This window comes from Longilinea arvoryzae, assembly GCF_001050235.1.
Lineage (GTDB): Bacteria > Chloroflexota > Anaerolineae > Anaerolineales > Anaerolineaceae > Longilinea > Longilinea arvoryzae.
Map to the genome: position 1 here is coordinate 3,074,942 of NZ_DF967972.1, position 56,213 is coordinate 3,131,154.

Here is a 56,213-nt window from a genome sequence, read left to right on the forward strand (position 1 = left end):
CTCGACCAGCTCCTGCCCCGGCAAATCGAACTCGTCCACGGGCCGGGCTGCCCGGTGTGCGTGACCTCGCTTGAACTGATCGATAAAGGCCTGGCCATCGCCTCCCGCCCGGAGGTAATTTTCTGTTCGTTTGGCGATATGCTGCGCGTGCCGGGTTCCAACCAGGATTTGTTCTCGATCAAGGCCGCCGGCGCTCAGGTACGCGTGGTCTATTCGCCCCTGGACGCGGTCAAGATTGCCCAACAAAACCCGGACAAACAGGTCGTCTTTTTCGCCATCGGCTTCGAAACCACGGCTCCGGCCAACGCCGCCAGCGTGCTGCAGGCCAAAGCCATGGGATTGAAGAATTATTCACTGCTGGTCTCGCATGTCTGCGTTCCGCCGGCCATGCACGCCATTTTGGGCTCGCCCGATAACCGCGTGCAGGGCTTCCTGGCAGCAGGGCATGTCTGCGCGGTGATGGGCTACTGGGAGTACCCACCCATCGCCGACCAATACGGCGTCCCGATCGTCGTCACAGGTTTCGAACCCCTCGATCTGGCCCAGGGCATTTTGATGACCGTCAGGCAACTTGAAAAGGGCACGCACGAAGTGGAAAACGCCTATTCCCGCGTTGTGACCCGGGAAGGCAACCAGGCGGCGCAGGCCATGCTGCGGCGCGTTTTCCAGCCTGTGGACCGCAACTGGCGCGGCATCGGCACAATCCCGATGAGCGGCTGGGGATTGACACCGGAATTTGCCGGATTCGACGCCGAAAACCGCTTCGATGTCGGCCACATTCAAACTCAGGAATCGCCGCTGTGCATCGCCGGAGAAATCCTGCGCGGCCTGAAGAAACCCCACGAGTGTTCCGCCTTCGGAACGCTGTGTACGCCGGATAATCCGCTGGGTGCGCCGATGGTTTCCTCCGAAGGCGCCTGCTCGGCTTATTTCCGCTATCATCGCCAGATGGAAAGTGTCGCGAAGAAATAATCATGACCGAAAATAAACTTCCCGCATTCGAGGGCCCGGTCTGCCCGCTGCCCATGCGCCACGACGATCAAATCGTCATGGGGCACGGCAGCGGCGGCCGCATGACCCAGGAACTGATCGCCCGCGTGTTCGCGCCCGCTTTCTCGAATCCAATTCTGGCCCAGTCCAACGACTTCGCCTCTTTTCCCCTCCCAGCGGATGCAGCGCTGAAAGGCCGTATTTCGCTTTCGACAGATTCGCACATTGTCAGCCCGTTGTTCTTTTCCGGCGGCGATATTGGGCGCCTGGCGGTATGCGGCACGGTCAATGACGTCAGCATGGCCGGCGCGCTGCCCCTGTATCTCACGGCCGGATTTATCATCGAAGAAGGCCTGCCCGTCGAGACGCTGGAGCGTGTCACCGCTTCGATGCGAGCCGCAGCCCAGGAAGCGGGCGTGCAGATCGTCGCCGGCGATACCAAGGTTGTCGAACGCGGTAAGGCCGACGGGCTGTTCATCAATACCGCCGGCATCGGTTGGATTCCGGACGGCCGTGAAATTGGCGGTGAACTGGCCCGCCCCGGGGACGCCGTCATCATTTCCGGCGCGCTGGGCGACCACGGCATCGCAGTGCTCTCGGCGCGCGGCGAACTGGGTTTCGACGCGGACGTTCGCTCGGATGTGGCCCCGCTCAACAAGCTGATTCAGAACCTGCTGGCAGCCGCCCCGCACGTACACGTGCTTCGCGACCCGACCCGCGGCGGCCTGGCGACCACGCTAAACGAAATCGCCCAGCAGAGTCAGGTCTGCATCGAGATCCGCGAGCAGGATGTTCCGGTCCATGCAGCCGTGCGCGCGGCCTGCGACATGCTCGGCTTCGATCCGCTTTACGTGGCCAACGAAGGCAAGCTGATCGTCATCGTCCCGGCGGAGGAAGCTCAAGCCGCCCTGGACGCCATGCACCGCACGCAGTATGGAGAGGAAGCCGTGCGGATCGGCCAGGTCAAGGCCGACCCGGCTGCGCGCGTTCTGATGAAGACGCTTATCGGCGGGACGCGCATTCTGGACGTCCTGGCCGGCGAAATGCTGCCCCGAATTTGTTAAGCGGTGTAATCTGACGCGCCATCGGGCTTGACAATCTTTCGATCCAATTTATACTTACGCTCGATTGATCCTTGAGCCAACAACTGAATAGAGGACCCATGAAAATCAACTACAAAGAAACCACTTCGGATCTGCTGAAGCGCATCGACATTCATTCCAAATTCGGCAGCCGGGATATCGACCAGTGGATGCTGGGATTGTTGAAGCTCAATAAAGGCATGAAAATTCTGGATGTCGCTTGCGGCGCCGGAAAACAATGCTTCTCTTTCTATCATTTCCTCAATGGCGAGGTCGAGATTTTGGGCGGCGATGTCTCCAAAGAACTGCTGGCCCAGGCTCGCAAGGAAGCCGTGGATCAGAAAGCGCACATCGAATTCATGGATTTGAACTTCAACCAGCCGTTCCCGCTGGGTGAAAACCGCTTCGATTTGCTCTCCTGCTGTTTCGCCATCTATTACGCCGAGGATATTCCCTTCACCATTCGCCAGATGCACCGCGTCCTGGCGCCGGGCGGCCGCCTCTTCACCACCGGGCCCATGCCCGAGAACAAGCAGCTCTTCTACGACATCATCAAGGAAGCCACGAACAAGCCCATCCCACCGATGCCGGGCAGCTCGCGCTACGGCAGCGCCATTCTCAGTTCGATCCGCGAGACTTTCTGTAAAGTCGAAGTGCACATCTTCGAAAATCCGCTCGTCTTCGAAACCGTCGAGCCCTTCATGGATTACACCCGCGCCTCGCTGTCCGAGGACCGCAAACTGTGGACCTCTCTGTTCAACGGGCCGGATGAATTCGAAGCCCTGATGGAAAAGATCAACGCGGTCGCAACCCGGCGCCTGGCTGCTGAGGGCAAACTGGTGATGACCAAGGTGGTTGGCGGTTTTATTGCAACCAAATAGTCTATGAACCACGATATGACTTTTTTTGGGCGGAAAGTTCTGTTCATCGGCGCTCATCCGGATGATATCGAGCTGGGTTGCGGCGCGTTGATCGCCCACATTGCCGATCGGACCGAAGTCATGTGTGTAACGCTCTCTGATAACCAGAAGAATCCGCTGCTCGGTAATCTGGTCGAGGAACATTACCGTTCGATGGAGACCCTGGGCGTACCCAGGGATCACGTCGTGCTCGGGCCATTCGAAACCCGCCGTTTCCCACACGCCCGCCAGGAGATCCTGGAATTCCTCATCCAGTTGAACCACACCTACCATCCGGAGATCGTCTTCGTTCACACCAAGGCCGACATCCACCAGGATCACGGCACGGTTACCGAGGAAGGTCTGCGCGCGTTTCGCGGCACGACCGTGCTGGGTTTCGATGTCATTCGCAGCAGCTACGGCTTCTTCCCCTCTTTTCTGGTCGAAGTGAGCGAAGCAGACGTCGATCGAAAAGTAACCTCCCTGCGCCAGTATAAGACGTACGCGGAGAAATATTACTTCAGCGAACCGGTCACACGCGCCACCCTGGTTCGCAACGGCGCGCTGGCCGAAAGGCCTTATGCGGAAGGGTTCGACATCCTGCGGATCGTCGGCGCTTTCGGCAGCCTTTCGTGAGGTACATTTGATCTTCAAAAAAGCCCTGCTTTTTCAAGCAGGGCTTTTGTTTACTTCCCGTCTCGGCGGAGGCCGATCTCGATTTTTCCATCCGTCACGCGCACCGGATAGGTCGGTGTGGGCGCGACCGCGGGCAGCCGGGTGGCTTTCCCGGAGCGCACGTCGAAGCGCGCGCCGTGGCGCGGGCAGATCACTTCGAAGCCGTCCAACTCGCCGTCCCCCAGTGGGCCGTGATCGTGCGTGCAGACATCGCCAATGGCAAAATAAGTGCCGGCAATGTTGAACACCACGACCGGCTGGTCGCCGATGTCGAGAAAAATGCGGTCGCCGTTGGGTAATTCCTCGACTGTGGCAATTTCGATGAAATCATAAGCAGCCAGATCGATTTCGGTCATGATCACCCCTCAACCAGATCATCGGAGGCTTCGCCCAGGCCGTACACCCCCGCTTTGAGAACCTTCAACGACAGCAGGGCGCATTTCAAGCGCACCGGCCCCAGCTCGATGCCCAACAGGTCGAGGATATCCTGCTTGTTGAGCTGCTTGACCTCATCCAGTGATTTCCCGATGATCGATTCGATCAGCAGATCCGCCGAAGCCTGCGAGATGGCGCAGCCGTGACCGCTGAAAGCCGCTTCGGTGATTTTGTTATTTTCATCCACCCGCAAATCGATCCGTATGTGATCGCCGCACAGCGGGTTTTCGTCCTCGAATGTGACATCGTGCGGATCCAGTTCGCCTTTGAATTGCGGTTCTTTATACCGCTCGATGATTACTTCTCGATATAGGTCGTCCATCGAACTCATCCTGCCTAAGCGAATAATTTCTTTACACGTTCCAACGATTGGACCAGGTGGTCGATCTCTGCGCGCGTATTGTAGAGGTAAAAACTGGCGCGCGTGGTCGCCGGCAAATTGTAGCGCTGGTGCAGCGGCATGGCGCAGTGGTGGCCGGCGCGGACGGCAATGCCGTCCCGATCCAGCAACTGCGAGACATCGTGCGGGTGAATATCGGCCAGCGTGAATGCCGCGACGCCGCCTTTACGATCCGCGGACGGGCCAATGACGGTCAGGCCGGTGACCTTGGAAAGCCGGTCAAGCGCGTACTGTGTCAATACATGCTCGTAGGCGGCGATCCGGCCCATCCCAACCCCGCTCAAATAATCGACTGCCGCGCCCAGGCCAATTCCTTCGGCAATGCAGGAGGTTCCCGCCTCGAATTTATGCGGCAGCGAATTGGCGCTGAAGCTGCGCAGTTCGACCTTCTTGATCATGTCACCGCCGCCCAGGAAGGGCGGCATGGCATTCAGGATGGCTTCCTTGCCGTATAAAACGCCAATCCCCGTGGGACCGACCATTTTGTGTCCCGAGAACGCGTAGAAATCCGCATCAAGATCCTGGACGTCGACCGCGAAATGCGGCGCGGATTGGGCCCCATCGACCAGCGCCACTGCGCCGGCGGCATGCGCCAGGCGAATGATCTCTTTGGCCGGGTTGATCGTCCCCAGCACGTTCGAAACGTGCGTAAAGGATACCAGTTTCGGATTTTGAGACAGCAACTGGCGGTAGATCTCCAGATCGAGCAGACCGTCGTCCGTCGCCGGGATGAATTCGAGCCGGATCTGGCGTTCAGCAGCCAACATTTGCCAGGGCACCAGGTTGGAATGATGTTCCATCTCGGTCAAAATGATCAGATCGCCGGCTTTCAGGTTGGCCCTGGCCCAGGTATAGGCCACCAGGTTGATCGATTCGGTGGTATTGCGGGTGAAGATCACTTCCCGCTCGCTGCGGGCATGAATGAATTTGGCGACTTTCAGGCGAGCTTCTTCGTACATCGCCGTGGCTTCCTCAGCCAGCACGTGGATCCCGCGGTGGATGTTCGCATTCGAATGCCGGTAATAAGCATTCATGGCTTCGATGACGCTGGCGGGCTTTTGAGATGTTGCGGCTGAATCCAGATAGACCAGCGGAACGCCTGGATGAACCTCGCGTTTGAGAATTGGAAAATCCTCTCGAATTCGAGTAATTTCGTCTGGAGTGAGACTGGTTGAATTCATCGTTATTCCGATCTAGAGAATGTCCGCCTTGGACGGCTTGCGTTGTACAGAGCGAATATGGGGTGAAGTGAGTGGATACCAGAGAATATGGTCCGGAACCATCCAGCCGTCTGTCAAATAGACATTCGAACGGAATTGCACGGCCACCATTTTCGAATCCACTTGAACGACAATCCCCTTCAGCCAGCCGCGAATACGCTGCCCACCTTTCTCATGGTCACAATATACCTCAACTGTATCCCCGACTTCATAAGAATTATCAGAATCGGGAGGGCGCATAAAAGGAACTGGCGACATACGCTACTCTCCTACAGGAAAAATACAAACTCAGTGTCATTTATTTTAGCATATCTGCCCTTGAAGGGCATTTTTATGGAAAACCCTTCTCCTGTTTTTCCTTTTGGTCAACAGGAGAAGGGGTGTATTCCATTTTTAAAGTCCTGTTGGCTTATAGGCCAAGATAGGATGCCATCTTGGTATGAATTGCTTCTTGAAAACGCTGCCGGACGCCCTCGAAAGGAATGCGTTGCATGATCGGTTCGAAGAAACCCTCGACGATCAGGCGCTCCGCCTCCACTTTTTCGATGCCGCGCGAACGCAGGTAAAATACCTGTTCGTTATCGATCTTACCCACCGTGGCCCCGTGGGTGCAGCGGACATCGTCTGCCAGGATCTCCAGCCCGGGGATCGAATCGGCGCGCGCCTCGTGACTGAGGATCAGGTTTCGGTTGGCCTGATAACCGTCGGTCTTCTGCGCTTCGGGTGCCACATAAATCATCCCCTGCCAGACCGCGCGGCTTTGATCGATCAGTGCGCCCTTGAACAGCAGATCGCTGGTCGTGTTCGGCGCCAGATGGTTTTGCTGCGAGTCGTAATCCAGGTGCTGGTGATGCTCGGTGAAGTAGAAGCCCGACATGCGTCCCGAAGCGCCCCTGCCCACCAGGTCGAGGTCAGAGAAATTCTTGGTCAACCGACCGCCAATCGCGCCGAACACCCAGTCCAGGTTGCCATTGTCGGCCACCTGTACGCGTTCGTGGGTGAAGTTATACATATGCTCGCCAAAGGATTGAAGCTCGACGAAATGCAGGCTGGCATCCTGACCGACGTAGATTTCGACGGTGCCGGCGTGCATGGATTGGCCATTCTCGGTTGGCGAGGATGATTCGTGCACCAGGGTTGCCGAGGCGCCGTCTTCCAGCCAGACCAGCACATTGGAAATATGCGCCAGACCCACGCCGGGCGCCCACAACAGACTGTGCAATGGTTGTTCGATCACCACCCCGCGCGGGATGTAGAGCAGCATACCGGTGTTAGCCAGAGCCAGGGATAAGGCGGCGAATTTTCCCGCTTCCGGTTTCACCATGGCCTTCGCCATGAAGCGGTCCAGAATGGCCGGATAGCGCTGCTCGGCGGTCCGGATATCGGTAAACACCACGCCTTTTTGAACCAGCTCTTCCGCCAGGCTGGTTTTCGACCCGCCGGGCATCAGGATCACCTCGCCGGCATGTTCGCCGTCCGCCATCGGTTTCAAGAGCTGGTCAGGCAGGGGCGCCAGATCCAGATAGGCGCCTCTGGCCGGAATTCGCAGCCCATCCGTGATGAGCCCGTGCAGATCGGTTCGCCGCCAGGCTTCATCCGTTAACGCCGGCATGGGCAGCAGTTCGAACTGCTCCCAGGCGTGTTGGCGAAATTCGACGACCTTCTCGCTGGCATCCTGCGTCGGAATCTGGTCGCGCGTGAAAGGGAATTTCTGAACGACGGGCGTTTCGCCCCGCCGTGTTCGCGTAATGATCTGAGGTTTTTCGCTCGTCATAAATAAATTGACCTCAACCTTCGGCATACTTCCAGGGCAGCCGCCCCGTTTATTCGATTAACCAACCGAACCTTCCATTTGAAGCTGGATCAGGCGGTTCATTTCCACAGCATATTCCATCGGCAGCTCTTTGACCAGCGGCTCGATGAAGCCCGAAACAACCATGGTGGTCGCTTCTTCCTCGGACAACCCGCGGCTCATCAGGTAGAACAACTGCTCCTCACCTACCTTGGAAACAGAGGCCTCGTGGCCAATGCTCACGTCCTCTTCATCAACTTCGATGACCGGATAGGTATCCGAGCGCGATTGCGGATCGAGCAGCAAAGCATCGCAGACCACATTGGAGCGCACATTGGTCGCGCCAGGATAGACTTTGACCATACCGCGATAGGAAGCCCGCCCGTTGGCCTTGCTGATGGATTTGGAAGTGATCTTGCTGCTGGTGTTGGGCGCAAAATGGATCATCTTGCCGCCGGCGTCCTGAACCTGTCCGGGACCGGCGAACGCCATGGAAAGAATCTCGCCGTGAGCGCCCTCGCCGACCAGGTAACAGGAAGGATATTTCATCGTCACCTTCGAGCCCAGATTGGCGTCCACCCATTCCATCGTGCCGCCTTCGTGCACCATGGCGCGCTGGGTGACCAGGTTATACACGTTGGTCGACCAGTTTTGGATGGTCGAGTAGCGCACGCGCGCGCCCTTCTTGACGATGATCTCGATCACACCGCTGTGGAACGAGTTCGTCGAATACTGCGGAGCCGTGCAGCCTTCCACGTAGTGCACCTGGGCGCCCTCGTCGGCGATGATCAGGCTGCGTTCGAACTGCCCGATGTTGGCGATGTTCAAACGGAAGTAGGCCTGCAAAGGCAGATCCACCTTCACACCTTTGGGCACATAGACGAACGACCCGCCGGACCAGACCGCGCTGTTCAGGGCAGCGAATTTGTTATCCTCAATGGGAATGACCGTGCCAAAATGCTCGCGGAAAATATCCGGATACTGGCGCAGGCCGTCCTCGATGCTCAGGAAGATGACGCCCTGTTTGGACAGTTGTTCCTGGATGGAGTGATAGACCATTTCCGATTCATACTGCGCGCCGACGCCCGCCAGGAACTTGCGTTCCGCTTCGGGAATGCCCAGACGGTCGAAGGTTTTCTTGATCGAATCGGGCACATCATCCCAATTCTTTCCGGCGGCCTCCATCGGGCGCACATAATAGTAAATCTCATCCAGGTTCAGGCCGGAGATATCCGCACCCCAGGTGGGCATCGGACGCTTTTGGAAATGCGCCAACGCTTTCAGGCGGAAATCCAGCATCCATTGCGGTTCGCCTTTTTGGGCGGAAATCTGCCGGACGACATTTTCATCCAGACCTTTGCGGGTCTTAAAAACCGAAACATCGGGATCGCTAAACCCGTATTTATATTCGCCAAGACCTTCCAGGATTTTCTCTTCGGATGTGGAACCCATAAAATCCTCCTTCAAACGGCCAAAACCGTTAATCAGGCTGCGGCGCCGTTCTCGAGTCTTTCACGCACCCATTCATAGCCGTGCTCTTCAAGGTGCAAAGCCAGTTCGGCATCGCCCGATTCGACGATGCGGCCGTCCATCATGACATGGACGACATCCGGCTTGATATAGTTCAAAATCCGTTGGTAGTGCGTGATCACAAGCACACCCAGGTCCGGGCCGCGAAGCGCGTTCACGCCTTCCGATACGATTCGAAGCGCGTCGATATCCAGGCCCGAATCCGTTTCATCCAGAATGGCAATGCCCGGTTTGAGCATGGCCATCTGTAGAATTTCCGCGCGCTTCTTCTCGCCGCCAGAAAAACCTTCATTGAGATAGCGGCCTGCAAAAGCAGGATCCATCTTCAAATAAGCCATTTTCTCTTTCAACAGTTTGCGGAACTCGGGGATCGGAATACCCTTGTCCTCCGGGTTTTCAGCGCGGCGGCGAGCATTCACGGCTGAACGCAGGAAATTGGCCACGGTTACGCCCGGGATGGAAACCGGGTATTGAAAAGCCAGGAAGATACCGATCCGGCTGCGGGCATCGGGCGACAATCCAAGAATGTTGGTATCGCCGAACAAAACTTCACCTTCCGTAACTTCATAAGAAGGGTGGCCCATTAAAGTGTAAGCCAGCGTTGATTTACCGGTGCCGTTGGGGCCCATGATTGCATGCACTTCGCCCTGCGGAATCGTTAAATTAAGACCTTTTACGATCTCTTTTCCGGCAATACTAACATGCAGGTTGCGAATAGTCAGGTCCGACATCGAAGCATAACTCCTTAATAAAAGTTCAACCTCAGCGCCAGTAAATCCCGGGAGAACCATTCTCCCCACTGGCAGACCCGATTATAGCACACCCCCGTAAAAGGGTCAATATTTTATATATTATTCTAGTTTATTGCGATAATGTTTCATGCCGGTCTTTCCCCCAACCTGCCCCCATGAAGGCAGTCAAAATCAAGTGAAGGCTGCCAAATTATCCCTTTCTACCCGATTTGATGGACCGTCCAGGGAGAGTAGATCCGATGCTGGGGTTGTGGCGGACGTCGCGCACCTAATTTTTTCTAGAGCAAAACCAATTTATTATCCCGGGCTCTCAAGAGATCCATTAGCGAATATTTAGGATAAAAATCTAGTATATTGACATATTTCGATCGCCTGTGATATACTGCCGTATGGATAGGAATGAATTGTAGGTAAAAATGCCTATGAAAAGCACACGTGATCGAATTTTACAAACCCTGTTAGGAAACCCACGCGCAACCATCACGGATCTGGCGGACGCGGTTGGCATCAACGCCATATCGGTACGCCATCATCTCACCAGTCTGCAGGCCGAAGGGCTTGTCAATGCCGAGGAAGAGCGCCACGGCGTCGGCCGCCCACGCCTGGTCTATTTTCTAACCGAAAAGGGCCTGGAGCGTTTCCCGACCAATTATCTGCGCCTGACGAACCGGCTGCTTGACCAGATCAAGGAAAGCCTGCCTGCCCCGGTGGTCAACAAGATCTTCACGGAGATCGCAGTGGATCTGGCCTCCAGTGTGAAGCGCGAAGCGCGCGGTATGAACATCGAAGAGCGTTTGGATCTGATCCAAAAATTACTCGGTGAAGAGGGCTTTTCGGTCCAATGGGAAAAGCAGGGTTCGCAATATCAAATTCACGAAATTACCTGCCCGTATTATCACGTGGGTCAGAGCCACCCCGAAGTCTGCAACGTGGATCAGACCCTGATCTCCACGGTTTTGGAGATTCCCGCCGAAAAGATCCAGTGTGTGCTGCGTGGGGATACCCACTGCACTTACGTGATTCAAGGTTTGGCAGAAAACAAATCGGAGAATTAGCCATGTTCAACGGACAACCCGGCACCAACCGGCCCCCCTGGGGCGCGGAAGCCGATCATCCCGAACAGTGCGAACAGCTTCGCGCCAAGTTGAGTGAAATTGTCGATCCGGAGATTGGTTTGAATATCATTCAACTCGGATTGATTCGCGACGTCCGCATCGACCCCGATCAGACCGTCCTCAAAATGATCCTGACCACCCCCTTCTGCCCGTATGGCCCGGCCATGCTCGAAACGACCCGCCAGAAAGCAGAAGAAGCCTTGAACCTGCCGGTCGTAATCGACCTGGGCCTGGAAGCCTGGGACTTCTCCATGATGGAAGAAGGCCTGGGCGGAGATTGGGGACTTTATTCTTGAGATCAGATCGATAAAAATCGGGCCAAAAGGCCCGATTTTTTGATTTCTCACTGCAACGATCGAAATAATTCCTCGTCAACCCGGAATAGCGTCGACAGCTTATAAGCCAATCCAAAATTACCGGTTACTCGAAGCTTACCCTGCATATATGCGCGAGTTATATCCAGCTTTCCGGAAAAAATATCCAGAATATCCTGCGCATCCGCGTGGAGGGTTAAGGTCGGAGATTCCGGCGGCAGTCCGGCCACAACGCTAATTTTTTGGTCTTGAATGGTCACGGTCCAATCGCCGCCCTTTTCACCGCTCAAGGCAAAGTGGGTTATGGCATCGATCCCGGATGCTTTTTCCGGAATAAAGGCGCGCGGCAGCGCATTGAATAATTTCTGCAGGGGTACATCGCTCACGGGTTGATCCTCCTGGTATGATTTTACCCGGTTATTTCCTGTTCTCGAAGCGATCTTTTGTCTTTTTGAAGTTTCTTTCAGGTGGATCACGACCATTTCGGATCAATGGACGGGTCTTCAAAGGCATTGACAAATCGTTTTTAATATGATATTTTTATTATAACGATTGCGCAATCGTTTGCGCAGAAAGAATAGATTCCCGTATGCCCCGTGTAACGATCAAAGATGTAGCTCGCGCGGCCCAGGTATCCATCACCACAGTATCCCATGTGGTGAACAACACCCGCTTTGTCGATCCGGCCACCAAGCAACGGGTCCTGACCGCGCTCGAGGAACTGGGCTACCAGCCGAATAGTCTGGCGCGCAGCCTGCGAAGCGGCGTTACGAGGACGATCGGCCTGGTTGTACCGGATGCATCCAACCTCTTCTTTGCGGATGTCGCCCGAAAAATCGAGGATATCGGCTTTCAACAGGGTTACAGCGTCATCCTGTGCAACAGCGACAACAACCCGGGTAAGCAAAGCCGGTACATCAACACCCTGCTGGCAAAACAGGTGGACGGGGTGATCTTCATCTCTTCTGGCAGCGAGCCGGACGACTTGATGCGGTTGGTGGAGAACAATATTCCTGTGGTGGTGGCGGATCGCGATGTCCCACTGGAACTGGCAGATGTCGTTCTCCTGGACAATGAACAGGCGGGCTATGATGCGACGAAACACCTGATCAATCTGGGCCACCGCTTTATCGCCTGCATCACCGGCCCCAATCACCTTGCGCCCAGCATGCAGCGCTTCGAAGGCTATAAACGCTGCCTGAAAGAAAACGGAATTGACTTCGATCCGAAATTGATCGAGATGGGCGATTTTCGATTTCCGAGTGGCGAAGAGGCCATGCAGCGACTGCTTTCATCCTCCTCTCGCGCCACTGCCGTGTTTGTTCTAAACGATATGATGGCCATCGGCGCCATGTCGGCCGCGCACAAAGCCGGCCTTTCCATCCCGAAGGATATTTCGATCATCGGCTTTGATGATATCGAGATCGACGCAGCAATTACCCCGGCATTGACCACCATGGCTCAACCCATCGAAGAAATGGCGCAGTACGCCATGAATTTGCTGATCGAACATCTGGTCGGTAAAAAGCACGAATTGAACCAACGAATCATTCTCACCTCCAGGTTGATCAAACGCGATTCCACCGCCCGGTGGGAAGAATAGATGAAAATGATCACGGTCATTGGCAGTCTGAACATCGATCTGGTCGCGCGTTCATCTCGTATTCCACGCGCCGGCGAGACTTTGAGCGGCACCGATTTCAATATCATCCCGGGTGGGAAAGGCGCCAATCAGGCCGTGGCGGCCAGGCGGGCAGGTGCGCCAACTCGAATGATCGGCTGCGTGGGCGAGGATATCTTCGCCGATACGCTGCGCAACTCATTGAAGGACGCCGGCGTCGATGTGAGTGGAATACACGCGATCGCTGGGCATCCGACCGGGACCGCGGTCATTCTGGTCGATGATGCCGGCGAGAACCGCATCCTCATCATCCCCGGCACCAATGGTCTGGTCTCCATCACCATGGTGGATGATGCCTGGCCTTCTTTAGCCCAGACTTCCATGATCTTGCTTCAACATGAAATTCCGTTGGAAACCGTCAGGCACATCATCGAGCGTGCCCATCATGAAGGCATTCCGGTCATGCTCAACGCCGCCCCCTTTTACCCCATCCCGGAAAGCACGCTCCAACAATTGGATGTGCTGGTGATCAACGAAACCGAAGCCAGCAGCCTGTGCGATTTTCCCGTCATCGATCCAAAATCAGCATTCGATGCGGCCGGGACCCTGCAGAAAAACGGCCCGCGCACCGTGATCATCACCCTCGGACCGATGGGCTCCGTACTGGTCAGTCCAGAGTTCAATCTGTATCAACCCGGGTTTCCTGTCCGGGTTGTGGATACCACCGCGGCCGGTGATACCTTCGTGGGCGGTTATGCAGCCGCGCTCTGGGAGGGCAAAGATATTCCCGACGCCTTGCAGTATGCGGCCGCCGCAGCCACGTTGGCAGTCACCCGACTGGGAGCCCAATCCTCCATCCCCGACAAACGCGAAGTCATCGAATCCATGAAAGACTGTGCCCGCCCTGAAGTGATCCACTTTTAGGGTGAAGATTCAATACCCGAAACATTCTCTAAAAAGTCGGGGCTACTGGCTTTGCGATTTTCTGCCGGGTTTCACCGAGTAGATTACCAGAGCGAGCAATGTCATCAGATACGGCAGAGTGTTGAGCAGTTCATACGGCACATTCAAAACGGACTGCGCGCCAACCGCGAAATAATCGACTGCTCCAAACAACCAGGCGAACAACGCCGTCGAAACTGGATTCCCGGCGCCCATCGCCTCTGCGGCCAGGCCGATGAACCCTCTTCCGGCCACCATTCCAACGGAATAATACGACAGATAGACCATCGAAAGAAAAGCGCCGCCCAACCCGGCGAATATTCCGCAGAAAACCAGGGACCAAATGCGGGTCTGGTTGACATGAATACCCACCGAGCGCGCTGCTTCGGGGTTATAACCCACCGCTTTGATATGCGTCCCCAATTTCGTTTTATGAATCAGCAGCCATAAAATCGCCACGCAAAGAATGGCGATATAAACCATCAAATTTTCCCCAAAGATCAGTTTTCCGACGACCGGAATATTCGTCAGAACCGGCACGTTGACGGTTGGGATCATCCGACTGGGACTGGACGAAGAATCTCCCTGCACCCCAAGCACCGCGAAGAGTATGACCACGACCAGACCGCTGGCAAAAGTATTGAGTGCAATACCGGACAGAATCGTATCGGTTTTCAACCCCATCGAACAGGCTGCCAGTATCAAAGACATTAAAATGCCGACCAGGATTGCGCACACCAAACCGATCGCCCAGCTTTGCGAGGAATTGCTCGCCAGAGCGCCCGCAAGCGCAGCCACTGACATGCTTCCTTCGACGTTGATATTGAGCGTTCCGGCTTTATTCGAAATCAACGCCGCCAGGGCAGCAAAAACGATCGGCAATGCGTAGGCGATGGATGAAACCAGAAATGTTTCGGAAAAGATAAAGTTAAGCAACGGTTTTTCCTCCGCCTTCGGATCGTTCTCTTTCTTGCCTGGCGGCTTTTTTGATCGAACGTTCCTTCACGAAGGACAGAAATGCCTGGCCACCGATCAGGATGAGCATCACCGCCTGGATCAGGTAAACGACATCGTTGGTGACATCCGAATACAGCGCCATCTGCGCAGCCCCCGCGCGCAGATACCCCATGAATAAGGCTGCGATGGGCACCAGCAAGGGATTGTTCCGGGCCACGATGGCGATGATGAATCCATCGAAACCGTAATTGGGAAGCGCTTTGAGGTTGAAACGGTAGTAATTCCCAAGCACGAAAGCCGCGCCGCCAAAACCGGCAATGGCCGCGCCCAAAACCTGTGACCAGGTGATGGCCGAGCGGACGTTGATGCCGGCGAAATTCGCAAATTCAGGGTTGTCGCCGGTCATCCGGATGGCAAAACCCCATTTTGTACGGTTCAGGAAGAACCAGACCAGCCCGGCGACAACCAAAGCAATCAGGAAACTGGAACTGACTTCATTATCCACGGATAGGAAGAACAGCTTTCCTTGATCCGGTATGGTTGGCGTGGCCAATGAAGAATAGTCCGGGTCATAGAAATGATGGGCAAAAAGATACATGCAGACCCAGAACACAATGAAATTGAACATCAACGAAGACACAAATTCATTGATCTTCAACGCGGATTTCATTTTTGCCGGCAGATACCCGATCGCCGCCGCAAGCAGCGCAGGCAAAATCATCGCCACCATCGGGAGCAAAACCCCGGGCAGCTTGAATTTGGCGGCGATGACCGCGCCGAATAACATCCCGATAAAAAACGCGCCTTCGACAAAGAGGTTGAACTGGCCGGCCTTTACCATGACACACACCGCGGCACCGGTGAAAATGAGGGGGATCGACTGTGTGATGATCTGTCCGAAATTGTAGGGCGAAAGAAAAGGCGCTTCCAGAAGGATGCGAATCGCCCGGATCGGTTCTTTGCTGGTAAGAAAGATAATGCCAAAAGCAATCAGCAAAGCAAGGACGATCGCCGCAGCGGTCCTTAGGATCTCGAACAGGACCTGGCGGGCGAGCGCGGAGGATAGTTTGTAATTGATCTTCTTAAGCATTGGATTATGCCCCCTCCAGATCCGGCATCCGGTCTATTCCAAGCATGTAACGTCCCAACTGCTCTTCCGTTACATGGGGGACATCCGTAATTTGGGCGGTAATCTTACCGTTATGAAAGACGAGGATTCGATCCGCCAGGTTTATCACCTCGCTGAGGTCGGCGGAAACCAGCAGGATGGCTTTTCCCGAATCCCGCAGACCAACGAGCTTCTTATGAATAAATTCCATCGCTCCTACGTCGACGCCGCGAGTCGGCTGGTCTGCCACCAACACCTCGGAACCGGCATCGATTTCCCGGGCGATGATCACCTTTTGCATATTTCCGCCGGAAAGGGAATTCATCGGCTGCGAGATGCTCTTCGCCTTGATCGCGTATCGCGAAATGAGTTTTTGCGCGTTCGCCTTCAACTTGCGGTATCGGATGACCCCACATTTGCTTTCTTTCGCGACCGAAATGGCAACCAGGTTATCCAGAATACTGGCAGCCAGATTCGAGCCGGTTCTTTGGCGGTCCTCAGGGATATGGGAAAGGCCCTTTTCGCGGATCTCCCTGACGTTCATTTCCTTTAGGTCCTGGTCAAGCAGCGTAATTTGGCCGGTGTACTTTTTCTCCAACCCCGTGAGGCATCGGACCGTCTCACGCTGTCCATTCCCCTCGACGCCGGCGAAGCACAGAATTTCGCCTTTGCGCACCGAAAAGCTGATGTGATCCACAGCGCAGGTGCGATTCTTCCGGGTCACGGTCAGGTTCGCGGCTTTGATTACGCTATCGCCGGGCTTTGCAGGTGTTTTCTCAACGGTCAGTTTGACGTCGTTTCCAACCATGCGCCGCGAGATTTCTTCTTCGCTGATCTGGTCGACGGCGAATACCCCGCAATCCCGACCGGCCCGCATAATCGTCACCCGATCGCATAACTGCGTGATTTCCTTCAGTTTGTGGGTGATGATGATGATGCTGTACCCATTGAGCTTCAACAGCTTCAGTTGGGCGAACAATTCCCGCGTTTCTTGAGGGGCCAGGACTGCCGTGGGCTCATCGAGAATCAGGATATTCGCGCCCCTGACCAGCGCTTTTAAGATGCCCACTTTTTGGGTGGCGCTCAGGGATAAACTTCCACACAAGGCCTTCGGATCTACAACCATGTTGTATTTTTCACACAACGACCTGGTTTCTTGATCCATTTTGTTCTTGTCGAGCAGCCCCCGTCGTTTTTTTTCGATTCCCAGAAAGATGTTCTCACTGACCGTCATTTCATGGATCAGCATGGAATGCTGAGGAACCATCCCAATGCTAAGGCCCAGCGCATCCAACGGAGAGGTAATATTTACTTTTTCTCCGTTCAGGTAGATCTCACCGCCATCGCGCTTTTCAAGGCCGTAAAGCACTTTCATCAAAGTGCTTTTCCCGGCCCCGTTTTCACCGATGATGGCGTGGATTTCGCCCTTGCGGAGGCCAAAATTGACATGGTCGTTTGCAATGACGCCGTTCGAATAGATCTTGCTGATTTCCGCTAAGGTTAGATATTCCATTGGACTCAATCGCGAATAATTTATTGCTTGGTCGGGTCCAGTTTATCGAACAGGGCATTCAAATCGGCAACCGGCGTGAAACGTTTGAGCCCACTCTTGATCTCGAGATCCCCCGAAATGATCTGGTCGATCAAACCCTGGACGTAGGTCCGGTCGGCCTCGGGAACGATCGTCTTGTAATTATCATTGTCGACGATTCCGACCTTGCCATCCTTCAACCCCATTACGGCCAGATCTCCATATGTCAACGTGTTCTTCAAGAAAGCATCGCAGGCTTCATAGAGCGCGAGATCGACCCGTTTTAAAACAGAAGTAACGATATGTGAAGCTTTATCCGGGTCGGTGCTCTTGAAATAATCGTACTGATCGGTATCGACGCCGATGATATATTTATCCAGATTCTTGGCCGAATCCAGACTGCCCAGTCCCGCCTGAGAAGCCGCCGCGAATAGAATACTGACCTGTCCTTCGGTATACATCGTGTCGGCCAGGGATTTCCCCTTTGGGCTGTTGAAGAAATCGCCGATATAACTGTTGTAGGCCAGGATTTGAGAAGAGTAATCCGCATTGACCTTCTCGACGCCCTGCATGAATCCGTAGCCAAAATCGTTGATCACGTCGATTCGCATGCCGCCGATGAAACCGGTTTTTTGGGCGCCGGTTTCGATGCTCATCAGGGCCGCAACCACGCCGGCCAGGTATCCGCCCTCGTTTTGCTTGAACATGATACTGTGCACCTGGGGATAATTGGCAGCCGCGTTATCCTCGATCTCAGTATCGAAAATGATGAATTTTCGGTCCGGATATTTGCCCGTCCGGATCAACCGCTGCAAAGGTTCGCGCATGTCGGTGGTGCCAACGATGATCAAATCATTGGCTTCGTTGGCGGTCTGGCGCAGGGTGGGTTCCCACACCGAGGTGTCGACGCCCATCTCGACAACCTTTACCTCGACCTCGGGGTGATCCGTCTGAAATTTTTGCATCCCGGCGTTGGCCGAATCGAAGAACGACATATCTCCAAGATTCCCGTTGATCAATAGCACGATTCGGGTGACGCCATCGTCGAGGTTTGCGATTTCGCTGCTGATGTTAAGGCTTTCGGGCGTTGCATTTCCGCCGCATGCCGTCAAAATGGACGCTGCGAGCATCACAAGAATGACCAACAAATAAACGGGCTTATTCTTCATCATAACGAAATCGCTCCACTTTTGAAATTCTTATTATGGGCTGTTACAAAAAAACCTTGTAACAGCCCATTTCGATCATCAACAAAACGAACCCGATCCAACGATACGAATCTTATTGCTGCTGGTATTTCTCATAAGCCAGCTTGACATAATCCCCATCGCGAAGGCGGAACTCATTCGTTCCCCAATTAGGCATTGCGCCATTGACATAATACATCCAGTAGACGTTGTTCGTCGAATCGTTTTCATAGTCGCCGACTTTGGTGATGAAGCCGACATCCAAACCTTCCTGGGCCAATCCTTTTTCACTGATTGCAGCCGACAGGAATTCGCTCGCCATCATCTGCGGTGAAGTCAGGGTAACCTTTCCGTCATACAACACGGTGTCATTTCCACCCACGATTTTGACATAAACCGTAAACGTGGGCGACCATTCATCGGCAGCGGTGGATTTATAAGTCACTTCATCCTTGCCCGGCGTCCATTTCCATTCATCCGCTGCGTTTTTCGGAGCGCAGCCGGCCATGAATGTCGAAATCAGGACCAGAACCAAAACAACAAGCAGGACAGATCTCTTCTTCATTTCCTTTTCTCCTTATTGGTTTACAGCATTCGGTTCTATTGACATGGAAGATCATTCGAAGAAGATGGGATTGGTGATGCAATAATAGGTAGAGACTCCCATCGCCTCCAGAACAATCCAATCGCCGCGTTTCAGGTCGTCCAGTTTTACCACTGCCTCATAGTTGGAACCAGTAATCGCATCGATGGTTTTAATGACCTCACCATTCTTCACAATGCGAATGCTTTCGAACCCATCCCGGGCAAAGGCTTTCAGGTTCAAGGAAACGCTCCCCGCCCCATTTAACTCGACGGTTTCACCGTAGGATTTACCGTTTACGTCGGCAATAAGAATGGGGCCGTTGGAGATGAAACTGTTGCCATTCCTGATGGCGTTTTGCACCGAATCGAGGGTTATGTCGCCCGGAATGTGCAAATACGTGGTTGGATTTCCGTTATATCGGCCGTTCATTTCGAAGGCGGCCTGATAATCCACCATATTGGTGATCTTGAAGTCCTTGATATTGTTGATGTTGTAGGATACCAGCTTTGGATCGCGCTTGTAGGGCGAAGTGGAATCGTGATTGTCGGTCCCGCCTGTGGCCGCCAGGAATTTTCCGCCGTTCCGGATGTTATTCAATAAATCGAACCATTTCAACTTCGCGCTGTAGTTTTGATCCGCATACCCGAGCGTGTCCCCGATATAACGGCCGTCCCCGGGTACGAAATAACCGTTCCAGATTTCGACCGTATCGAATTTGTCCGCGATATCCCAGTAGTTGAAACCCATCGTACTGGAACTGTACGGGTGGTTGATTTGCACAACGCCGCCGCTGCGCTGGATCGTATCGGCAATGTAGCCAATCATATCCTTCAGCACGACGTCTTTCTCAGCCTGGCTTTGCGCCCGTTGATATTCCGTCATTTTAATTTCATAAGTGTCGAAGGTCTGGCCAACGCCGAGGGATTGAAAATGGCCAAATTCGGTGGTCTCCTCGACGCCCTCGAAGGCATGATAAAAGCGCTGAACGCCGGCTTTATCGATGTTGGCGACCAACCTGTTCCCCTGGACCCACTCCGCCAGGCCATAAGCCGTGTTATGGTCTGTCAGGAAACCGATGTATAAGCCATTGCTGATATTTCCCAATAACTGCGAGGCGACGCTATCCGCGCCATCCGAATAATAGGTATGCTGGTGCAGGTCGGAGGCGATCCAACCCTGGGCATACGAATCGAACAGTTGGATCAAACGCACATCCTGGAGATAATACTTCTTGAAACTTTCGACGGTAATTTTCTTGGTAACCACCGAATATTCGAATCCGCGCGTAAAGTAGAGTGTGTAACTTCCCGGCGGCAGCAACAAGTTGTAGCCCGATTGCGCATTCGTGGTTGTGCGAAAAGTATTGCCATCTTGATCCTCGACGATGATCCCGGCGGTAACCATCTCGCCGGAGTCGGTCAAGACTTTTCCACGCACAGACCCCAATTCTTGTTCGGTCGTTTCTGTCTCAGCGACCCCGGCTTTTTCGGCTGGAGCTGCCGAGTTACAGGAACTCAACCCCAACGTTATTAAAAAGATAGCCAGAATGAAAAAATAAAAAAAGGATCGATGATTCTTAACCATCCAGAAGCCTTTCAGAAAACGTGTGGATTTTCGTACTTAGCTATTTTCACGCGCAAACGGTTGCGCAATCGTTTTATCAATGTAGCATAATCCATATGCAATGTCAAGTAGATCAACTAAAGCGAGGACTAGCTCAATGATTTCGATAAAGGGTATACTTTCAAAATAACCCTGTGAATGGAGAACGACCGCATGATCCGTTCGATCTATTTTCCACCCCGCGAAGCGCCAATCCGAAACCTACCCGTAGAGCAATACGAGAGTTGTATCCAAGAACCCGAAGGCTTGCTGTGGGTCATCCTCGAAAAAACCAACCCGGATGAAATCCGTTCGATCCTCGCAGACGCCTTCCATTTTCACCCCCTGGCAGTCGAAGATTGTATCGACCACGGATACCAGACCCCCAAAATCGACGATTTCGAGGATTACCTCTTTATCATTACGCACGCCATCCTGCCCTCACCGGAAATTTCGGAAGATGACGTCCTGGAATTGGACCTCTTTCTGGGGGCGAATTATCTGGTAACGGTTTCGACCGAACAGGTCATGCCGCCGGTCGAAAAAACCTGGAAGCTGCTGGCAAAGGACAAGCGGCTGCACGCGGGTGGAGCCGATTTCCTGTGCCACGCCGTTTTGGATATCCTGGTCGATGATTACATGCCGCTGCTGGATAACATGGAAGATGAGATCGAGAAACTGGAAGACTTGGTGCTGGCCAAACCCAAGACGGAAACCCTCGAGCGAATTCTGGCCCTGAAGCACAGTATCATGGTCCTGCGCCATATCATCTGGCCGCAGCGCGAAGTGATCAACCGCCTAAGCCGGGACGAATTCCCAATGATCGACCAGCAAAGCCGGATTTATTTCCGGGATATCTACGACCATCTCATGCGCATTCAGGAAATGTCCGAGAATATTCGGGATGTCGTCAGCGGTTCCCTGGATATTTACCTGAACTCGACTTCACTGCGCTTGAATGAAGTCATGAAAGCCCTGACCATCGTCTCGACCATTTTCCTGCCGCTGTCCTTTGTGGCCGGCAATTTCGGCATGAATTTCAAGTTTATGCCGGAATTGAACTGGCAGCTCGGCTACCCGATGGTGCTCGGAATTTATCTCCTCATCGTGGGCGGAATGCTCTATTTTTTCAAAAGACGGGGTTGGTTCTGATCCACAAATCTCGCATTCATCCACGCCACGGAGAAAACTCCGTGGCGTTTTTGTTATTGACAAATTAGAAATATTGTTCTATTATAAGAATAAATCGAAGGGATTTTTCGGAACTCTTGAAAGGAGGTAGCCATGTCCAGTCAGCAACTTAATTACCGGCGGCCGTCCGACGATCGCACCCTCGGCTACCGAAAAATGATCACAACGAGTATTCTGGCAATCGCATTGCTGGGATTCGAAATCTTCAATTTCAGCACGACTGCCTATGCCTTGGATGATCTATTGGGATCCTTGAGCTTTCTCGGTATGCGCTGGTCGACCGTGCTGGCCATTGCATTCTGCGCGATCGATTTTGCGGGCATTGCCCGGTTGTTCCTACCGGAAGCCGAACAGGAAGTTCCCAGGGAACTCTGGTTTCTCTTCGGCGCCTGGCTCCTGGCGGCCACCATGAATGCCGCTTTGACCTGGTGGGGCATTTCGATGGCCGTGGTCAACCGCACCCTGGTCAGCAGTTCCGTCATCAACCCGCAGGTCCTCGTCCACGTGATCCCGGTGTTCGTGGCCATCCTGGTCTGGGTGACCCGCATCCTTTTGATCGGTTCGTTCTCCCTGAGCGTCAAATCCGCTTCAATCCAGGAGGTCCAATCGCAGGCTGCGCCTTTCGAGCGCCCGGCGCAGCAGCCGCTGGTCGTCACCCGCAAGCCGCGCTCGACGCCCGTGGAGCAGCCGTCGACCGTTTCACGCCCCACACCTGCCCTGCCCCGTAAACCGATCCCTCAGCCCCTCTACCCGTCTCAGGAGTCCGAACCGGAAGACTCGTCAGAACCCGTTTATATTCCGATGGATTCCGCTTATCACAGCCTGTCAGCCAGTGGAAATCCCCAGGCCCCAAAACAAAGCCGGAGGCTCTAGTTCTGGCCTGCACCGGTCGCCGCTTCGATCGCATCCCGGATCGATGAAAAGACCACCGCGCCCGCATCGGTAAGGGCAGCGCATTTATCGACGTTTTCGGTAATTCCCCAGGCATGAAATGAGGCCAGGATGCCCAGTTCATTCAAGTACTCGACCGCGGATTTCGCCGCCAAAACACCCACAGGCGTATCTTCGAATATGTGAACTTCGACCGGTCTCTGCGCCGTCCCGAAGATCAGAGAAATGCTCTCCTGCGAACCTGCCTGATCGAGATCATAAGCCGCCTGCATGGCCGAAAGGCTATCCAATCCCGAAGCGGCGGCCATGCCAGCCAACGCGTGGATGCGATTGGGCTTCAACAGGCTGTCCGCTTCGGTATGTACTTTTTCCGCCAGCCAGACCAATTCGCCGAAACCGATGCAGGGAATCCCGGATAATCCTGCGACGCGCAGGCCCAATTCGGCCTCGGGTGAATAACTGTGTTCGGGGTCGCTGAACAGCCCATCCGGTCGCGATGGCCGAGCTGAAATAGCGGACATTTCGATCTCGCCTTTCTTCCGCTTACGCAGCAAATCCGCAGCGACATCCGCCGGAATCAGGCTGATATCGCGGGTGACGAGTAATCCTTCGGTTTCACAATCCGCGGGTAAGTGATAAGTTTCTGAAAAAACCTGGCTGCCCAATTCCAGTAATTGAAAACGGCGAGTCGTTTTAGATTTCAGGACATCGCGCGTGTTGGCAAACAGGTCCCGGAAAGCACGGTAAGGGAAAAGATTGGGGAAAATCGAGTCGTCCTTAAGCAATTGATCGCTAAGCGCGCGGTTGTCTTTTGGCAGCAAGCCGATCGCAGTGATTTTTCTGCGGTAATCGATCGCTACGGACGCGGAATCCCGGTCGAACAACGCCGGCGGCACCTCATCGATCGAAAAATCAGCCGGCCGGCTCGCTGAATGATCCAGCCCTTCGTCGAGCATGCACGCCAGGCAGATGGGGATTTGATCCCATTCACTGGTGATCTGCTGGGACTCCAGCAGTGAAATCTCCTCTTCACCGGCCAGCCGCCCCCTAACCCCCCAGCGCTCCGCGTATTCTTGCAAAACGGTTCGAACACCCTGACGATAACCGAGCGGCTTGACCAGCACCCCATCGATATCGAAGAGATAAATTTTCAGGAAATTGACACTCAAAATAGCACCTTTTACGTGTTCAATGCAATCTCAGGCCGCCGTAATATAGGGTAAAATTGCGGGGTTCTTATTTTCCTATCTTTCTTCATTGAGCTGACATATGATTGAAATTATAACCGATAGCACATCTGATCTCAGCCCGGAACTCCTCGAGCGGTTTCATATCAAACGCCTCCCTTTGACCGTTTTTGTGGATAACCACGAGGTCAAAGATGGCGACATGACCTTGCGCGAACTATTCGATGCCGTCGATCGCACCGGAGCCCTTCCCAAGACATCGGCAGTGCCCGTTGTCGATTTTTCAGAGGCCTTCAAAGCTCAAAATGATGTGATCTGCATCGACATTTCGAGCCAGTTATCCGCCACCTATCAAAACAGTGTTCTGGCAGCAGCCGAGGTTAAAGACAAAAGAATAGCGACTGTAGATTCATTGAACCTGTCCACGGGCATCGGTTTGCTGGTGGTAAAGGCAGCCGAATTACGCGATCAGGGCCGCTCTTTCGATGAAATCGTATCCGAAATTCGGGCCACCGTTCCCAAAATTCACACGTCGTTTACGATCGACACACTGGATTATCTTTATAAAGGCGGGCGCTGCTCAGCTTTGGCGAATATTTTTGGCAGCTTGCTGCATATCCGTCCGGTGATCGAGGTACGCAGTGATGGGACGATGGGCGTAAAGGAAAAGATTGGCGGCGCTCGCAAGCGGGCCTTGCTTTCGATGGTCGCCGAATTTAATACCTTGCTTCCCACCATCGACCTGCACCGCGTATTCATCACGCACACCGGTTGTGACGCCGACGCTGCCTTCCTGGAATCCGAACTGCGTAAGCTGGCCAAAATCGATGAAATTTGCATCACCTACGCTGGCTCGACCATCGCCAGCCACTGCGGGCCCAATACCATCGGCATTCTATATATCCTCAAATAACACACAAAAAACCGGCGCCTTTTGAGGCGCCGGTTTTCATAATCTGAGGATCAGATAATCCCAAGCTCCTTGCCGACTCGGCCGAAGGTTTCCAGCACCTTGTCGAGTTGTTCATCGGTATGGGAAGCCATATAGCTGGTTCGCATGAGTTGGTGTCCGGGGGCGACGGCCGGGCTGATGACCGGGTTGACGAAGACGCCGTTTTCGAAGAGCGCTTTCCAGAACAGGAAGGTCTTCATGTCATCCCCGATGATGATCGGCACCACTGGCGTAACCGACCTGCCGATGTCAAAGCCAAGCGATTTGTAGCCCTCGCACATTTTCAGGCCAATATCGTTGACCCGTTGGATCCGTTCGGGTTCTTCGCGCATCACCTGCAGCGCGGCCAGGGCCGAGGCCGTGTTGGAAGGCGGAATGCTGGCGCTGAAGATCATCGAGCGCGCATGGTGCTTGATGTAATCGATGACTTCTTCCTTGCCGGCGATAAAACCCCCCAGCGAAGCAAACGACTTGCTGAAGGTGGACATGATCAGGTCGACCTGATCGGTCAAGCCGAAGTGGGCGACGGTGCCGTGGCCTTTGCCGAGCACACCCATACCATGGGCATCATCCACCATGACCCGCGCGCCATACTTCTTCGCCAGCGGGACGATTTCCGGCAGATCAGCCAGGTCGCCTTCCATGCTAAACAATCCATCCATCACCAGGATTTTGCCGCTCTCGGCGGGCAGGCTCTTGAGAACCCGTTCCAGGTGTTCGAGATCATTGTGACGATAGCGTTCGATCTTTCCGTAACCCAGGCGGGCGCCGTCCACGATGCTGGCATGGTCGTCCTTATCCAGAATAACAATGTCGTCCCGGCCCACCAGGGCGCTCACTGTACCGAGATTGGTCTGCATACCGGTCGAAAAAACAAGCGTGGATTCCATGCCCACCCATTCGGCCAACTCATGCTCGAGCTGTTCATGCATGGCGAGGGTGCCATTCAAAAAGCGTGAGCCCGTGCAACTTGTCCCATAGCGATCGATGGCGGTCTTGGCGGCTTCTTTCACTTTCGGGTGGGTGGTTAATCCCAGGTAGTTATTGGAACCGCACATGATGAGACGTTGGCCTTTGTACATGACCTCCGTCCCTTCATTCTCATTGAGTGGGATAAAGTAAGGATAGAACCCTTGCTTGATTGCATCCCTGGCTTCCGTGTACTCAAGGCACTTCTGAAAAATATCCATGCTTTTATCCTCAAAGAAAAAAATGGAATGATGAGCCCGAGATTAAAATGGTCCAAAATGGAATAAGGAAAATGCGGACCGTGGGGAAGGAAAGATCAGGGAAAGAGCGCTGGCCGTCCCCGCAACCAGGATTTGCCCCCTGATTTGGACTCAGATGACGATTATACACGAAAAAGATTTCAGACGAACTCTTGGGTTATGCTATTATTAAAACGAATTAAGTGAGAGATTATCCATCAGGAGGTCGGCTCGATGGGCTATTTTGGCGGTGTTGAGGCAGGCGGGACGAAATTCGTCTGTATTGTGACGGACGAACACGCAAAGATTCTGGCCGAGACGCGTTTCCCGACCACGCAACCCGAAGAGACTCTGCAAAAGACTGCGGATTTCTTTACGCATTGGATGAGTGAGCAACGTCTTACATTGGAAGCCATCGGGGTCGCCAGTTTCGGCCCGGTGGATTTGAACACAGCTTCGGAAACGTGGGGATTTATCACTTCCACGCCGAAACCCGGCTGGAGGAATACCCCGGTCACGCCGGTTCTTGAAAAGGCGCTGGGTGTCCCGGTTTTCTTCGATACCGATGTCAACGGAGCGGCTCTGGGAGAAGGTCGCTGGGGTGCGGCCCAGGGATTATCGGATTTTGTGTATCTGACCATCGGTACCGGCATCGGAGGCGGCGTCGTCTGCGCCGGCAAACCGCTGCACGGGCTGGTGCATCCGGAGATGGGTCATATTTACCTGCCGCACGACCGGCAGGCAGACCCCTTTGATGGCTGCTGCCCTTATCACAGGGATTGCTTCGAAGGTCTGGCCTCGGGTCCGGCTTTGAACCGCCGTTGGGGCGTTCCGGCCGAGAAGCTGCCCCCCGACCACCCGGCCTGGGAACTCGAAGCGCATATTATCGCCCTGGCCTTGTCCACCTTCATATGCACGCTCTCACCCCAGCGCATCATATTGGGCGGTGGGGTGATGGCCCAACACCAGTTATTTCCAATGATCCGCAAGCAGGTTGTCGAGATCTTGAACGGATATGTCCAATCCAAAACCCTGCTGGAGGAAACCGAGAGTTACATTGTTTCGCCCGGATTGGGGAACCAGGCCGGCTCCCTGGGAGCCATAGCCCTGGCGCTGAGGGGGTCGTAAAAAAACATCCCCTTTGTTTTTTCAAAGGGGATGTCATTTTTAGATCAGATCTAGGATATCCGCGCTGGTCAGGTGAATGCGGATGGCTCGCCGCCCCCGACTGCGCAGGGCTTCCAGGTCGCCCAACGCCTGGGCGCGTTCCAGCGTGGCAAAGCGGATGCCCTGTTCGGGAATTTCAAAATCGACCGTCGGATCCCGGGTAATCTGGATGAAAACGCCATTGTCACCGCCGCCCTTGTGCAACTGGCCGGTTGAATGCAGGAAACGCGGCCCGAAACCGAGCGTGGTGGCGCAGCCAGTGCGCACCAGCAGCACCGAACGGACTTTTTGCAGCTTCGAAGCCGTACGCGGATTGCGCGGCAGATAAGCGTTCAAGGCCACATAATCGACGCCGGCTTTGGCCTGCTGCAGGAATGCTTCGACCACATCGGCAATCGTCTTGGCGCCGTTCAGCCCTGGGAATTCCTGCCCATACACCCGGCCGCCCTCGCCTTCCCAGATGGCTTCGCCTTCATCCAGTTTCCCGGATTTCTGGAAGGCGGCAATTTTTTGCTGGGTGCGCGTCTTGTTGTCCTGCACATCCGGCTGGTTGAACGCATCGACGCCCAACACCGCGCAGGCAATCGCAATGGCCACTTCCCAGCGGTAGAACTCGGCGCTCAAATCGTAGGTATCCTTTACCGGCAGCACCAGCGCGGGATGCCCGGCCGCGTGCAGTTTCTTGACTTGTTCGTCCAGGCTGCCGGTCAGACGGATGTAGACAAAGAGACGATCTTTGCTGTAGTTGCGCGGCGGAAGCAGCGTCTCCTGATCCACAGGAATGATGCCCTTACCCTGTTTGCCGCTGCTCTCGGCCACCAGTTGTTCAAGCCAGGAGCCAAAAGCGGAGAATTCAGGGTCGGTCAGGATGGTAAGCTTGTCGCGTCCGGCCAGAGCCGCTTCGCCCAGGATGGCGCCCAGGACCAACCCTGGATTGCGACCGGCCGGCGTCGCGGGCGTGGATACGCTCATGACCCGCCCGGCGCGCGCCAGCCAGAGATCGAGATCGAGACCCAGCAGCCCGGCCGGCAGAATACCGAAGGCGATCAGCGCCGAATAGCGCCCGCCGACATTCGGATCCGCCAGCACGACCTCACGGAAACTGCGTTCGCGAGCCTGTTTTTCAAGCATGCTGCCCGGATCGGTGATGGCGACAAAGTGCTCGCCGGCCTTTACCTTGCCCAGGCTGTGAACTGCCCGTTTCCAGAAGAAAGCCAGATGGGATTGAGTCTCGCTGGTCGAGCCGGATTTGCTGGAGACAATGAACAACGTCCGCGCCAGCGGCGCGCGCTGCGCGGCGGTCCGCACCTGCGCCGGATCGGTCGAATCCAAAATGGCCAGGTCCAATCCGGGTTTGTCGTTCGCGCTCTGCACGCCAAATGTCAGCCGCAGCACCTCCGGAGCCAGCGACGAGCCGCCCATGCCCAGCAGTAATGCGTGGGTATAGCCTTCCTGCTGACAATCGGCCAGAATGCGCTTCGCCTGCGAAATCAGGGCGCGGCTTTTTTCAGGCGCGCGCAGCCAGCCCACCCGCTGTAGAATTTCCTTCTGCTCGGCGGGATCCTCTGTCCACAGGGTCGGATCCGGCTGCCATAAGCGGCGCGCGGCATCGATATCCGTCAGGTTCTTGACGCGCCTGGCGATTTTTTCCTGTAAATCCCCCAATTCGGCCAGGCAGGCTGTCCGGCGGTCGTCGATGGTCTTCAACAACCCGGTAAAGGCGTCCGAAAAGGACTTTACGCCCTCTTCCTCGAGTTCGTCCGTGACCTGTTCCATGTGAATGCCCATGGCTTCGAGATCTGCCAGGGCCTTGCGCATGCCCGCCAAATCTTTTTCGATCGTGACGGCCGATTCGCCGTGGTCTTTGAAAGCAACCAGAGTTTGCGGGGGAACCGTGTTGACGGTATCCGGGGCGATCAATTCTTCGACGTAAATCACATCCCGATAATCCGGGTTCTTCGTGCTGGTGGAAGCCCACAGCGGGCGTTGGGTTCGGCCGCCTTTGGCTTTCAGCTTTACAAAACGATCGGACCCGAAGATTTCCTGGAACTTTGCATAAGCCAGGCGGGCACTGGCAATGGCCGCCTTTCCGCGCAGGCTCGCGGCCTGAGGCGCAGCGGTGCCCTCAGCCTGGATGACCTTTTCGAGCCGGCCATCCACCTTCGTATCGATGCGCGATACGAAGAAAGATGCCACGGATGCGATCGAATCGATCGACTGTCCATGGGCGACCCGCTCTTCCAATCCTCTCAAGAAAGCGTCCATCACCTCAACGTAACGCTGCAGGGAGAAGATCAGGGTCACATTGACGTTTATTCCAGCGGCGATTGCCTGTTGGATGGCCGGGATTCCGGCCCGGGTGGCCGGGATCTTCACCATCAAATTCGGCCGGTCGACCAGCGCCCACAGCCGGCGCGCTTCAGAAACCGTGTTGACCGTATCGTTCGCCAGGTACGGGTTGACTTCGAGACTGACGTAGCCGTCCCCGCCGTGGGTGGAGTCGTACAGGGGACGGAATAGATCCGCCGCCGCCTGGATGTCCTCGACGGCCAGTTGCCAGAAAATATCCTCGGCTTTCCATCCGGCCCAGGCCATGGGTTTGAGGGCCGCGTCGTAATCGCTGGATTTGGCGATGGCGTTGTTGAAAATGGATGGATTCGAGGTCACACCGCGAATGTCGCCGTCCCGGATCATTTTCTCCAGCTCGCCATTTTCCAACAGGCGGCGTTGAATATTGTCATACCAGAGGGATTGTCCCAGTGCATGTAATGAATCGATTCTTGACATAAAACCTCCCAATGGATCCTGAAAACAGCCGGGTCGGGAAAACCCTGGCCCGGCCGTCGAAATCAACCTTCTTCTTCCAATTTCTTCATCTTATTCACCCGGCGGACGAACCGCTCACCGCCGTCGAATTTGGCGTTCACAAAGGCCGTGACCAGTTCGCGCGTCAGCGCCGGACCGATGACCTGTCCGCCCAGGCACAGGACGTTCATGAAATCGTGCTCCACACCCTGGTGCGCCGAATAGGTGTCATGGCACAGGCCGGCGTAGATGCCCTTCATTTTATTGGCGGCGATGACCACGCCAACACCGGAACCGCACAGGATCACCCCGCGTTCAGCCTCGCCGCGCTGGATGGCCCGGCAGGCTTTTTCTGTAAAATCCGGAAAATCCACACTGGTGGGGCTGTCGGTGCCAAAATCGAGCACTTCATGCCCCAGCTTGCGCAGGGTTTCGATTACGGTTGCCTTGATTGGAAAGCCGGCATGATCACAACTAACGGCTACGCGCATATTACTCTCCTACCATTCCCAACAAACCGTACGCCTGCCGGACGATTTCGTCCACCGTCAGGCCGAATTTCTCATAGATGGTTCGGGCGGGTGCCGAAGCCCCAAAATGATTGATTGCCATGATCTTGCCCTTCGGTCCAACCCAACGCTCCCAACCCATGCTCACCCCGGCTTCCACCGCAATACGCAAATCGGTCAATGGCGGAAGCACCTGGTCGCGGTAGCTCTGGGGTTGGTCTTCGAATAATTCCCAGCTCGGCATGGAAACAACGCGCACGCTGCGGCCACGGGTCGCCAGTTGGTACCCGGCTTCGAGCACCAGCGCCACCTCGGAGCCGGTTGCCATCAGGATGATCTCCGGCAGGCTGCCGCCCAAATCGGTCAGAACATAGGCGCCCCGAGGCAATTCGTTGGCCGGTGCAACCTGGCTGCGGTCGAAGGTCGGCACGGCCTGGCGGCTGAGCGCCAGCAGGGTCGGCCCGTTGCGCCGGCTGATCGCCACCTTCCAGGCTTCACTGACCTCGTTGGCGTCCGCCGGGCGCAATACCACCAGATTGGGGATGGCGCGTAATGCCGCCAGGTGTTCGATCGGCTGGTGGGTAGGCCCATCCTCGCCCAATCCGATGCTGTCGTGAGTCATCACCCAGATGCTCTGTAAATGCGATATCGCCGAAATTCGAATGGCCGGCCGCGCGTAATCCGTGAAGACCAGGAAGGTCGCGCCGTAAGGGATCAGGCCGCCGTGATACGCCATACCGTTTACAATCGCGGCCATGGCATGCTCGCGCACGCCGAAATGAAAATTCCGGCCCTCGGGCGTTGCGGATTGGAAATCAGGCTGGCCCGCAATCCAGGTGTTGTTGGACGGCGCGAGGTCCGCGGAACCGCCCACCAGTTCGGGGATTTTTGCGGCCAGCGCGTTGATCACTTTTCCGGAAGCCGCCCGGGTGGCCATACCCTTCGCGTCCGCCGGGAAGGCAGGCAGGGCATCTTCCCATCCCTTGGGCAGCTCGCCCTTCAACCGGCGGTCCAATTCGGCGGCCAGGTCGGGATTCTGAGAAGCATAGTCTTTGAATTCGGTGTTCCAGGCATTTTCCAGTTCGGCGCCGGTTGTTTCAGCCTGCCGGTAGAAGTGAAGCACCTCATCCGGAATGTAGAAGCGCGGTTCGAGCGGCCAGCCCAGCTTCTTCTTGGCGCCGTTCAATTCTTCATCGCCTGGCGGCTCGCCGTGTGCCTTCGAGGTATCCTGGCGGGTCGGAAGGCCGAAGCCGATGTGCGTGCGGCAGATGATGAGGGAAGGCCGTGGATCCGCTTTGGCAGCCCGGATGGCGGCGTCGATGGCTTCGACGTCATTTCCATCCGCCACGTGCTGCACGTGCCAGCCGTAAGCCTCGAACCGTTTGCCGCGATCCTCGGTAAAAGCCAGGTCAGTGGAGCCGTCGATCGTGATGCGGTTGTCGTCGTACATGTAGATCAACTTGCCCAGTTTCAAATGCCCGGCCAGCGAGGCGGCTTCGGAAGCGACTCCTTCCATCAAATCACCATCCGTCACCAACGCGTAAGTGTAATGGTCGATGAGCTTGTGATCCGGCCGGTTGAATTCGGCAGCCAGGTGAGCTTCGGCGATGGCCATGCCAACGCCGTTCGCAAAACCCTGTCCCAGGGGTCCGGTGGTCGTTTCGACGCCAGGGGTCAGCCCATATTCAGGGTGGCCGGGCGTGCGGCTGCCCCACTGCCGAAAATTCTGCAATTCTTCCAAAGAAAGATCATAGCCGGTCAAATGCAGCAGCGAATATAAAAGCATGGAGCCATGACCGCCGGACAAAACAAACCGATCGCGATTGGCCCATTTCGGGTTCTTCGGATTGTGACGCAGGTGACGCGTCCAGATGGTGTAGGCAATAGCCGCGGTGCCCATGGGCAGGCCGGGGTGTCCGGAATTCGCCTTTTGAACACCATCCGCTGAGAGAAAACGAATGGTGTTGATGGCTAAATTTTGTAAATCCTGTGCTTCGGTCATGAAAACCTCTTCAATAATTCATCAATTTTCAGGAGAAGAAGGGTTTCAATACCCGACCGTCTCCTTTAAGGGGCAAATCGTTCGGAATTTCGTTTATTCTACCATTAACTCATCTTTGATTTGGGTTTAGGGTGAGAAACGCGGCAACCTGATGGCTGCCGCGTTTCTTAAATTGACCGGATCCATCAATCGATCGCCTTGCGTTTCAGGCGCAGGCTGTTGGAGACCACGAAAATGCTGCTGAAAGCCATGGCTGCGGCCGCAAGCATGGGGTTCAGAAAGCCCAACGCGGCTGCCGGGATCAGAATGACGTTGTAGAAGAATGCCCAGAACAGGTTCTGCCGGATGACTTTCAGGGTAAGGTGCGAAAGCTTCACCGCGCGCACCACCCCGCGCAGGTCGCCGCTGATCAATGTAACGGGCGCGGCGGCCATGGCCACATCCGTGCCGGTGCCAATGGCGATGCCCACGTCCGCCTGCGCCAGCGCGGGCGCGTCGTTGATGCCGTCGCCGACCATGGCAACCACCGCTCCGGCGCCCTGCAGCTTCTTGACTTCGGCCGACTTGCCATCCGGCAGCACCTCGGCCAGCACTTCATCGACCTTCACCTGCCGACCGATGGCCTGAGCCGTTTTTTGGTTGTCACCAGTGATCATGGCAACCTTCAAACCCAGGTCATGCAAATCCTGAATTGCTGAAATCGAACCTTCTTTAATAGTGTCTGCAACGGCGACGATGCCCTGTACCTGGCCGTCCATAGCCACCAGCATGGCCGTCTTGGCTTCGGCTTGCAGGCGTTCGATTTCCGATTCCAACCCGTTGAGGGTGATCGAATTCGACTGCATGTAGCGCAGGCTGCCCACCGCTACCCGGCACCCGTCCACCTCAGCCGCGACGCCATTCCCGGCTTCGGCCTGGAACCCGGCCGGTTGACTCAACGCCAGGCCGCGATTGCCCGCCTCCGCGGTAATTGCTTCGCCCAACGGGTGTTCGCTGGCCTGTTCCACGCTGGCTGCCAGGCGCAGCAACTCGCCTTCCGGATTTGAAAATTGTCCTTTCCACGCATTCGCCGTTACGATGTCCGTCACGGCGGGTTGGCCGCGGGTGATCGTGCCGGTCTTGTCCAGCACGACGGTGGAAATCTTGCCGGCCCGTTCCAATGCCTCGCTGGAACGGAAGAGGATGCCCATCTCAGCCGCCTTGCCGGTGCCGACCATGACCGCCGTCGGCGTCGCCAATCCCATGGCGCACGGGCAGGCAATGACCAGCACCGCCACCATGTGGATGAGCGCCCGGGTGAAGGCGTTGACGTCCGAACCTGCGGCGGGGGCAGGCACCAGGAACATCCAGACGGTAAACGTAATCAAAGCAATGCCGATCACAGCCGGCACGAAGAAAGCCGAAACCTGATCGGCCAGCTTTTGAATCGGGGCTTTGCTGCCCTGGGCTTCTTCGACCAACCGGATGATCTGCGCCAGAGCAGTCTCACGCCCCACCCGGGTGGCCTCAAAACGCAGCGAGCCCAGTTTGTTGAGCGTCGCGCCGATCACCTTCTCACCCTGGAACTTCTCCACCGGCAGCGATTCACCGGTCAGCATCGACTCGTCCACACTCGAACGGCCTTCGATGACCACGCCGTCCACCGGGATCTTCTCGCCCGGGCGCACCGTGACGACATCGCCGACCAGAACATCCTCGACCGGCACTTCCAATTCGGCGCCATTTCGGATGATGCGCGCCGTTCTGGCCCGCAGCCCCATCAATTTCTTGATGGCTTCACTGGTGCGGCCCTTGGCGCGCGCTTCCAGGAACTTCCCGACCCGGATCAGGGTGATGATCACGGCTGCGGTTTCGAAATAGACATGCCCCGGGATCAACCCCAGCATTACCGGGATGGAGTACAGGTAAGCGGTCGAAGAACCCAGCGCGATCAGCACGTCCATATTGGCCGAACCGTTGCGCAGGGATTTATACCCGTTCACGTAATATTGGCGGCCGACATAGAACTGGACCGGGGTAGCCAGGACGAACATCACCCAGTTCAGCCAGGCAGCGTGCGCCCATTCCATCGGGAGCAGGCCAAAATCGCGCGCCATGGCGAGCAAAAAAAGCGGGATGGTGAATATCAAACCGATGATCAGCAGCCGGCGCTGTTCCTGGATCTCGGCTTCGCGCGCCTTCGCTTCGGCATCCTCACCTTCGCCACCGGTTTCCACGGCGCGAAAACCATTGGCCGCCACAACCTTGCGCAGGTCGGACTGGCTGACCAGGGTGGGAATATAATTTACGCGCGCTTTTTCGGTTGTGAAATTGACCGAAGCTTCACGCACGCCATCGAGTTTCGCGAGGGCTTTTTCCAGGCGTTTTGCGTCCTGGTCGTCGCTCATGCCGCGAATCAGCAGATCTGCTTCGCCCATCGCGACCCCATAACCCGCCCGCTCCACGCGTCCGATCAGGTCGGACAATCCAGTCAACGTCGGGTCGAACTCAACCGTAGCCCGTTCCGAAGAAAGGTTCACCACGGCCATCTCGACGCCGTTCACTTTTTTTAGGTTGCGTTCGATCGTCGCCACGCAATTGGCGCAGGTCATGCCGGTGATGGGTAATACCACCTGTTTCGAATCGCTCATATCTTTACACCTCTACCGTTAATCCGCACAACGAGCCGGTGCGATCCGCAGGGAGGAACCGGCTCGTTTCGGATAGCGGACTACCTTTTTTGTGTTTTTTTTCAGGCCGCGACCGGGTAATTGATCTCGGCCAGCAATTCCTTGATCTTTTCTTCCGTGGCCGGAATATCGAACTCGACGGTCACATTCTTGTTGTCCAGGGTTGCCTCCACCCGGCTCACACCGGGCAGTTCGCTCAATTCACTCTGGATCGTGTGGACACAATGTCCGCAAGAGATCGCGGGGACGTGGTAGGTAATGGTTGTCATGGGTTACTCCTAATCGAGATAATCAAGAATCAGACTTTGTTGCCTGCGTCGAAAATATCGGCGATTTCCTTCAGCACGCGTTCGCGCTCATTCGGATCTTCGCCTCGAATGGCAGTGATGACACAGCTGTTCAGGTGGTTATCGAGGACCATCGTCGAGACCTTATTCAGCGCGGCTTGCACTGCCTGGATCTGCCGGATCACATCGATACAATAAGCGCCTTCTTCCATCATGCGTTGGATACCGCGCAGATGGCCTTCGGCCGTTTTCAAACGCACAATTGCTTCAGAATTCGCCATATCTTCTCTCTCTTATACCCCCTCCCCGGTGGGGGAGGGAATTCCACTTAATAATATCAATTAACCTCCAATTTGTCAATATATTGAGTATAATTTTTCCGCTTGACACAGTTCTCCCATCTCAATAGGATTGATCTATGCAGATCGCACGCAAACGCCATCCCTGGATTTCCGGATTCGTTCTGGTGCTCGCCGCAGCCTGGATCGCGGGCACCGCCCTGTTGACGGATCCGGCTGCCCAGGGCAAAACACTCGCCCCTCAGGCGGGTTTCCCGGCGCCAGCCTTTACCTTGAACACGTTATCCGGCGATCCGATTGGCCTGGAAGATTTTACCGGAAAAGTGGTTGTGCTGAATTTCTGGGCATCCTGGTGTCCTCCCTGCAAAGCGGAAATGCCAGCCTTCGAAGCCTTACAGCAGGCATATCAGGGCCAGGACGTCGTCATCCTGGCTGTGAACACGACTTATCAGGACGATTTACCGACCGCCACTCAATTCGTGGCAGACCGCGGATTGACTTTTCCGATACTGATCGACGCTGATGGTCAGGTATCCAAAGCCTACCAGGTTCTCGCGATGCCGAGCTCTTTTTTTATCGATCGCAAAGGCGTCATCCAGCAGGTCATCATCGGAGGACCGATGTCTGAAGCCCTGGTTCAAACCCAGGTTCAACGTCTGCTGGCGGAGGAACCCTGATGCTCCCGATCCTGCAAATCGGTCGGCTGGCCATCCCCACCCCTGGCCAGATCCTTTTACTTGGATTGTGGTTTGGGTTGACCTTGAGTGAAAAGTTGGCTCGCCTTGAACAGAAGATCGCCCCCGATCGAATCGATACGCTCGCGATCATCGCCTTGGCCGCCGGCGTTCTGGGCGCGCGATTCTTTTACGCTGCCCGGTCCCCGGCCGTTTTCCTCCAGCACCCGCTCAACCTGGTGAGCCTGAATACGGCCATGCTGGACGTAACCGGTGGCCTGATTTGCGCCGGTCTGGCCGCCCTGATCTATATCCAGCGTATTAAAATGAAGTTCTGGGAGACGCTGGATGCGCTGACCCCATTCTTCTGCGTGATGGCCATCGCCATCGGACTGGCGCATTTTGCCTCCGGTGAAGCCTTTGGAAGCCCGGCCCGGCTGCCCTGGAGCATCCATTTATGGGGCGCGTACCGGCATCCGACTCAACTATACGAAACCGTGCTGGCATTAGGGGTCGCCTTCAGCGTCTGGCCGCGCCAACGCAAAGATCGAATTTCCGGGCTGCGGTTTCTACTCTTTGTCGCATTGAGCGAGATCGCCCGCATCATCGTGGAGAGCTTCCGCGGCGACAGTTCTTATCTATTTGGAACGCTGCGCTCGGCGCAGGTTTTCGCCTGGCTGGTACTGGCGGTAAGCCTGGCCGTCATCGGCTCCAGGCTGAAATTGTCCCCAGTTGAAGGGCCATCGGGAGGAACACAATGACGCTCGCCGGAAAGACTGTTCTGGTGACCGGAGGGGCCAGGCGCATCGGCCGCGCAATCGCGATGGCGGTGGCCGAAGCCGGCGCAGACGTGATTTTGCATCACCATGCCTCCGTCCAGGAAGCGGCGGAAACGGCCGAAGACATCCTCAATTTGGGCCGAAAAGCCTGGGTGGTGCAGGCCGATCTGGAGGATCCTTCCCAGGTGACCGCCATGATCGACCGGGCATCCAAGTTCGCTTCCATCGATGCGCTGGTCAACAACGCCGCCATTTTTGGCTCACAAGACGTGCTTTCGACCACGCTCGAAAACTGGCACCAGCATTTGGCCGTCAACCTGACCGCCCCTTTCCTGCTTAGCCAGGAGTTCGCGCGTCGGTATTCCGCTGCACCAGAAGGACGGATCCTCAACATCCTGGACTGGCGCGCAGTGCGCCCGGGCGCGGATCACTTTGCATACACGATCAGCAAGGCTGCCCTGGCAGCCATGACCCAATCCCTGGCCGTGGCGCTTGCGCCGCGCATCCTGGTGAACGGTCTGGCTCTGGGCGCCATCCTTCCGCCGGCCGAAGGACCAAATCCTGATAAAATTCTTCAATCCGTGCCGGCTGCGCGCTGGGCAGACCTGCGCGAAGTCGCCGAAAGCGTGGTCTTCCTGTTATCCGGTCCGGCGTATATGACCGGCGAAATCCTTCACCTGGACGGCGGCCGGCATCTGGTGTGATTTCTCGATACAAGAGGTTTTCATGGATCAAACATTCGTCAAAGATTTACTCGTGCGTGGCGTCATTGGCATCTCGGATCGCGAACGCCAGCAACCTCAGGACATCCTGATTAACCTGGTATTCTTCACCGACATCAGCCAGGCAGCGATCAGTGACGATATTCAAGACTGCGCAAATTACCGGGATATCTCCAAGCGGGTATTTGCCCTGGCTGAAACAGCCAACACCTACACGGTGGAAGCCCTGTGCGCCAGAATTGCAGCGCTGTGCCTGGCCGAACCGAATGTGAAGGGCGTTCGTGTGCGGGTTGAAAAACCCGGCGCGGTGCGCTTCTCGCGTTCGGTGGGCTGCGAAATCGAACGTTTCAACCCCTGAGCAATCCTATGCACCAGGCCATTCTGCTGCTTGGTTCCAATATCTTCCCTGCGGAGAATATTCCCACTGCCATTGCCCTCCTACAGGAATATTGCCATGTATTATCCCTTTCGATCCTCTGGGAAACGCTGGCCGTCGGCAATCCAGGACCCAATTTCCTGAATATCGCCGTTCTGGTCGAAACGGAACGGGAGAGCGAGGCGTTCAAATGGCAGATCATACGCCCCATCGAGGACAAGATGGGACGGGTTCGCACCAGCAATAAGAACGCCCCCCGGACGATCGATATCGATATCATCATCTGGGACGGCCAGGTGACGGATTCGCACGTGTGGACGTGGGCGCACATTGCCTTGCCCGTATCCGCGCTGGCGCCGCAACTGGTCGATCCCGCGACCGGGAAAAGTCTACAAGATATCGCCCGGGAATTACGCGAAGAGTCACGGGCCGTACCACACCCCGAATTCTTCGGTTTTCAGTAACCCCATCCAAAACATAAAAAACGGCGGCCGGACAATCTTGCCGGCCGCCGTTCACGTTTCACGAAATTCTGCTTTAGAAATGCAGGGGCTGTGCCCCGCGGGAGATGTTATCCAGGAACTCCATCCGCAATGCCAGGTCAGTACGGAAGGCGCCCAGCATCGTGGACGTTGTCATGCGAGAATCATGTTTCTTGACGCCGCGTATCATGGAACACAAATGCAGCGCCTCGACTACCACCGCCACACCCTGTGGATGAAGCAATTCATTGATGAAATCACCGATCTGGCGCGTCATGCGTTCCTGAACCTGTAATCGTCTGGCGAACATATCCACGACGCGTGGAATTTTCGATAGGCCGATCACCCGCCCCTTCGGAATATAAGCGACATGCGCCCGGCCGATGAAGGGCAGCATGTGATGCTCGCACAGGCTGTAGAATTCGATGTCCCGGACGACGACCATCTCGTCATACTCGACATCGAAGAGGGCATCGTTGACCATGACGATCGGATCCGTGCGATAACCGGCCAGCAGCTCTTCATACATGCGCGCCACGCGGTCCGGCGTCTTTACCAGACCTTCTCGTTTGGGATCTTCACCAAACGCTTCGAGCATGCTGCTGACCGCGTTTTGGATGGTATCGACATCGATCTCGCTATCCATAAACAATTCCGCAGCTTTGTAAACAGCACCATCATTGTCATCCATAAATTCACGACTCCTCAGAAGGATCCACCTTCATACCGTTCTTTCAAGAGCATTTTACACCGGGCTAACGGTTCCGTTTGAGCAGGTCGAGCGCCAATTCCTCCAACGCCTGACCAGCCGTGGGCTCGCTGACTGCTTCGTGTAAGGCTTCCAGCGCCTCGGTGGTCAGACGATCAGCCTGCGCCAGGGTAAATTCTTTGGCGCCCTCGTCGCGGAGTTCTTCAGCGAGTTGAGGAACCTCTTCTATTGTAATCGGTCCGGCCAACCATCGCTGCGCAAAAGCGTTATTTTTGACCAGCGCAAAAACAACCGGCAGGGTCTTCTTACCTGATACCAGATCGCTTTCGATCGATTTTCCCAGCAGCGCCGCGTCGCCCCAGATTCCCAGGGCGTCATCCTGCGCCTGAAATGCCAATCCAAGCGAATAGCCGAACCGGTAAAATGCGTCCTGGCGGTCTTCGTCGGCTCCGCCAACCAGGCTGCCCAACTTCGCGCATCCGGCCAGCAACGCCGCGGTCTTCCCTCCGACCATTGGCCAATAATCCTCGACGGGAATGCTGCGCTTCGTCTCGAAAGAGATATCCAGGAACTGGCCCCGGGTAAGGTCGAGACAGGTCGTCTGGAGAAGTTCTGCGGCGGCCAGTGTTTTTACGGCGGGTAACGATCTATCAAGATCGATCAACGCCAGGTGCGCCAGGGTCAGCATGGCATCTCCCGTGTTGATCGCCTGGGCTTCACCCCATTTTGCCCAGACCGTCTTGCGGCCATGCCGCAATTCACTTCGGTCTTCGATATCGTCATGGATCAGAGAAAAGTTATGGATCAATTCCACTGCCGTCGCGGCCGGGATCGCGTTATGCCAATCCCCTCCGGCGGCCGCGCAGCACAGTAGCGTGATCTGCGGGCGAATGCGTTTACCCTGCGCCCTTGCGCCGCTCCCCTCGCCTTCCCAACCGAGATGATACGCCATCATGTAGCGTAGATCTGCATAACGGTCCTGCTGGAAGTGCTGCTCGAGCAAGCTGTGCAGCGCCGTTTCCACGGCAGGCAAGAATTGCGCTGAGAACTGCTTATAAGCCATGGCCGCCTTCTTCGAAGATTTTGTGATCCTGCAATGCCGGGATGTTGCGCGAACCGGTGGCGAAAAACACGGTTCGAAGAATATCGTCGATTTCATGGATGAGATCCAGCGTGACTTCCACGGACTGGCTGGCTGCTTTCAAGAATGGGCCGGCCATGCCGCCCAACCTGGCTCCCAGGGCAATGCACTTCGCAATGTCGATGCCATTTTTCAACCCTCCCGAAGCGATCACCAGGAGATCCGGCGCAACTCGGCGGACATTTCGGATGGCTTCCGCGGTTGGGATCCCCCAATCCTGAAAGGCTGCCGCCACCCGCGCCTTGCGCGGGTCTGTCAGACGGTGCATCTCCACCTGAGACCAGGAGGTTCCCCCGGCGCCGGCCACATCGATCGCAGTCACCCCGGCGTTTTGAAGCAGCCGGATGTCCTGCTCGGAGAATCCCCAGCCCACCTCTTTGGCAATCACGGGCAGGGTTAACTGCCGGCAGATTTGCTCGATGCGCTGCGCAAGACCGCTGAAACGCGTGTCCCCTTCTGGCTGCAAGGCCTCCTGGAGCGCGTTCAAATGCAGAATCAAGGCATCCGCCCCGATCATATCCACGGCTCGTTTGCACTGATCGATATCATAACCGTAATTCAACTGGACGGCGCCGATATTGGCAAACAGCAGGATGTCAGGCGCATACTTCCGGATTTCGAAAGTGTAAGCCAGTTCGGGGTGCTCGATTCCGGTGCGCTGCGAGCCCACCCCCATCGCGATGCCCGTTTCCTGGGCAGCCTGCGCCAGTACGCGGTTGATGGTTTCGGCTTCCGCCGTTCCACCGGTCATCGACGATATCAGGATGGGCGTTCTTACCGTCTTGCCCAGCAAAGATTGAGATAAATCGATTTCTTCCAAGTCCAATTCGGGTAGCGCCCGATGATGGAATCGAAAATGCTCCAGACCCGAGGTGAGGCCGGATTGCACGTCCTCCTCTCGATTGATTCGAATCTGGTCGGCTTTTCGATTGGGTAAAAGCGGATTATCTGGCATAATCTCTTTGCGGCGAGAAGAATAAATCGAGTATACCAGAGATCATCTCCATCTTCTCCTCTCCGTTTTGATAGACGATTCGAGCGAATTATCCATCGATGAGGAATGAGCGGCATGTCAACCTGGATTTTTGCCAGACATGGAGAAAGCGAAGCCAACCTCCTGCATGAATTTTCCAACCGTGGCCTGAAACATGGGCTGACCGAACTGGGCTTTCAGCAGGCGGCTCACCTTGCGCAGGAAGTCAGCGCCTATCCGGTCAAGGAAATATATTGCAGTCCCTTGCTTCGCGCACGTCAGACGGCTGAAGTTATTGGCTACAGGTTGAATCTCGTTCCGCAGGTCAAGGATGCGCTGGTCGAATTCGACACCGGCGCGCTCGAAGGCAAAACCGATCCTGAAAGCTGGCAGGCTTTCGATGAGATCTTCCAGGCTTGGTTGCTGCGAAAAGACTACAGCCGGTGCTTTTCCGGCGGCGATAGTTTCGACTCGATTCGCGATCGTTTTCTTCCATTCATCCAGGCCCTGCAAGAAGCAAATCTCAATTCTGACCGGGCGCTTCTTTTCATCGGCCATGGGGGAACTTATCTGTGCGTGCTTCCTTTGATCTTGAAAAATATCGATTTCGATTTCGTCTCTCGCCATTATTTAAGTCACACCGGGATGGTGATTGCGGAAGAACAAAAAGGTGAATTATTCTGTAAGGTTTGGGATGGTCTCAGGTTATAATTTACGCATGAGCAGCCCTTCTCCTGTCAAACCCAATATTCTGGCTTTAATTCCGGCATTTAACGAAGAGGTCGGTGTAGCCGACGTCATCCACGGCGCCAGCAAATACCTGCCTGTTCTGGTCGTCGATGATGGTTCCCACGATCGCACTGCCCAAATCGCCGAAGAGGCCGGTGCGGTCGTTCTCCGCCAGGTGCCCAACCAGGGCAAAGGCGCGGCCATGCGGGCGGGTTTCCAATACGCGCTTCAAAATGGTTACGCCGGGGTGATCACGCTGGACGCGGACCGCCAGCACAACCCGGATGAGATCCCAATCTTCTTCGATTGCTACACGCAAACTCAGGCGGATCTTATCATTGGCGCGCGGGATTTTCGAAAAATGCCGATTGTCCGGCGTTGTTCGAATACCATCGGAAGGGTCATGTTTTCATGGGCGTTGGGCCAGAAAGACCGCGACAATCAATCCGGTTACCGTTTTATCTCCAACCGGTTGATGGAAAAATTAATCGGCAGCACCGAACGCGGTTTTGAATTCGAAGTCGAAATGCTGGCCGTCTGCGTCAAGCTGGGATACCGCCTTGAATGGGTCACCATTCAGACGATCTACGCGGGAGAAAAAAGCCATATCGTCCCGCTCAGGCATATCGTCAATTGGTTCCGCATCATCGCCAAGACTCGGCGCATCATGAGAACTTCAAATTAGCGAAACCCATACCGACTGCCGGGTGTTACAAGAAATGCAAGCAGGATTTCATCTTGACAGATGAAAAAGACACAATACAATTCATACTTAATCCATAAAGTAATGAAGTTGCCCTTATCCTAGGAGGAACGTGATGAGCGATACTTATCAAGAAGTGAAGGCCGTAATCGTGGATGTTTTGAAAGTCGACGAAGGCGATATCAAGCCCGAAACTCGTTTTGTCGAAGATTTGAAAGCCGATTCGATGGATCAATTCTTCCTGATCGATGGTTTAAGCGAAAAATTCGGCCTCACCATCTCAGATGATGACGCGCGCGCCATTCGCTCTGTGCAGGACGCAGTCACCTACGTCGAAACACACAAGAACTAAGTGAACATGGATCAACCGGAACGGCGCGGAAATTCCGCGCCGTTTTTAGGTTTAATCTTTAAGTAAATTAGGAATCTCTTCTGGATGGCGCGCCATGCGCGCACCGGCGTTTTCCAGTGCCTGGATTTTCTCTTCCGCGCTTCCGGAACCGCCCTCGATGATCGCGCCGGCATGTCCCATCCGTTTTCCTGGAGGCGCCGACTGGCCGGCGATAAACGCCGCCACCGGTTTGGTCATCGACGTGGCGATAAACTCGGCCGCGCGCTCCTCATCCGATCCGCCAATTTCTCCGATGACGACCACTTTTTCGGTATGCGGGTCCGCTTCGAACAATTCCAGCACATCCACAAAATTCGTTCCGGAAATTGGATCGCCGCCGATGCCCACGCAGGTGGACGTTCCCAGACCGGCCATTCGCAGCGCCGCCAACACTTCGTAAGTCAACGTGCCGGAGCGAGAAACGACGCCCACGTTTCCCGGAATCGTAATTTTTCCCGGAATGATCCCAACCTTTGCCTCGCCGGCCGTCAACAATCCGGGGCAATTCGGACCCACCAGGCGCACCGAGTGCTGATCCAGGAATTTTCGCACGCGCATCATATCCGCAACCGGCACACCCTCTGTGATGCACACGATGAGCGGAATGCCGGCATCCGCGGCCTCGAAAATGGCATCCGCCGAGCTGCGCGCGGGGACAAAGATGACGCTGGTATTCGCGCCGGTGACTTCCACGGCCGTTTTCACCGAATCGAAAACCGGCACCTTGCCGTCCAGCACCCATTCACCGCCCTTGCCAGGCGTTACACCGGCCACGACATTGGTTCCATATTGCACCATTTGCTGGGTGTGAAATAAACCCTCGTGCCCGGTGATGCCTTGAACGAGAAGACGGGTATTCTTATTGACCAGGATGCTCATTTCGTCCCCTCCCTGGCAGCCGCAATCGCTTTCTGAGCCGCATCGACCAATGTGTCTGCCATTACGAAGTTGGCATTTGTCAGCAAACGAAGGCCCTCTTCGGCATTGGTGCCCACCAGACGAACGATCATGGGAACCTTTGACTTGGCCTCTTGATGGGCGCTTAAAATTCCCCGCGCCACCTCATCCCCCCGGGTGATGCCGCCAAAGATATTGATCAAAACCGCTTTGACATTCGGGTCTGAAAGGATTATTCGTAACCCGGAGGCCACTTTTTCAGCTGCGGCTCCTCCACCGATATCCAGGAAATTGGCCGGAGAACCGCCGTAGAATTTGATGAGGTCCATGGTCGCCATTGCCAGACCGGCGCCGTTGACCATGCAGCCGATTTCACCATCCAGTTTGATAAAGGAAAGGCCATATTTCCGGGCTTCCACCTCACCCGGAGTCTCTTCATCCTGGTCACGGGCCTCGCTCAGGTCCGAATGCCTGTAAAGCGCGTTGTCGTCGATGACCATTTTCCCATCCAGGGCCAGCAGGCGGTTATCGGCGGTAATGACCAGCGGATTGATTTCAGCCAGCGTGGCGTCATTTTCCTGGTAGGCGCGCCAGAGCCCATTGGCGATGGTGATGAACATTTTCCAATATTCTTTTGGAAGGTCCATGCTCACGGCCAGGTCCCGAGCCTGGTAATCGCGCAGCCCCAAAAGCGGATCGATGGCGACCTTCAGGATCTTCTCCGGGTTTTTCCTTGCAACCTCTTCGATTTCCATGCCGCCCTCGGACGAGCCCATCATCACCGGGCAATGCCGGGTACGGTCATTGGTGATTCCCAGGTATATTTCCTTGACAATGGTGACCGCTTCATCGATCAGAACTTTGCGGACCTTCATTCCCTTGATGTTCATGGCAAGGATGTGTGTGGTCAGTTCCTCGGCTTCCTGGGGACTCTTCGCCAGCCGAATTCCACCGGCTTTTCCCCGGCCGCCAACCAGCACCTGCGCCTTGACCACGACACGGCCGCCCAATTCTTCCGCGATTTGTTTTGCCTCACTGGCAATCCCGGCGACCCGTCCCTTGGGAATGGGAACACCATATTTCGCAAACACCGACTTGGATTGGTATTCGTGAAGTTTCATCCTGCATCCTTGGATGGAAAGGATATATTAGCACCCCGTTTATAAAATTATATCATGTGCTTGATTTTCACAATTGTTCGTTAATGCATCAAAGCCCTCCAAACGGAGGGCTTTGATTATTTTGGTGTTATTTAACCTTTTAGGAATTCTTCGAGAGCCTCTTTGCTGATGCGATAGGCGCTGCCGATCTTTTTTGCCTTTAATTCGCCTGCAGTAATGGCCGCAATGACATCCTCTTCAGAGACTTTCAGAACGGTCGCCGCCTCAAAAGGCGTCATCACCGAAGGAACGGCGGCCGCCGCACCCGCGCCGTTTGCCTGTTGCTGGTTCGCCGACGCCATGCCGGACAAAGATTGGGAAATGACATTGCCCAGACCAACGCCAGCGCCGATCCCGGCCGTCAAACCGGCTCCGCCGCTCGGGTTTTGCGCTGCATCGCGCAGAGCATCCGCGGCCTGCAACTGGGTGTAGGTCTGCATATCCAACATACCCATCGCGCGCAGTTCTTCGGCGGATTTATCCGACGGTTTAAGGTTGCCGACGAAGAAAGTCTTCAGCGTCAGGCCGATGGCGGCAAAATCATCCTGCGCCTTGGCGCGGACGCCGGCGCTCAATTCATCCGTCAGGGCGATCAACTCGGCCACCGAGCTCTTGGCGGCGGTTTCGGCCAGCAAATCCTGCAGCCGTGAAAGTAGAACCGTGCGCAGGCGATTCTCGATATCCGCAATTCGATAGACGCCCTGTGCACCAACGATCTGGGTCACAAACTGCTGGGCGTCGTGAACCTGGAAACTGTAGGTGCCAAAACCCTGGAGCAGCGCCACCCCCAGGCCCATCCCGGGATTACGAACCAAAATGGGTTGCGGAGTCCCCCAGCGGCGGTCAGCGAACTCTTTCATCGAGACGTAATAAACTTCCGCCGTGAATGGCGTTCGATCGTTGAAGGCCTTGCCGATCAAATCGATCAGGAACGGGATATTCGCCGTCGAAATCGTGTGCCGTCCCGGGCCAAGTACATCCAAAGCATGCCCGTCCCGGAAGAAGACAGCGCGCTGCGCTTCACGAACAATCACCTGCGAACCCAGGCGAAGATCGGCCACTCCCACTTCAGGGAAACGATGCACCAATTCATCCGCCATCTCACTGGGATATTCAACAACATCAAAGATTCGTGCCATCTTGGTTCTCCCTTTATCTCAATTAATCGATTCAACACTTCCGGTTGGGCTTATTGCTGTTTGCTTTCGGTGGACATTTCTTTGATGACGTCGGCGCGTTTCTCGAAGGCGTCCACGCAATCTTGAGCGGTCTTTGTCAAGCTTCGAATCGCGGTTTTCAAACCCTCCGTGCCCAGGGCGGCTTCGACGTTATCGATGGCTCGCGCCACATCATCAGCAAGCGTCATCAAATTGAGATCATATTGATAAATGGCCGCCAGCTCTTCTTCCTTTACCTTGATGGCATCGAAGAATCCAGCGTATCCATAGGTCGCCGTCCGAATTCGATCGATGAACTGGCGAAGCTTGACTGCGGCTCCCTCCAGATCATCCACAAAAAGGAGTCCGCCCTCGCTGATCAGGTCACGTTGGATCGCGGAAATTCGCTGCCATTGCTCTTCGTAACGATTCGCCACCGTTTCACGCAGTAATTTGTCAGCAGCGCGTCGATTTTTACGTTCGGAATAACCCTTGAAACCGGGAATCTTGGCAAGCAGTTGTTCCAATCCCTGCTGGCTGGAAAGAACACGATCAAATAAATCGCTCATTGCGCCTCCCATTGCGTTCATCGACTGATTTTCATCAGATTGGGGTGTGGTTTCAAAAACATGCGCTTTCATTATAGCCAGAAAGCTGCACCATAACAACCGAGGAACCCATTTGTTAATCTCTATTTATATACGCAGGAATTATTGAAGAGTTGTAAACACCCGCGCAAATTCGCTCATGAGACTTCCGATCCGGTTATCGCAGCCTTTCAATTCAGAAAGTTCGCTGTAAGGAGTTTGTAATGTACTTTCCTTGTAATTTTTAAAATATTCCCTATAATCTAATTCAACAGAGTAGTATGACATACTAGAGCAGAAGGGAGGTGAAAGAACATGTTATTCGCTCCGAAGGAAAAAGGGCAAGGTTTAGTTGAATATGCGTTGATTCTTGTTTTGGTTGCCGTTGTCGTGATTGTTATTCTCGCCCTCTTGGGTCCTGCGATCGGCAATATCTTCAGCAACATCGTCCAGGCTATCTAAGCCCACACTCATGCCTACAAAAAGAAAGCCCTGCCCAAACAGGGCTTTCTTTGATTAATAATGTCACGATTTTGGCATACAAATTGCATCCTGTCTGGATGAATTTACAAAAACGATAACTATGTCTTGGTATACAACAACCCCATTTCGTTTTTGCCTTATAATACGTTAGATTGTCAGTTTCTCTTTCCCTAGAATAGGAGGCACGCATGGCTGCAAGTGGACGTAAAACCGGTCGGACAATTATCCTACTGGCTATCCTCCTGATTGTCATTTTTGCCGGGGTATTTCTGTTTTTGCGTCTTCAAAATCAGACCTCGACTCCGCCGGCTGATCAGGCTCAACCCACCGTTTCGACCGAAACCGTTGGGATTGTGATCTCAGCACAATCCATTTCCCGTGGAAGTGTGATCACGAGCGATAAAGTCACCACGATCGATTATCCCAAAGAAAAGATCGTCGAAGGGACGACTTTCTTCAATAATGTTGAAGAAGTGGTTGGGAAACGCGCCAAATACGATCTCGATCCACAGGTTCCGTTGACCGCCAGTCTGGTGATGGATACGGCCGGATCCATTCCTTCCTTCCAGATTCCGGCCGGAATGGCTGCAATTCCGATCCCGGTCACCAAATTGACCGCGGTATCCTTCGCCCCCCAGGCTGGCGATCATGTCATGGTGGTTGCCTGTTTGAACATTGTGGATATCGACCAGGAATTCCAGAGCATTTTGCCGAATAAATCTGCTGCCGTGACCTCGCCTGGCTTTGTGGAAGGTCAACTTCCGCAATTGGCCATGGGTCTTGAAACGGGCGACAGCTCAACACAAGGCCGGGTCGAATTGGATGAGAACCTGAATGAACCGCTGTATGTTCAGCCTTCCGAAGCACAACGACCGCGGATCGTCTGCCAGACCGTTCTACAGGATGCAATCGTTCTAAAATTAGGCGATTTTACAACAGAAGGTGAAGAGGCGGTCCAGGCGACAGCCGCGCCTGACACGTCCAGTAGCCAGGAAGATGTCCAGGCTACTCCCACACCCACCGCCCCGGATAATCTGACCCTCATCGTCTCCCCGCAGGATGTCGTCCTGTTGAATTACCTCATCGAGGCGAATGTCAAAATGACAGTCGCCCTGCGAAGTGCCGGAGACGCTCAGGCTATCAATACGGATGCGGTTACGCTTCAATTTGTGCTCGATCAGAAGAACATCCCGCTGCCCGTCAAATTGCCTTATGGTGTCGAACCGTCCACAGACTCATTGGCGCCGACATCCGAAGAAACCCCGCAATAATATTCCTATAGGGATCATTCCCCGTTATTTATCGGAGGAGAGGATCTCCACCTGTTATCAAGTGATTTCCGGGAGATTTTATGCCTGCTTTGGAGAAGATTCGCGTTCTTATTGTTGATGATATCGCTGAAACTCGCGACAACCTGAAACGTATGCTTCAGTTCGATACGTCCATTGAAGTGATTGCTGAAGCCCGGACCGGTCGCGAAGCCATCGATCTTGCGAATCAACACAAACCCGACGTCATCCTGATGGACATCAACATGCCCGACATGGATGGAATTTCAGCCACGGAAGCCATTCGGAAAAAAGTACCTTTCTCCCAGGTGGTGATCCTCTCCGTTCAAAGCGATCCAAATTACATGCGCCGGGCCATGCTGGCCGGCGCGCGCGATTTTCTGACCAAACCCCCCATGATCGATGAGCTCACCTCGGCCATCCGCCGCGCCGGCGCAATGGGTCATGATGAACGCCAGAAATCCACATCCCCCTTCACAACCGTCACCGGGCCCAATGGAACCACGGTTGCCACCCCAATCCTGGGCAAGAATGGCAAGGTCATCGTCATTTACAGTCCCAAAGGTGGGACCGGTCGGACGACCATCGCGACCAATCTGGCAATTACGTTGCAAGCCAGTGAAAAAACCTGTCTGATCGATGGAAGTCTGCAATTCGGGGATGTGGCTGTATTCCTAAACCAACAGGGGAAAAACACGATCCTGGACCTGGCGCCCCGGGTCGATGAGTTGGATCCGGATGTCGTTCAAGAGGTGATGGTGACCCACGCCGCTTCAGGCCTGGACGTACTTGCAGCCCCGCCCCGTCCGGAGTATAGTGAAGAGGTAAGCGGTGAGCAGTTCTCCAAGCTCATCCAGTATCTCCGCCAGTTGTATGCATACATTGTCGTCGACACGACTTCTTATCTTACCGAAACGGTCCAATCCGCCCTCGACATTGCTGATTTGATCATCTTATTGACCACGCAAGATATTCCAGCGATCAAAAGCATCAATCTTTTCCTGGGGATTGCCGACGCGACCGGCATCAATCGGAAGCGAATATTGTTCGTCATGAACAAGTACGATAAGAAGATTCTCATCACCCCTGAAAGAGTCGGCGAAAGCCTTCGACAGGAAATTTCGATGGCGATTCCAATGGATGAACACATCGTTCCAATTTCCGTGAACAAAGGCGTTCCTTTTGTTCTCGAACAAAAATCTGCCCCGATAACCCGCACCATCTCTTCGCTGGCCGATTTATGCCGCCAAAGGATCGATCAACTTGCGGCGACAGAAATTGACAGTAAACCTTCACGAAAGTAAACGGTTGGGAGTTTAATCCATGTCAATTTTGAAACGGCTTCAGAATGAAAATGGGCAAACGCCATCCAAACCGGGTGGCTCAGACGGCGGAAGCGGGCAGCCCATGACGGCGCGGAGGGTCTCGGCGCCCGGAATTCAAACCTCGCAGGATACTTATCAAGATCTAAAAAACCGCGTCCAGGGGAAATTACTCTCGACACTCGACCCGGGTATGGATATCTCCAAATCGGCGGATGTTCGCCGGACCATCCAGGAGCTCTTCGAGCAAATCCTCAATGAAGAAAACATCGTCCTCTCCAGGCCCGAGCGCGCCCGGATGTTCGAGCAAATTGCGGCCGAAATTCTCGGGTTTGGTCCCTTGCAGCCCCTTCTGGATGACGAATCCGTAACCGAAATCATGGTCAATGGCGCCAAGAATATCTATGTGGAACGTAAAGGAAAGCTGTTCCGCGTGCCGCTGACCTTCGAGAGTAACGATCACGTCATGCGCATCATCGAGCGCATCGTCGCACCTCTGGGACGCCGCATCGATGAATCCAGCCCGTACGTGGATGCCCGTCTGCCGGATGGCTCGCGTGTGAATGCTGTCATTCCCCCCATTTCGTTGGTGGGTCCGGTCCTGACCATTCGTAAATTTTCCAAGACCCCCATCACCGTCGACCAGATGGTTTCCTTTGGCAGTGTCACACCCGAAGCGGTCGAATTCTTGGAGGCGTGCGTCAAGTCGCGTGTCAATATCATCATCTCAGGTGGTACCGGTTCGGGCAAGACCACCCTCTTGAACGTACTTTCTGGCTATATTCCATCCGATGAACGCATCGTCACCATTGAAAACGCGGCTGAACTTCAGCTTCGCCAGGAGCACGTCGTCACACTCGAATCACGCCCGCCAAACATTGAAGGCCGCGGTGAAGTCACCATTCGCGCTCTGGTCGTCAATGCGTTGCGCATGCGCCCCGACCGAATCATCGTCGGCGAAATTCGTGATGAAGCGGCCATCGATATGCTTCAGGCCATGAACACCGGCCATGATGGCTCCATGACCACCGCCCACTCCAACTCACCCCGCGATACTCTCGCTCGTCTCGAGACGATGGTCTTGATGGCCGGCATGGATTTGCCCGTCCGCGCCATTCGAGAGCAGGTTTCTTCAGCCATCAACCTGGTCGTGCACCAGGCGCGTATGCGGGATGGTACCCGTAAAATCGTCAATATCACCGAAGTGACCGGCATGGAAGGCGACATCATCACCATGACGGATCTATTCGTTTTCGAGCAAACCGGATTGGAGAATGGCAAGGTGCAAGGTCGTCTGCGCCCAACCGGTCTGCGGCCGAAATTCATCGAAACAATAGAAGCCTCCGGAATTCACCTTCCACCTTCCATTTTTGGTATCGGCGAACGCCGTCGCTTCTGATCTTCTTGTTACCTGAAATAGCGTCAAGAAAGAGGATGACATGCTCAATGGCATAAACCCGATCTACTTCCTGATTGCCGGCGGTGGCCTGGCGGTCGTCATCCTGGTGGTCGGCCTGGTTGTTTCGCTTAAATCTGAAAAGTCCGATGTCGATGAACGGTTGGACCGATATCTGGCCGCCGGCCACGTCATCGAAACGGATAATCGCGAAAAAACCGCCGCGCTGACCGATTGGCTTAACCGAAAAGTCGAGAAATCCTCTTACGGCGACCGTGTCTCGAAAAACCTTGCCCGGGCAGATTTGAAGCTGAAATCGGGCGAATACATTGCCGTAATCATCATTGTCGCCTTTGCTGTTGGCTTCGTCCTGTTCTTCATCGGCGGCAAGAGCATTGTGATGGCCCTGTTGGGGGCTTTGATCGGTTCAGCGTTGCCCGGAATGTATGTCAAGAGTTTACAGGCCAAGCGCCTGGTCAAATTCAATGACCAGTTGGGCGATATGCTCAACCTGATGGTGAATGGCCTGCGCGCCGGTTATTCCACCATGCAGGCCATGGAATCGGTCAGCAAAGAACTGCCCAGCCCCATCTGCGATGAATTTCGCCGGGTTGTCCAGGAAATGCAACTGGGCGTTCCCATGGAAAGGGCCCTCGATAATCTGCTCAATCGCATCCCCAGCGACGATCTGGACCTGATCATTACCGCGATCAACGTTCAACGCGAAGTTGGTGGAAACCTGGCCGAAATTCTCGATACCATTTCCTATACCATTCGCGAGCGCGTCCGCATCAAAGGCGAAATTCGCGTTCTTACGGCGCAGGTCATGTATTCAGGGCGCTTCCTGTCGATGATGCCGCTTATCCTGATGGCCATTCTTTACGCTTTGAACCGCGAATACATGATGGAGTTCTTCAAGGATGCCAACAACACACCCCTTCCCTGCGGGTACATTTCGCTGGGCGTTGGCGCCTTGCTGATCATCATTGGCTACTTCGTGATGAATAAGATGGGTCAGATTGAAGTCTAAACAGAAAGAAGGTAGCCCATGGTTCCAGTTCTCATTTTGATTGCAGTCGTCCTCATTGGCGCCATAACCTTGACCGTCATCGGCTTGCGTTCCCCGGATCGGGTCGATAATCGCGCTCTTCAAAACCGCCTCGAAGAATTCACCTCCAAAGGCGAATCGGTCGACTTACGCAAGCTGGAACTTTCACAACCCTTTACAGAACGCGTGATTTATCCTGTCGCGCGCAAGCTGGGTGAATTGGCCATCAAATTCACCCCGCAAAATGCCCTGAATTCGATCTCTCGAAAATTGGAATTGGCCGGCAGCCCCGCCAAGCTGGATCCGACGATGATTCTGGCAATGCAATTCATTGCCGGCATCGGTTTCGGCGCTTTGATTTCCCTGGTCCTCACACTTGGCCCGACCAAAATGGCCACCGGGAAGCTTATCCTGATCTCCGGCCTGTTTACTGCGTTGGGTTTCTATTTCCCGCAACTCTGGTTATCCAGTAAAATCAGCAAACGCCAGGATAGCATTCGCAAAGCCATGCCGGATGCCCTGGATCTCTTGACCATCTGCGTCGAGGCAGGTCTGGGTTTTGATGCCGCCATGGCCAAAGTCAGTGAAAAATGGCAGACCGAATTGTCCATGGCCTTTGCCCGCGTCATCGCTGAAGTTCAGCTCGGGAAAATTCGACGCGAAGCTCTGCGCGATATGGCAGACCGGATCGGTCTTGCGGAAATGACCAGTTTTGTCGCAGCCGTCATCCAGTCGGAACAATTGGGTGTTTCGCTGTCGAAAGTGCTGCGCATCCAATCCGACCAAATGCGTATGAAACGCCGCCAACTCGCCGAGGAAAAGGCGCACAAGGTCCCTATCAAGATGCTCGTCCCAATGGTTCTATTGATTTTCCCGGCTTTGATGGTCGTTCTGCTGACCCCGGCCGCTTTGAGAATGATGCATTCCGGCCTGGGTCAAATGTTCGGCATGTAATCATAAGGAGCCCGGGCATCAAAAAGCCCCCTGCTTATCTCCTCTACCATTGGATGTGGGAAGCCGTCGATTGGGTTTACCCACCTTATTGCGGCGGGTGTAATCAATTTGGCGAACGATGGTGCGACAATTGCCAGGCCAGCATCGAAACCCTGCCTGCGGAAATTTGCCCGGTTTGCGGTAATCCGAATCCGGGGGGACGCCTGTGTGGCCGGTGTCTGTCTGAGCCCCCGGCTTTCACGCAGTTGCGGTCGGCCGTGGTATTCAATGGACCGATCCGAAAAGCCATCCATCGCTTGAAATACGATCGGGATATTGGCCTGGGTGAAGCTTTGGCGAAACAAATCATCGATCTCGTTGCGATATTGGATTGGCCGTTGGATTGCGTAACCTCCGTGCCATTATCTAATGCACATCTTACAGAACGTGGTTATAATCAATCTAACTTATTGGCCAGACCACTGGCATTGGTTCGACAAATTCCTTTCCTGCCGCAGGCGCTAAAACGAACACGAGAGACTCGTACACAGGTGGGGTTATCGGCAAAAGAAAGAGATATCAACGTTCGGGATGCTTTTTGGGCGAACGCGAACCTGATAAGGAACAAAACGGTCGTCGTAATCGACGACGTGACCACAACTGGATCCACTCTTCGGGCTTGTGCAAGTGCGCTCCATGCAGCGGGCGCTTTATCAGTTTACGGGTTAACCCTGGCCAGGGCTGTCTTGCAGGATTTTTCATCCGATTCTGCGAGCTTTGCCGGTATTGTATGAAGTCAGGGAACCTTTTCGTATCTACCCACTTTTCAGGAGGGACCTATGGCACTCAAAATTGACGTCTATGCCAGAAATTTGGAAGTAACTGACCGCATCAACGAGTATGTCCAGAAGAAGGTCTCGAAACTCGATCGCTTTATTAGCGATGCTGAGGATACACGCGTTGATCTGGCGTACGTCAAAGCCGCTCGAAGCGCAGCGGACCGGCAGGTCGCTCAAATCACAATCCGCGGCAAAGGTTTCATCCTCCGCACCGAAGAAAGCGCGGATGATATCTTTGCAGCCATTGATGCTGCTGTCGATAAAATGCAACGGCAGATCGAGCGATTGAAGGGAAAGCGCAATCGGGGTCGCGGAGATGGCACACCTGCCTCAGAGGTTGTGAAAGAAACATCTGCCGTCGAGGAGGAATTCGTCCCCGTCATTGCCCGGCGCAAGAAATTCGACCTGATTCCGATGGATGAACTCGAAGCCATCGAACAGATGAAATTGTTGCAGCATGATAATTTCTTCGTTTTCTTCAATGCGGCAACCGATTCCATCAATGTTCTCTACCGCCGGGTGGATGGCTCTTACGGTTTGATCGAACCTCAGCTTCGCTGAGACGCTGTGGAGGGTAAACCAGACTGCCGGGTATCAACCCGGCAGTTTTTTTCTAAGCTTGCCTTGTCACACGCAATACATCGCGCTATAATTCAGCGGATTTATTCCCAAAACCAAAAAGAAGGCTGTTTGTTATGATTGATGTAAATGAACTACGGAAAGGCGTAACTTTCGAACTCGACGGGAACCTGTACAAGGTTCTTGAATACTATTTCAACAAACCGGGGCGCGGCAATGCCACCATTCGGGTAAAAGCCCGCAATTTGCGCACTGGCTCCACGATCGAAAAGACTTTCATCTCGGGCAACCAGGTTGCCGAGGCTCGCCTCGACTTCCATAATTCGACCTATCTGTATACCGACGGCGATACCTATTACTTCATGGATATCGAGACCTTCGAGCAGTACGGCATTTCTTCCCATGTTTTGGGTGAAGCAGCCGGGTACCTCAAGGAAGAGCTTCAGGTGAAACTGACATTCTATAACAATGAAGCCATCGATATCGAACTGCCGACCTCCGTGGATTTGAAAGTCACCGAAGCTGAAATGGCCGTCAAGGGCGACACCGCCACTGGCGTCACAAAAAAGGTGACGGTTGAAACCGGCACGAAAGTCGATGTACCTTATTTCGTTAAAGAAGGCGATACCATCCGCGTCGATACCCGCACCGGCGCTTACGTCACCCGTGTATAATGAGATTGGTCTCATCCGACATTTTTTCTGTATACAATCCCATCAGCAAAAGGCCTGCCTCTTCTGAGCGTAGGCTTTTTCATATTAGCGAGGTCTGAATGCGAACGCCAGCCGGTTTCGAATGCCGATACTTCTACGGAAATTATTTCCGCGGGCGCAACACGGAAGAGTGCCGGTTGATTGGGAATGCAGCGCCTCCCCACCATTGGACCCGGGATCTGTGTAAAAAGTGCCCGGTCCCCGAGATCATCCGCGCGAATGCCTG

The 56,213-nt window shown here is 54.8% G+C and carries 58 protein-coding genes and 1 pseudogene (1 of these 59 cut by a window edge); 30 read left to right on the forward strand and 29 right to left on the reverse strand.

What is annotated here, in order from left to right; translation table 11 throughout:
- The 4 genes from hypD to LARV_RS13680 all read left to right on the forward strand — a co-directional run.
- A protein-coding gene (gene hypD, locus LARV_RS13665) for a hydrogenase formation protein HypD (protein WP_075074154.1) crosses the window boundary here: on the forward strand, positions 1-972 show its 3' portion. It extends 135 nt beyond the left edge of the window; 972 of the gene's 1,107 nt are visible here — the last part of the coding sequence; its start codon lies off the left edge, out of view; it ends in the stop codon at positions 970-972.
- A gap of 2 nt (positions 973-974) precedes the next feature.
- The gene (gene hypE, locus LARV_RS13670; protein WP_201785923.1) at positions 975-2,054 is read left to right on the forward strand and encodes a hydrogenase expression/formation protein HypE; all 1,080 of its coding nucleotides are present in this window, start codon (positions 975-977) and stop codon (positions 2,052-2,054) included.
- A 98-nt stretch (positions 2,055-2,152) separates the two neighbouring features.
- Complete coding sequence (locus LARV_RS13675) at positions 2,153-2,953, forward strand: class I SAM-dependent methyltransferase (protein ID WP_075074155.1); 801 nt, start codon at positions 2,153-2,155, stop codon at positions 2,951-2,953.
- 15 nt (positions 2,954-2,968) lie between these two features.
- Positions 2,969-3,607: a PIG-L deacetylase family protein gene (locus LARV_RS13680; protein ID WP_172797878.1), complete on the forward strand. Its 639-nt coding sequence runs from the start codon at positions 2,969-2,971 to the stop codon at positions 3,605-3,607.
- A 50-nt stretch (positions 3,608-3,657) separates the two neighbouring features.
- Here LARV_RS13680 and LARV_RS13685 read toward each other — a convergent pair whose 3' ends face one another.
- From LARV_RS13685 to sufC, 7 genes are all read right to left on the reverse strand, one after another.
- On the reverse strand, positions 3,658-4,002 hold the full coding sequence (locus LARV_RS13685; RefSeq protein WP_075074157.1) for a non-heme iron oxygenase ferredoxin subunit: 345 nt from the start codon (positions 4,000-4,002) through the stop codon (positions 3,658-3,660).
- Positions 4,003-4,004: 2 nt separating this feature from the next.
- Complete coding sequence (sufU, locus tag LARV_RS13690) at positions 4,005-4,403, reverse strand: Fe-S cluster assembly sulfur transfer protein SufU (RefSeq protein WP_075074158.1); 399 nt, start codon at positions 4,401-4,403, stop codon at positions 4,005-4,007.
- Between the two features lie 14 nt (positions 4,404-4,417).
- Positions 4,418-5,662 (reverse strand): cysteine desulfurase, encoded by a 1,245-nt coding sequence (locus LARV_RS13695; RefSeq protein WP_075074159.1) that lies wholly within the window; start codon positions 5,660-5,662, stop codon positions 4,418-4,420.
- Between the two features lie 12 nt (positions 5,663-5,674).
- Positions 5,675-5,959 (reverse strand): hypothetical protein, encoded by a 285-nt coding sequence (locus tag LARV_RS13700; RefSeq protein ID WP_075074160.1) that lies wholly within the window; start codon positions 5,957-5,959, stop codon positions 5,675-5,677.
- A gap of 151 nt (positions 5,960-6,110) precedes the next feature.
- Positions 6,111-7,475 (reverse strand): Fe-S cluster assembly protein SufD, encoded by a 1,365-nt coding sequence (sufD, locus tag LARV_RS13705; protein WP_172797879.1) that lies wholly within the window; start codon positions 7,473-7,475, stop codon positions 6,111-6,113.
- Positions 7,476-7,532: 57 nt separating this feature from the next.
- Positions 7,533-8,945: a Fe-S cluster assembly protein SufB gene (gene sufB / locus LARV_RS13710; protein WP_075074162.1), complete on the reverse strand. Its 1,413-nt coding sequence runs from the start codon at positions 8,943-8,945 to the stop codon at positions 7,533-7,535.
- A 32-nt stretch (positions 8,946-8,977) separates the two neighbouring features.
- A complete protein-coding gene (gene sufC, locus LARV_RS13715) occupies positions 8,978-9,754 on the reverse strand; it encodes a Fe-S cluster assembly ATPase SufC (RefSeq protein WP_075074163.1) in 777 nt (258 codons plus the stop codon).
- A 443-nt stretch (positions 9,755-10,197) separates the two neighbouring features.
- On the opposite strand from sufC, the gene LARV_RS13720 reads away from it, so the two are divergent.
- The gene (locus LARV_RS13720) at positions 10,198-10,830 is read left to right on the forward strand and encodes a helix-turn-helix transcriptional regulator (RefSeq protein ID WP_075074164.1); all 633 of its coding nucleotides are present in this window, start codon (positions 10,198-10,200) and stop codon (positions 10,828-10,830) included.
- 2 nt (positions 10,831-10,832) lie between these two features.
- Entirely contained in the window at positions 10,833-11,186 is a 354-nt protein-coding gene (locus tag LARV_RS20395) for a metal-sulfur cluster assembly factor (RefSeq protein WP_075074165.1), read from the forward strand.
- Between the two features lie 47 nt (positions 11,187-11,233).
- On the opposite strand, the gene LARV_RS13730 is transcribed toward LARV_RS20395, so the two are convergent.
- A complete protein-coding gene (locus LARV_RS13730) occupies positions 11,234-11,590 on the reverse strand; it encodes an SCP2 sterol-binding domain-containing protein (protein ID WP_075074166.1) in 357 nt (118 codons plus the stop codon).
- A 203-nt stretch (positions 11,591-11,793) separates the two neighbouring features.
- Between LARV_RS13730 and LARV_RS13735 the strand changes: the two genes are divergently transcribed.
- Together LARV_RS13735 and rbsK are read left to right on the forward strand one after the other, a co-directional pair.
- Positions 11,794-12,807 carry a LacI family DNA-binding transcriptional regulator gene (locus LARV_RS13735; protein ID WP_075074167.1) on the forward strand — a complete coding sequence of 338 codons (1,014 nt, stop codon included), beginning with the start codon at positions 11,794-11,796 and terminating at the stop codon, positions 12,805-12,807.
- Positions 12,808-13,749, forward strand: a complete 942-nt coding sequence (gene rbsK, locus LARV_RS13740; protein WP_083522572.1) for a ribokinase — start codon at positions 12,808-12,810, stop codon at positions 13,747-13,749.
- 42 nt (positions 13,750-13,791) lie between these two features.
- Here rbsK and LARV_RS13745 read toward each other — a convergent pair whose 3' ends face one another.
- The 6 genes from LARV_RS13745 to LARV_RS13770 all read right to left on the reverse strand — a co-directional run bounded on the left by LARV_RS13745 (position 13,792) and on the right by LARV_RS13770 (position 20,558).
- Positions 13,792-14,703 (reverse strand): ABC transporter permease, encoded by a 912-nt coding sequence (locus tag LARV_RS13745; RefSeq protein WP_075074168.1) that lies wholly within the window; start codon positions 14,701-14,703, stop codon positions 13,792-13,794.
- The gene (locus LARV_RS13750) at positions 14,696-15,814 is read right to left on the reverse strand and encodes an ABC transporter permease (RefSeq protein ID WP_075074169.1); all 1,119 of its coding nucleotides are present in this window, start codon (positions 15,812-15,814) and stop codon (positions 14,696-14,698) included. Before LARV_RS13750 ends, LARV_RS13745 begins: the two co-directional genes overlap by 8 nt.
- 4 nt (positions 15,815-15,818) lie before the next feature.
- Entirely contained in the window at positions 15,819-17,345 is a 1,527-nt protein-coding gene (locus LARV_RS13755) for an ABC transporter ATP-binding protein (protein ID WP_075074170.1), read from the reverse strand.
- 20 nt (positions 17,346-17,365) lie between these two features.
- A complete protein-coding gene (locus LARV_RS13760; protein WP_083522573.1) occupies positions 17,366-18,535 on the reverse strand; it encodes a BMP family lipoprotein in 1,170 nt (389 codons plus the stop codon).
- Between the two features lie 109 nt (positions 18,536-18,644).
- Positions 18,645-19,115 carry a DUF4430 domain-containing protein gene (locus LARV_RS13765; protein WP_075074171.1) on the reverse strand — a complete coding sequence of 157 codons (471 nt, stop codon included), beginning with the start codon at positions 19,113-19,115 and terminating at the stop codon, positions 18,645-18,647.
- Positions 19,116-19,166: 51 nt separating this feature from the next.
- Positions 19,167-20,558 (reverse strand): CehA/McbA family metallohydrolase, encoded by a 1,392-nt coding sequence (locus tag LARV_RS13770; RefSeq protein ID WP_075074172.1) that lies wholly within the window; start codon positions 20,556-20,558, stop codon positions 19,167-19,169.
- A gap of 354 nt (positions 20,559-20,912) precedes the next feature.
- On the opposite strand from LARV_RS13770, the gene corA reads away from it, so the two are divergent.
- The gene (corA, locus tag LARV_RS13775) at positions 20,913-21,890 is read left to right on the forward strand and encodes a magnesium/cobalt transporter CorA (protein ID WP_075074173.1); all 978 of its coding nucleotides are present in this window, start codon (positions 20,913-20,915) and stop codon (positions 21,888-21,890) included.
- Positions 21,891-22,022: 132 nt separating this feature from the next.
- On the forward strand, positions 22,023-22,802 hold the full coding sequence (locus LARV_RS13780; protein WP_075074174.1) for a hypothetical protein: 780 nt from the start codon (positions 22,023-22,025) through the stop codon (positions 22,800-22,802).
- Here the strand turns inward: LARV_RS13780 and LARV_RS13785 are convergent.
- Positions 22,799-23,989, reverse strand: coding sequence for a hypothetical protein (locus LARV_RS13785; protein WP_075074175.1), 1,191 nt, complete (start codon positions 23,987-23,989; stop codon positions 22,799-22,801). The two genes, LARV_RS13780 and LARV_RS13785, sit on opposite strands and share 4 nt — an antisense overlap.
- A gap of 100 nt (positions 23,990-24,089) precedes the next feature.
- On the opposite strand from LARV_RS13785, the gene LARV_RS13790 reads away from it, so the two are divergent.
- Positions 24,090-24,920 carry a DegV family protein gene (locus LARV_RS13790; protein WP_075074176.1) on the forward strand — a complete coding sequence of 277 codons (831 nt, stop codon included), beginning with the start codon at positions 24,090-24,092 and terminating at the stop codon, positions 24,918-24,920.
- 50 nt (positions 24,921-24,970) lie between these two features.
- Here the strand turns inward: LARV_RS13790 and LARV_RS13795 are convergent, their stop codons facing one another.
- Positions 24,971-26,149 (reverse strand): aminotransferase class I/II-fold pyridoxal phosphate-dependent enzyme, encoded by a 1,179-nt coding sequence (locus LARV_RS13795; RefSeq protein WP_075074177.1) that lies wholly within the window; start codon positions 26,147-26,149, stop codon positions 24,971-24,973.
- 252 nt (positions 26,150-26,401) lie between these two features.
- Between LARV_RS13795 and LARV_RS13800 the strand changes: the two genes are divergently transcribed.
- Positions 26,402-27,295, forward strand: coding sequence for an ROK family protein (locus LARV_RS13800; RefSeq protein WP_075074178.1), 894 nt, complete (start codon positions 26,402-26,404; stop codon positions 27,293-27,295).
- Positions 27,296-27,334: 39 nt separating this feature from the next.
- On the opposite strand, the gene LARV_RS13805 is transcribed toward LARV_RS13800, so the two are convergent.
- From LARV_RS13805 to LARV_RS13830, 6 genes are all read right to left on the reverse strand, one after another.
- Positions 27,335-30,121 carry a bifunctional transaldolase/phosoglucose isomerase gene (locus LARV_RS13805; protein WP_075074179.1) on the reverse strand — a complete coding sequence of 929 codons (2,787 nt, stop codon included), beginning with the start codon at positions 30,119-30,121 and terminating at the stop codon, positions 27,335-27,337.
- A 62-nt stretch (positions 30,122-30,183) separates the two neighbouring features.
- Positions 30,184-30,630 carry a ribose 5-phosphate isomerase B gene (gene rpiB / locus LARV_RS13810; RefSeq protein WP_075074180.1) on the reverse strand — a complete coding sequence of 149 codons (447 nt, stop codon included), beginning with the start codon at positions 30,628-30,630 and terminating at the stop codon, positions 30,184-30,186.
- A 1-nt stretch (position 30,631) separates the two neighbouring features.
- Entirely contained in the window at positions 30,632-32,650 is a 2,019-nt protein-coding gene (tkt, locus tag LARV_RS13815; RefSeq protein ID WP_075074181.1) for a transketolase, read from the reverse strand.
- Between the two features lie 185 nt (positions 32,651-32,835).
- The gene (locus LARV_RS13820; RefSeq protein WP_075074182.1) at positions 32,836-35,280 is read right to left on the reverse strand and encodes a heavy metal translocating P-type ATPase; all 2,445 of its coding nucleotides are present in this window, start codon (positions 35,278-35,280) and stop codon (positions 32,836-32,838) included.
- Positions 35,281-35,381: 101 nt separating this feature from the next.
- Positions 35,382-35,588 (reverse strand): heavy-metal-associated domain-containing protein, encoded by a 207-nt coding sequence (locus tag LARV_RS13825; protein ID WP_075074183.1) that lies wholly within the window; start codon positions 35,586-35,588, stop codon positions 35,382-35,384.
- 29 nt (positions 35,589-35,617) lie between these two features.
- Positions 35,618-35,887, reverse strand: coding sequence for a metal-sensitive transcriptional regulator (locus tag LARV_RS13830; RefSeq protein ID WP_075074184.1), 270 nt, complete (start codon positions 35,885-35,887; stop codon positions 35,618-35,620).
- Positions 35,888-36,024: 137 nt separating this feature from the next.
- On the opposite strand from LARV_RS13830, the gene LARV_RS13835 reads away from it, so the two are divergent.
- Genes LARV_RS13835 through folK form a run of 5 tightly spaced genes read left to right on the forward strand, consistent with a single transcriptional unit; the run spans position 36,025 to position 38,920 of the window.
- Positions 36,025-36,582, forward strand: a complete 558-nt coding sequence (locus LARV_RS13835; RefSeq protein ID WP_075074185.1) for a peroxiredoxin family protein — start codon at positions 36,025-36,027, stop codon at positions 36,580-36,582.
- A complete protein-coding gene (locus LARV_RS13840; protein WP_075074186.1) occupies positions 36,582-37,340 on the forward strand; it encodes a prolipoprotein diacylglyceryl transferase in 759 nt (252 codons plus the stop codon). The genes LARV_RS13835 and LARV_RS13840 overlap by 1 nt, the downstream gene beginning before the upstream one ends.
- Positions 37,337-38,062, forward strand: a complete 726-nt coding sequence (locus tag LARV_RS13845) for an SDR family oxidoreductase (protein ID WP_075074187.1) — start codon at positions 37,337-37,339, stop codon at positions 38,060-38,062. The genes LARV_RS13840 and LARV_RS13845 overlap by 4 nt, the downstream gene beginning before the upstream one ends.
- 22 nt (positions 38,063-38,084) lie before the next feature.
- Complete coding sequence (locus LARV_RS13850; protein WP_075074188.1) at positions 38,085-38,438, forward strand: dihydroneopterin aldolase; 354 nt, start codon at positions 38,085-38,087, stop codon at positions 38,436-38,438.
- A gap of 8 nt (positions 38,439-38,446) precedes the next feature.
- Complete coding sequence (gene folK / locus LARV_RS13855; protein ID WP_075074189.1) at positions 38,447-38,920, forward strand: 2-amino-4-hydroxy-6-hydroxymethyldihydropteridine diphosphokinase; 474 nt, start codon at positions 38,447-38,449, stop codon at positions 38,918-38,920.
- Between the two features lie 73 nt (positions 38,921-38,993).
- On the opposite strand, the gene folE is transcribed toward folK, so the two are convergent.
- The 3 genes from folE to fni form a co-directional block, all read right to left on the reverse strand.
- Positions 38,994-39,584: a GTP cyclohydrolase I FolE gene (folE, locus tag LARV_RS13860; protein ID WP_075075246.1), complete on the reverse strand. Its 591-nt coding sequence runs from the start codon at positions 39,582-39,584 to the stop codon at positions 38,994-38,996.
- Positions 39,585-39,693: 109 nt separating this feature from the next.
- Positions 39,694-40,710 (reverse strand): polyprenyl synthetase family protein, encoded by a 1,017-nt coding sequence (locus LARV_RS13865; protein ID WP_075074190.1) that lies wholly within the window; start codon positions 40,708-40,710, stop codon positions 39,694-39,696.
- A complete protein-coding gene (gene fni, locus LARV_RS13870) occupies positions 40,700-41,743 on the reverse strand; it encodes a type 2 isopentenyl-diphosphate Delta-isomerase (protein ID WP_075074191.1) in 1,044 nt (347 codons plus the stop codon). Before fni ends, LARV_RS13865 begins: the two co-directional genes overlap by 11 nt.
- A 114-nt stretch (positions 41,744-41,857) precedes the next feature.
- Here fni and LARV_RS13875 point away from each other — a divergent pair, with 114 nt between their 5' ends.
- The 3 genes from LARV_RS13875 to acpP all read left to right on the forward strand — a co-directional run bounded on the left by LARV_RS13875 (position 41,858) and on the right by acpP (position 43,545).
- Positions 41,858-42,472 (forward strand): histidine phosphatase family protein, encoded by a 615-nt coding sequence (locus LARV_RS13875; RefSeq protein WP_075074192.1) that lies wholly within the window; start codon positions 41,858-41,860, stop codon positions 42,470-42,472.
- A 7-nt stretch (positions 42,473-42,479) separates the two neighbouring features.
- Complete coding sequence (locus LARV_RS13880) at positions 42,480-43,175, forward strand: glycosyltransferase family 2 protein (protein WP_075074193.1); 696 nt, start codon at positions 42,480-42,482, stop codon at positions 43,173-43,175.
- 133 nt (positions 43,176-43,308) lie between these two features.
- Positions 43,309-43,545, forward strand: coding sequence for an acyl carrier protein (gene acpP, locus LARV_RS13885; RefSeq protein WP_075074194.1), 237 nt, complete (start codon positions 43,309-43,311; stop codon positions 43,543-43,545).
- Positions 43,546-43,596: 51 nt separating this feature from the next.
- On the opposite strand, the gene sucD is transcribed toward acpP, so the two are convergent.
- From sucD to LARV_RS13905, 4 genes are all read right to left on the reverse strand, one after another.
- Positions 43,597-44,463 carry a succinate--CoA ligase subunit alpha gene (gene sucD / locus LARV_RS13890; protein ID WP_075074195.1) on the reverse strand — a complete coding sequence of 289 codons (867 nt, stop codon included), beginning with the start codon at positions 44,461-44,463 and terminating at the stop codon, positions 43,597-43,599.
- The gene (sucC, locus tag LARV_RS13895; RefSeq protein ID WP_075074196.1) at positions 44,460-45,602 is read right to left on the reverse strand and encodes an ADP-forming succinate--CoA ligase subunit beta; all 1,143 of its coding nucleotides are present in this window, start codon (positions 45,600-45,602) and stop codon (positions 44,460-44,462) included. Before sucC ends, sucD begins: the two co-directional genes overlap by 4 nt.
- Positions 45,603-45,733: 131 nt before the next feature.
- Complete coding sequence (locus tag LARV_RS13900) at positions 45,734-46,780, reverse strand: SPFH domain-containing protein (RefSeq protein ID WP_075074197.1); 1,047 nt, start codon at positions 46,778-46,780, stop codon at positions 45,734-45,736.
- Between the two features lie 50 nt (positions 46,781-46,830).
- On the reverse strand, positions 46,831-47,367 hold the full coding sequence (locus LARV_RS13905; protein ID WP_075074198.1) for a hypothetical protein: 537 nt from the start codon (positions 47,365-47,367) through the stop codon (positions 46,831-46,833).
- 333 nt (positions 47,368-47,700) lie between these two features.
- Between LARV_RS13905 and LARV_RS13910 the strand changes: the two genes are divergently transcribed.
- From LARV_RS13910 to efp, 10 genes and pseudogenes are all read left to right on the forward strand, one after another.
- A complete protein-coding gene (locus LARV_RS13910) occupies positions 47,701-47,847 on the forward strand; it encodes a Flp family type IVb pilin (protein ID WP_075074199.1) in 147 nt (48 codons plus the stop codon).
- Between the two features lie 209 nt (positions 47,848-48,056).
- Positions 48,057-49,139, forward strand: a complete 1,083-nt coding sequence (locus tag LARV_RS13915) for an SAF domain-containing protein (RefSeq protein ID WP_075074200.1) — start codon at positions 48,057-48,059, stop codon at positions 49,137-49,139.
- A gap of 80 nt (positions 49,140-49,219) precedes the next feature.
- On the forward strand, positions 49,220-50,461 hold the full coding sequence (locus tag LARV_RS13920) for a response regulator (protein WP_075074201.1): 1,242 nt from the start codon (positions 49,220-49,222) through the stop codon (positions 50,459-50,461).
- 19 nt (positions 50,462-50,480) lie between these two features.
- Complete coding sequence (locus LARV_RS13925; RefSeq protein WP_075074202.1) at positions 50,481-51,878, forward strand: CpaF family protein; 1,398 nt, start codon at positions 50,481-50,483, stop codon at positions 51,876-51,878.
- A 40-nt stretch (positions 51,879-51,918) separates the two neighbouring features.
- Complete coding sequence (locus tag LARV_RS13930; RefSeq protein ID WP_075074203.1) at positions 51,919-52,905, forward strand: type II secretion system F family protein; 987 nt, start codon at positions 51,919-51,921, stop codon at positions 52,903-52,905.
- 18 nt (positions 52,906-52,923) lie between these two features.
- Positions 52,924-53,877 (forward strand): type II secretion system F family protein, encoded by a 954-nt coding sequence (locus tag LARV_RS13935; RefSeq protein ID WP_075074204.1) that lies wholly within the window; start codon positions 52,924-52,926, stop codon positions 53,875-53,877.
- 53 nt (positions 53,878-53,930) lie between these two features.
- Positions 53,931-54,086, forward strand: a pseudogene (locus LARV_RS20960) (double zinc ribbon domain-containing protein); the annotation flags it as partial.
- 87 nt (positions 54,087-54,173) lie between these two features.
- Positions 54,174-54,650, forward strand: coding sequence for a ComF family protein (locus LARV_RS13940; RefSeq protein ID WP_236709980.1), 477 nt, complete (start codon positions 54,174-54,176; stop codon positions 54,648-54,650).
- A gap of 45 nt (positions 54,651-54,695) precedes the next feature.
- On the forward strand, positions 54,696-55,256 hold the full coding sequence (hpf, locus tag LARV_RS13945) for a ribosome hibernation-promoting factor, HPF/YfiA family (protein WP_075074206.1): 561 nt from the start codon (positions 54,696-54,698) through the stop codon (positions 55,254-55,256).
- A 134-nt stretch (positions 55,257-55,390) separates the two neighbouring features.
- Positions 55,391-55,948: an elongation factor P gene (efp, locus tag LARV_RS13950; RefSeq protein ID WP_075074207.1), complete on the forward strand. Its 558-nt coding sequence runs from the start codon at positions 55,391-55,393 to the stop codon at positions 55,946-55,948.
- Positions 55,949-56,213: the final 265 nt, after the last annotated feature.

Excerpts from the sequence above, each read along its gene's own strand:
- hypE (WP_201785923.1), top strand. The coding sequence starts at position 975 with ATGACCGAAAATAAACTTCCCGCATTCGAGGGCCCGGTCTGCCCGCTG.
- LARV_RS13675 (WP_075074155.1), top strand. The coding sequence starts at position 2,153 with ATGAAAATCAACTACAAAGAAACCACTTCGGATCTGCTGAAGCGCATC.
- LARV_RS13680 (WP_172797878.1), top strand. The coding sequence starts at position 2,969 with ATGACTTTTTTTGGGCGGAAAGTTCTGTTCATCGGCGCTCATCCGGAT.
- LARV_RS13685 (WP_075074157.1), bottom strand. The coding sequence starts at position 4,002 with ATGACCGAAATCGATCTGGCTGCTTATGATTTCATCGAAATTGCCACA.
- sufU (WP_075074158.1), bottom strand. The coding sequence starts at position 4,403 with ATGGACGACCTATATCGAGAAGTAATCATCGAGCGGTATAAAGAACCG.
- LARV_RS13695 (WP_075074159.1), bottom strand. The coding sequence starts at position 5,662 with ATGAATTCAACCAGTCTCACTCCAGACGAAATTACTCGAATTCGAGAG.
- LARV_RS13700 (WP_075074160.1), bottom strand. The coding sequence starts at position 5,959 with ATGTCGCCAGTTCCTTTTATGCGCCCTCCCGATTCTGATAATTCTTAT.
- sufD (WP_172797879.1), bottom strand. The coding sequence starts at position 7,475 with ATGACGAGCGAAAAACCTCAGATCATTACGCGAACACGGCGGGGCGAA.
- sufB (WP_075074162.1), bottom strand. The coding sequence starts at position 8,945 with ATGGGTTCCACATCCGAAGAGAAAATCCTGGAAGGTCTTGGCGAATAT.
- sufC (WP_075074163.1), bottom strand. The coding sequence starts at position 9,754 with ATGTCGGACCTGACTATTCGCAACCTGCATGTTAGTATTGCCGGAAAA.
- LARV_RS13720 (WP_075074164.1), top strand. The coding sequence starts at position 10,198 with ATGAAAAGCACACGTGATCGAATTTTACAAACCCTGTTAGGAAACCCA.
- LARV_RS20395 (WP_075074165.1), top strand. The coding sequence starts at position 10,833 with ATGTTCAACGGACAACCCGGCACCAACCGGCCCCCCTGGGGCGCGGAA.
- LARV_RS13735 (WP_075074167.1), top strand. The coding sequence starts at position 11,794 with ATGCCCCGTGTAACGATCAAAGATGTAGCTCGCGCGGCCCAGGTATCC.
- rbsK (WP_083522572.1), top strand. The coding sequence starts at position 12,808 with ATGAAAATGATCACGGTCATTGGCAGTCTGAACATCGATCTGGTCGCG.
- LARV_RS13750 (WP_075074169.1), bottom strand. The coding sequence starts at position 15,814 with ATGCTTAAGAAGATCAATTACAAACTATCCTCCGCGCTCGCCCGCCAG.
- LARV_RS13755 (WP_075074170.1), bottom strand. The coding sequence starts at position 17,345 with ATGGAATATCTAACCTTAGCGGAAATCAGCAAGATCTATTCGAACGGC.
- LARV_RS13760 (WP_083522573.1), bottom strand. The coding sequence starts at position 18,535 with ATGATGAAGAATAAGCCCGTTTATTTGTTGGTCATTCTTGTGATGCTC.
- LARV_RS13765 (WP_075074171.1), bottom strand. The coding sequence starts at position 19,115 with ATGAAGAAGAGATCTGTCCTGCTTGTTGTTTTGGTTCTGGTCCTGATT.
- corA (WP_075074173.1), top strand. The coding sequence starts at position 20,913 with ATGATCCGTTCGATCTATTTTCCACCCCGCGAAGCGCCAATCCGAAAC.
- LARV_RS13780 (WP_075074174.1), top strand. The coding sequence starts at position 22,023 with ATGTCCAGTCAGCAACTTAATTACCGGCGGCCGTCCGACGATCGCACC.
- LARV_RS13790 (WP_075074176.1), top strand. The coding sequence starts at position 24,090 with ATGATTGAAATTATAACCGATAGCACATCTGATCTCAGCCCGGAACTC.
- LARV_RS13795 (WP_075074177.1), bottom strand. The coding sequence starts at position 26,149 with ATGGATATTTTTCAGAAGTGCCTTGAGTACACGGAAGCCAGGGATGCA.
- LARV_RS13800 (WP_075074178.1), top strand. The coding sequence starts at position 26,402 with ATGGGCTATTTTGGCGGTGTTGAGGCAGGCGGGACGAAATTCGTCTGT.
- LARV_RS13805 (WP_075074179.1), bottom strand. The coding sequence starts at position 30,121 with ATGTCAAGAATCGATTCATTACATGCACTGGGACAATCCCTCTGGTAT.
- rpiB (WP_075074180.1), bottom strand. The coding sequence starts at position 30,630 with ATGCGCGTAGCCGTTAGTTGTGATCATGCCGGCTTTCCAATCAAGGCA.
- tkt (WP_075074181.1), bottom strand. The coding sequence starts at position 32,650 with ATGACCGAAGCACAGGATTTACAAAATTTAGCCATCAACACCATTCGT.
- LARV_RS13820 (WP_075074182.1), bottom strand. The coding sequence starts at position 35,280 with ATGAGCGATTCGAAACAGGTGGTATTACCCATCACCGGCATGACCTGC.
- LARV_RS13825 (WP_075074183.1), bottom strand. The coding sequence starts at position 35,588 with ATGACAACCATTACCTACCACGTCCCCGCGATCTCTTGCGGACATTGT.
- LARV_RS13830 (WP_075074184.1), bottom strand. The coding sequence starts at position 35,887 with ATGGCGAATTCTGAAGCAATTGTGCGTTTGAAAACGGCCGAAGGCCAT.
- LARV_RS13835 (WP_075074185.1), top strand. The coding sequence starts at position 36,025 with ATGCAGATCGCACGCAAACGCCATCCCTGGATTTCCGGATTCGTTCTG.
- LARV_RS13840 (WP_075074186.1), top strand. The coding sequence starts at position 36,582 with ATGCTCCCGATCCTGCAAATCGGTCGGCTGGCCATCCCCACCCCTGGC.
- LARV_RS13845 (WP_075074187.1), top strand. The coding sequence starts at position 37,337 with ATGACGCTCGCCGGAAAGACTGTTCTGGTGACCGGAGGGGCCAGGCGC.
- LARV_RS13850 (WP_075074188.1), top strand. The coding sequence starts at position 38,085 with ATGGATCAAACATTCGTCAAAGATTTACTCGTGCGTGGCGTCATTGGC.
- folK (WP_075074189.1), top strand. The coding sequence starts at position 38,447 with ATGCACCAGGCCATTCTGCTGCTTGGTTCCAATATCTTCCCTGCGGAG.
- folE (WP_075075246.1), bottom strand. The coding sequence starts at position 39,584 with ATGGATAGCGAGATCGATGTCGATACCATCCAAAACGCGGTCAGCAGC.
- LARV_RS13865 (WP_075074190.1), bottom strand. The coding sequence starts at position 40,710 with ATGGCTTATAAGCAGTTCTCAGCGCAATTCTTGCCTGCCGTGGAAACG.
- fni (WP_075074191.1), bottom strand. The coding sequence starts at position 41,743 with ATGCCAGATAATCCGCTTTTACCCAATCGAAAAGCCGACCAGATTCGA.
- LARV_RS13875 (WP_075074192.1), top strand. The coding sequence starts at position 41,858 with ATGTCAACCTGGATTTTTGCCAGACATGGAGAAAGCGAAGCCAACCTC.
- LARV_RS13880 (WP_075074193.1), top strand. The coding sequence starts at position 42,480 with ATGAGCAGCCCTTCTCCTGTCAAACCCAATATTCTGGCTTTAATTCCG.
- acpP (WP_075074194.1), top strand. The coding sequence starts at position 43,309 with ATGAGCGATACTTATCAAGAAGTGAAGGCCGTAATCGTGGATGTTTTG.
- sucD (WP_075074195.1), bottom strand. The coding sequence starts at position 44,463 with ATGAGCATCCTGGTCAATAAGAATACCCGTCTTCTCGTTCAAGGCATC.
- sucC (WP_075074196.1), bottom strand. The coding sequence starts at position 45,602 with ATGAAACTTCACGAATACCAATCCAAGTCGGTGTTTGCGAAATATGGT.
- LARV_RS13900 (WP_075074197.1), bottom strand. The coding sequence starts at position 46,780 with ATGGCACGAATCTTTGATGTTGTTGAATATCCCAGTGAGATGGCGGAT.
- LARV_RS13905 (WP_075074198.1), bottom strand. The coding sequence starts at position 47,367 with ATGAGCGATTTATTTGATCGTGTTCTTTCCAGCCAGCAGGGATTGGAA.
- LARV_RS13910 (WP_075074199.1), top strand. The coding sequence starts at position 47,701 with ATGTTATTCGCTCCGAAGGAAAAAGGGCAAGGTTTAGTTGAATATGCG.
- LARV_RS13915 (WP_075074200.1), top strand. The coding sequence starts at position 48,057 with ATGGCTGCAAGTGGACGTAAAACCGGTCGGACAATTATCCTACTGGCT.
- LARV_RS13920 (WP_075074201.1), top strand. The coding sequence starts at position 49,220 with ATGCCTGCTTTGGAGAAGATTCGCGTTCTTATTGTTGATGATATCGCT.
- LARV_RS13925 (WP_075074202.1), top strand. The coding sequence starts at position 50,481 with ATGTCAATTTTGAAACGGCTTCAGAATGAAAATGGGCAAACGCCATCC.
- LARV_RS13930 (WP_075074203.1), top strand. The coding sequence starts at position 51,919 with ATGCTCAATGGCATAAACCCGATCTACTTCCTGATTGCCGGCGGTGGC.
- LARV_RS13935 (WP_075074204.1), top strand. The coding sequence starts at position 52,924 with ATGGTTCCAGTTCTCATTTTGATTGCAGTCGTCCTCATTGGCGCCATA.
- hpf (WP_075074206.1), top strand. The coding sequence starts at position 54,696 with ATGGCACTCAAAATTGACGTCTATGCCAGAAATTTGGAAGTAACTGAC.
- efp (WP_075074207.1), top strand. The coding sequence starts at position 55,391 with ATGATTGATGTAAATGAACTACGGAAAGGCGTAACTTTCGAACTCGAC.